Below are 57215 nucleotides of genomic sequence, written 5' to 3'. Positions count from 1 at the left end.
CGGGTAGCCGAGGGAACCGGGGGACCCGGGGAAACGGGGGGAACTGGGGGAACGGGGGACCCGGGAAACGGGGAAAACGGGGGCGGTGGGGGTGGGGCGCCGATCGGTGCGCCACCCCCACCGGCGGTACACGCTCCCCGGGCGTCGCGACGCGCCGCACAGGCGTCAGCCGTGCAGCTTCAGGCCCCTGACGATCTTGTCGATCACGTTGCGCGGGCCGTGGACCGCCAGGCCCACCAGGTCCAGCGCCTCCGCCGGGATCGCGCGGACCGCCGCCCGGTTGTCCTCGTCGTTGCCCGTGGCGAACATCTCCGCCGTGTAGAGGGCCGTGGGGACCGCGCGGGAGAGGGCGCGGGCGTGGCTGCGCGTCAGGGCGGGGGCGTCCGCGCCGAAGCAGAGGACCGGTTCGCGGAGCAGCGGGAGGTAGTCGTTGCCGGAGGCGTCCTCGTACCGCTTGCCCATGATGTCGTCGCGGGCGTGGGCGATGCCGCTGGCCAGGAAGGCCGTCACGTTCAGCTTCTGCCATACGGCGAGGTCCTCGCGGACGATGAGGGCGATCTTGGTGTCGAAACGGAACGGGGCGGCGGTAGGGGCGCCGGGGGAGGGGGCGGGCGTGCTCGTTGTCATGCCGGCGAGTCTTGTCCGGTGGGTGGGACGCCGTCTTGAACGCTCGTGCGGCGCGGCAGACTGGGCGTATGAACGGGAAGGATCCGCACCACCCCGGCCGGGGCGAAGGGGACGGCGACTGGGCCCGCTACTGGCGTGACCCGCACCGGCCCCTGGAGGCCATGCACGCCCACTTCGTCCGCCATGTCTTCCACCTCCACAGCCACGACGCGTACTCCTTCGCCGTCACCGAGTCCGGCGCCCAGCGCTTCCGCTGCCGGGGTGGCGGGCACACCAGCAGCACCGGGATGATCATGGCGTTCAACCCGGACGACCCGCACGACGGCGAGGCCGCCGAGGAGCTGGGTTTCACGTACCGGATCATGCACATCGGGCCCGAGGTCGTCCGGGAGGTGCTCGACGACATCACCGGGGGCCGCGCCCGCATGCCGCTCTTCGACCGGCCCGTCGTCGACGACCCCGTGCTCGCCCGCGCGCTGCGCCGCCTCCACCCCGCGCTCGTCGGCGGCGCCGATCCGCTCGTACGGGAGGAGCGGCTGACCGCCGCCGTGACGGCGATGGTGCGCCGCAACGCGTCCTCGCGTACGGGTTCCGCCGTGCCCCGCGAGCTGTCCGGCGGCGGGCAGACCGTCGCGGCCCGCCGGGTGCGGGCGCTGCTGGACGAGGCGTACGAGCGTGAGCTGACCGCGCAGGACCTCGCGGACGCGGCCGGGTGCAGCCGGTTCGCCCTCTACCGGGCCTTCCGCGGCGCCTACGGGATGCCGCCCAGCGACTACCAGCGCCTCCTCCGGCTGCGCAAGGCCCGCGCCCTCCTCGCGGCGGGCAGCTCGGCGGCCGACGCCGCCGCGCTCTCCGGCTTCGCCGACCAGGCACACTTCCACCGGTGGTTCGTCCGGTCGTTCGGTGTGACCCCGGGTGTCTTCGGACGGGCCGCCGCCGCACCCGCCTGAGGCGGAAGACGGGAGAGAGGCGGGAGAGGGGCGGGAGGAAGGGGCGCCCCGCTGTCAGGACGCGCCCCGCACCCCCGCCGGGGCGCTCCGCGCGGTACGTTCTGTGCCCGTACGCGGAGACAGACAGAGCGCCGTACTCGACCAGAACAGAGCGGAGTCACAGCGTGAGCGTCAGGACGACCGAGGGGGCCGACCCGTTCGGGACGGCGCGGCTGCGGCGTGGGGTGCTGGACGCGTGGGGGGCCGGCCCCGCGCGGTTCCGTGAGGATGCCAACGCCGAGGAGGACCTCGCCCTCGGCGGCTACCGGGACCGGCTCGTCGTCGAGCTGGCCCAGAACGCCGCCGACGCCGCCGCGCGCGCAGGGGTCGAGGGCCGGCTGCGGCTGACCCTGCGGCCCGCGACCGCCGACGGGCCCGCCGTGCTGGTGGCCGCCAACACCGGCGCACCGCTCGACGCGACCGGCGTCGAGTCCCTGTCCACCCTGCGCGCCTCCGCCAAGCGCGAGGGGCACGAGAGCGCGGTGGGGCGGTTCGGCGTCGGCTTCGCCGCCGTGCTCGCCGTCACCGACGAGCCCGCCGTCATCGGCCGGCACGGCGGTGTCCGCTGGTCCCTCGCCGAGGCCCGCGAGCTGGCCGGGGTCACCGCGCAGGCCAGCCCCGGCCTCGGGGACGAACTGCGGCGCCGCGACGGCCACGTACCGCTGCTGCGGCTGCCGCTGCCCGCCGAGGGCACGGCACCCGACGGTTACGACACCGTCGTCATCCTGCCGCTGCGCGACGCCGCCGCGGCCGATCTCGCGGCGCGGCTCCTCGCCGGGATCGACGACGCACTGCTGCTGACCCTCCCGGGACTCGCCGAGGTCGCCGTCGAAACCCCCGACGGGGAACGGGTGTTGCGCCGTACGCAGGACGCGTCGTACGTCGTCGTGCACGACAGCGCGGGCTCCGGCGGTGAGGCGCGCCGCTGGAGGGTGGTCAGCCACCATGGCGCCACCGAGGCCGCCCTCCTCGAAGGGCGGCCCGTGGAGGAGCGGCTGCGTCCGCACTGGGCCGTCACCTGGGCCGTGCCCGTGGACGCCGAGGGCGCCCCGGCCCGGCCGCGTACCGCGCCGGTCGTGCATGCCCCGACCCCCACTGACGAACCCCTGGGCGTACCCGCCCTGTTGATCGCCACGCTGCCGCTGGACACCACCCGGCGCCACCCCGCGCCGGGACCGCTCACCGACTTCCTCGTCGCGCGCGCCGCCGACGCGTACGCCGAACTGCTCGCCGGGTGGCAGCCCAACTCCACCGGCCTGCTCGACCTCGTACCCGGCCCGCTCGGCAAGGGGGAGCTGGACGGGAGCCTGCGCGCCGCGATCCTGGCGCGGCTGCCGCGCATCGCCTTCCTCACCCCGGCGGCACCCGCGGCCCCGGGGGACGAGCAGGAGGAGGGGCCGACCGCGTTGCGGCCCTTCGAGGCGGAGGTCGTGGAGGGCGCGGGCGCGGACACCGTACGGGTGCTCGCCGAGGTGCTGCCCACCCTGCTGCCCGCGGGGCTCGAACGCCGCACGGAGCTGCGTACGCTCGGCGTCGGCCGGCTGCCCCTCGGCGATGCCATCGAGCGCATCGCGGGCGTCGAACGGCCGCCCGCCTGGTGGTACCGGCTGTACGAATCCCTCGCGGGGGTGGACGCCGACCGGCTCTCCGGGCTGCCGGTGCCGCTGGCGAACGGTCGTACGACGATCGGGCCGCGCCAGGTGCTGCTCCCGCTGCCCGTCGAGGAGGGAGCCGAGGAGGGAGCCGGGTCCGCCGACCTCGCGCGGCTGGGACTGAAGGTCGCCCACCCCGAGGCCGCGCACCCCCTGCTGGAGAAGCTGGGGGCGCTCCCGGCCACGCCCCGCGCCGTTCTGACGACACCTCAGGTGCGGGCGGCGGTCGCCGCGTCGCTCGACGCGGGCGAGGTGTGGGACGAGGACGCCACCACCCCGGACGCCGAGGAACTGGCCGAGCTGGTGCTGGCCCTCGTACGGGACGCGGGGCTTGAGGCGGGCGAGGAACCCTGGCTGGGTGCCCTCGCGCTGACGGACGAGGACGGTGAGCTGGCTCCGGCCGGTGAACTCGTGCTGCCGGGCAGCCCGTTCGCCTCCGTCCTCCGCGCCGATGAACTTGCCTACTGTGATGCAGAGTTGGCGGAACGCTGGGGCGAGCAGCCCCTCGCCGCCTGCGGCGTCCTGGCTGACTTCGCCCTCGTACGCGCCACGGACGTCGTCCTCGACCCCGATGAACTGGAGCCCAGGGAGGGTGACTTCGCGGAGCCCGATGACGCGGGGCTGCTCGACGCCGTCGACGTCTGGTGCGAGGACGTTCTGGACCGGCTGCCCGACACGCCGGTGCCGCCGGTCGCCACGGAGATCGTGGCCGTACGCGACCTGGACCTGGTGGACGACGAGGCGTGGCCGCAGGCGCTGGCGCTGCTCGCCCGGCCGCCGCTGCGCGACGCGCTCACCCAGTCCGTACGGATCCTGCTGCCCGACGGGACCACGGAGAGCGTGCGTTCGTACACCGCGTGGTGGCTGCGCGACCACCCCGTGCTCGACGGGCGGCGCCCCGCGGGGCTGCGCTCCGCGGCCGGGGACCCGCTGCTCGCCGGGTTGTACGACGCGGTGGACGCGACCGGCTTCGACGACGCGCAGGTGCTGCGCGCCCTCGGCGTACGGACCTCCGTCGCCGCGCTGCTGGACGAGCCCGGCGGCGCGGCCGAGCTGCTGGGCCGGCTCGCGGACCCGGAGCGCGAGGTCGGCGCCGGACAACTGCACGCGCTCTACACCGCGTTGGCCGACCTCGACCCGGACCAGGTGACCCTGCCGGACGAACTGCGCGCCGTGGTCGACGGCGAGGTGCGGGTGGTCGACGCGGCGGACGCGGTGATCGCGGACGCCCCCGACCTGCTGCCCCTGGCGGGCGGGCTGCCGCTGCTGCCGGTCGCGCCGGCCCGCGCCGCCGACCTGGCGGAGCTGCTCCAGGTGCGGCGGCTCGGCGAGACCGTCGTCGCGGAGGTGACCGGCGAGGCGGCGGCCGGCGGCGAGGAGCACGACGTCCCCGACGCGGTCCGCGCCCTGCTCGGCCCGGCCACGCCCGCCACGTACGTCGAGCACGAGGAACTGGTCGTGGGCGGCGCAGAACTGGACTGGCGCCGTACCCCGGACGGGGTGCTGCACGCGGCGACGCTGGAGGGCGTGGCGGCGGGGCTCGCGTGGGCGGCGGGGCAGTGGCCGCGGCGCTTCGAGGTGGCGGCGCTGCTGGAGGACCTGTCGCGGACCGAGGAACTGGCCCGGGACCGCTGGTTCGACTGAGCGGGAGGCGACCGGTCATCGGGCCGGGGGCGTGGGCGGGGGCCGGGGGCCGGGGCGGGCAATCGGTGCCCAGGCCGGTGAATCGGCCGATTTTTCGATCTTCGCAAAAAAGTCATGATTCCGTACAACTATTCACGTCCGTGCCCGGTCTGGTCTGTCGAGTCACCAGGCTCACAGACCAGATGGGCCCCGCCGTACGGACGACGCACCGCGGGGCCCCTTCTCCACTTGGGGAACGCATGCGTATTCGTGCCACTGTCGCCGCTGTCTCCGGCGCCCTGGCCCTGTCCGCTCTCGCCGTGCCGGCCTCCCAGGCCGCGCAGCCCGGCGGCGACCGCCCGTCCGCCCCGGAGTACGGCTTCGCGGCCCAGCGCGGTGCCGCCGACGCGCCGAAGGCCAAGGGGCTCACGGCCGCGGCGAAGGCCGCCGCGGCCCCGGTCATCACCAAGACCGTGGTGAACGGCGGCAAGCCGATCGTCGTCGGTACCACCGCCACCAAGAAGGTCACGGTCGCGATCACCGCGACCCACCCCTCGGGCATCGCCGACGCCGGCACGCTCCTCTGGATCGGCAAGAGCCTCGACGACGAGGACACCTTCGGCTTCGGTCAGAACGAGGACAACGCCACGTGCAAGGCGGCCAACGCCACCACGTCGACCTGCACACTGACCGTCACGGTCGACCCCTGGATGCTGATCAACACCGACGCCACGTACTGGAACGTGGGCGCCGCCGTGCTGGCCAAGGACGGGATGGACGCACACAACGACAAGTACACCAAGATCCGCTTCCAGAGGCTCTCCAAGCTGACCGTCAACGCCTCCCCGGAGCCCGTGAAGAAGGGCAAGACCCTCACGGTCACCGGCAAGCTGTCACGCGCCAACTGGGAGACCAGCACCTACAAGGGCTACGCCACCCAGACGGTGAAGCTCCAGTTCCGTAAGAAGGACAGCAAGACCTACACGGACGTCAAGACGGTCAAGACCTCCGGCACCGGCACGCTGAAGACCACCACGACCAAGACCACGGCCTCCGGCTACTGGCGCTGGAGCTTCGCCGGTACGGCCTCGACCCCGGCGGTCAACGCCACCGGGGACTACGTCGCCGTGAAGTAGTCGGGAAGTAGTCCCTGCGACATGAGGGGTCCGGCAACCAGCCGGGCCCCTCGGCCACTGCCTCCAGGTGCATCCACCGCCACGCACGGACAGTGTTGCCAACCTCCCTGAGTACAGGGGGCACAGACGCATGGATCACCGCGGCGGGCGTTTCTAGTGTTTGTCACGTCGTCGAACGTGACGGCCAGTAACCCCGTTGGAGGAAGCCGTGATCCGCAAGAAGACCAGGACATCCGCCGCGCTGACGCTCTGTTTCGCCGTGGCGGGTGTGGGGCTTGTTGGCTGCGAGGATCCGACGACGGACGCGAAACCGGACGCGGGATCGTCCTCCAGTGCCTCCGGGACCGGCGCGGCCCCGCTCACCGGGACCGAGAAGATCAAGGTCGGGCAGCACTCGGTGAACGTCTCCTGCACCGGCAGCCAGGCCGGTGACCGGCCCGTCGTCGTCCTGCTGCACGGCGGGGGCGACGACCTGACGAAAATGGCCGGCTTCCAGAAGACGCTGAGCGCCGACGGCCGGGTCTGCTCGTACGACCGGCTCGGCGCGGGCGCCAGCGACAAGCCGGCCGGCCCCCAGGACTACGACGACATCGGGAAGATCGTGACCGGGGTGCTCGACCGGGTCGCCGGGGACGGGCCGGCCGTCCTGGCCGGGCACTCCATGGGTGGGTTGATCGCCGGCCGGTACGCCCCCGACCACCAGGACCGGGTCAAGGGCCTGGTCCTGCTGGACAGCACGTCCCCCACCGCTGTCGGTGACCTCACCGAGCGGATCCCCGAGTCCGCCACCGGCCCGGCCGGCGAGCTGCGCGCCCAGACCCTCGCGGTGTTCGCGGGGGAGAACCCGGAACAGCTCGTCTTCACCGACGGGGAGGTCCGCTCCGCGGGTGACATCCCGGTACGGGTGATCCAGCACGGGGTGCAGTACCTCGCGGAGGTTCCCGAGTACGGACCGGGCCTCGAAGAGGACTGGACCAAGGGCCAGAAGGCGTGGCTGGGGCTGTCCGACAACAGCGAGCTGAGCACCGCCGAGAAGAGCGGCCACTACATCTATCTTGAGGACCCCAAGGCCGCCGTCGACGCCGTCAAGCAGGTTGCCTCGCAGGCCACCGCCTGACAGACGACAGCCGGACAGGCGGCAACCTGACGGGTGACCGTCTCAGGGCGACCGCCGAGCCCGGACGGCGGAGCTGCCCGGGCTCGGCGGCCGACGCGTCGCGCGTGCGTGCCAGGTGTCGGCCGAGTGCGACCGGCAGGTCCTAGTGCCCCTCCCGGCAAGCTTTGCCCCGTCGCGCCGCCCAGCACGCACGCTCGCCGCGTTGGCCAAAAGCCCTGGTAGCTCCGCTACAAGGACTTCCGGCCGCCTTGCGATCGCACGCCCTGGACGACGCTCCTTCGGGGCAAACATTGCCGGTCGCGGCACTAGCCGCCGGAGAGCGGGGCCTGCGCCGGGAACCTGCGCCCGACCCAATGCCAGCACAGCTCCAGCGCCACCGACGCCACCACCGCGATCCCCACCGCGGCCCACGGCACCGCCGTACCCACCAGCTTCAGCGCGAAGAAGTGCTGAAGTGCCGGTACGGCCAGCACCACCAGGAACGCCGCCCCCATCGACACCACGAGGCAGATCCGCCACCACGTGTACGGGCGCGCCACGATCGCCAGCACCCACATGGAGACCAGGAAGAGCGTGAGCGTCGCCGCGCTCGTCTCCGCGCCGAGCGAGTCGGGACCGGTGTAGACGTGCCGGGCCAGCAGATACGTGGTGAACGTGGCGAGGGCCGCGATGATGCCGGAGGGCACGGCGTACCGCATCACCCGGCGCACGAAGTTCGGCTGGGCGCGCTCCTTGTTCGGGGCCAGCGCCAGGAAGAAGGCCGGGATACCGATCGTCAGTGTCGAGAGCAGCGTGAGATGGCGCGGCAGGAACGGGTACTCGACCTGGAAACACGCCACCAGGATCGCCAGCAGCACCGAGTAGACGGTCTTCGTGAGGAAGAGCGTCGCCACCCGGGTGATGTTGCCGATGACCCGGCGGCCCTCCGCCACCACCGACGGCAGCGTCGCGAAGCTGTTGTTCAGCAGCACGATCTGGGCGACGGCCCGGGTCGCCTCCGAGCCCGAGCCCATCGAGACGCCGATGTCCGCGTCCTTCAGCGCCAGGACGTCGTTGACGCCGTCCCCGGTCATCGCGACCGTGTGCCCGCGCGACTGGAGCGCGCCGACCATCTCGCGCTTCTGCTGCGGGGTGACCCGGCCGAAGACCGCCCCGGCGACGAGGGCGTCGGCCATCGGCTCCCGCTCGGCGGGGAGGTGCCGGGCGTCGACGGTCTGCTCGGCGCCCGCCAGGCCGAGTTTTCCGGCCACCGCGCCGACCGAGACCGCGTTGTCGCCCGAGATGACCTTGGCGGAGACGTCCTGGTCGGCGAAGTACGCGAGGGTCTCGGCGGCGTCCGGCCGCAGCCGCTGTTCCAGGACGACGAGGGCGGTCGCCTCGGCGCCGGACGCGGCTTCGGGGGAGTCGAGCGCATGGCCGCCGGTGCGGCCGTCGCCCGTACCGGCGCGGGCGAGCAGCAGGACGCGCAGGCCCTGCCGGTTGAGGTGGTCGACCTCGGCGAGGGCCGGATCGCCCGTGGGCAGCAGTACGTCGGGCGCGCCGAGCAGCCAGCGGGAGGCACCGTCGCCGTTCCCGGTTCCGGCGGCGCCGTTCTCGTCGAACGCGGCGCCGCTGTACTTCCGTACGGACGAGAAGGGCAGCGCCGCCGTCACCGGCCACTGTCCGCGCTCGCCCTGGTAGGCGTCGATGATGGCCTGGAGGCTGGCGTTGGGGCGCGGGTCGGACTCGCCGATCGCGCCGAGCACCTTTCGTACGTACGCCGGGTCCGCGCCCCCGAGCGGGCGCAGTTCGCTGACGTCCATGCCGCCCTCGGTGAGGGTGCCCGTCTTGTCGAGACAGACGACGTCGACCCGCGCCAGTCCCTCGATGGCGGGCAGTTCCTGGACGAGGACCTTGAGCCGGCCGAGCCGGATGACCCCGATCGCGAAGGCGACGGAGGTCAGCAGCACCAGGCCTTCGGGGATCATCGGGACGATTCCGCCGACGGTTCTGGCGATGGAGTTCTTGAAGTCGTTCTGCTTGACGACGAGCTGGCTGAGGATGAGCCCGATCGCGGTCGGGATCATCATCCAGGTCACGTACTTGAGGATGGTGCTGATGCCGTTGCGGAGTTCGGAGTCGACCAGCGTGAAGCGGGACGCCTCCTCGGCGAGCTGCGCGGCGTAGGCGTCGCGCCCCACCTTCGTCGCCTGGAAGGCGCCCCCGCCGACCACCACGAAGCTGCCGGACATCACGGGGTCGCCGGGACGTTTCAGCACCGGGTCCGCCTCGCCGGTGAGCAGCGACTCGTCGATTTCGAGGCCCTCGGCCTCGGCCACCACGCCGTCGACCACGACCTTGTCGCCGGGGCCCAGCTCGATGAGGTCCCCGAGGACGATCTCGGAGGTGGAGATCTCGGCGGGGACGCCGTCCCGCCGGACGGTGGGTCTGGCCTCCCCGATGACCGCGAGGCCGTCGAGGGTCTTCTTGGCGCGCAGCTCCTGGATGATGCCGATACCGGTGTTGGCGATGATCACGAAGCCGAACAGCGTGTCCTGGATCGGCGCGACGAAGAACATGATCACCCAGAGCACGCCGATGATCGCGTTGAACCGGGTGAAGACGTTGGCGCGGATGATCTCGGTGGTGGACCGGCTGCTGCGGACGGGTACGTCGTTGACCTCCCCGCGCGCCACGTGCGCCGCCACCTCGGCGGCGGTCAGCCCGGTGCCCCGGCCGGCGGGCCGGGGCCGGGGCGGCTTCATGGGGTGTACGGGGTCCAGCTCGGCGCCCGCGTCGATGGCGGGGCCGGCGGGGGAGCCGGGACCGGCGGGGGCCGGGCCATGAGATCCGCGGCCGTGCGGCTCCGGGCCGGGGGGCTCCGGTCCGTCGGTGTTGATCTTCGCCCGCTGCGTCATGTTCCGACCGTACGGTGACCAGGGCCCGTTCACCCGCCGGCGAGGGCGAAGATCCGACCCCGGGACGACGGTTCGGGCGCGGAATCGTCCCTGGGCAGTACGGCCGGCTGGGGACGGTAGGGGCTCAGGTCCCGTCGGCGCCGGAGGTCTCGGCCCCGGAGCCGTCCCTCCCGGACCCGTCCCTCCCCTTCGCCGCTTCGGCGGTCGCCGCCGCGCGCTTGAGCGCCGCGTCGCGGCCCCGTACGTACCAGATCCCGATGAGCCCGAGCCCGGCGCCGGCGAGGCAGGTCCAGATCCACCAGGCGTGCCCGTGGTCGCTGTACCAGCCGTAGAAGGGAAGCTGGACGAGGAAGAGGACGAACCAGATGATCGTGCCACCCGTGACGGTGCCGACGACCGGCCCCTCCAAAGGCTCGGGCGCGGCGCGCTGGGGCGTAGAACCGGTCATGGGGTCAGTGTAGGCGGGACGGGGGTCTACGCGCGGAGATAGCGATCTTCACTTGATCTGTTCATACTGAAACGGTTTCTTGATGTCTTGTTTTGTTCGTTTGAACATCCAATAGAAATCCAATGAACATACAAGTCTGATCGAGTTCCGCCACCACTCCCGTCCGCCACCATTCCAGTCCGGGGCCCCCTTCCCCGTATGACGTCTGAGGTTCCGCATGCCTTCCTCGGCCACCGCTCCGGCCGGTTCCGACGCCCAGCCGCCGACTCCCGGGCAGTCGTCCGGCGGGCTCGACGGGTTCTTCAAGATCTCGGAGCGTGGCTCCACGGTCGGTCGTGAGATACGGGGCGGCTTCGCCACCTTCTTCGCGATGGCCTACATCATCGTGCTGAACCCGATCATCCTCGGCAGCGCGAAGGACATGTACGGGCACCAGCTCGACAACGGCCAGCTCGTCACCGCGACCGTCGTGACCGCGGCCTTCTCCACGCTCCTGATGGGTGTCATCGGCAATGTGCCGATCGCCCTCGCCGCCGGCCTCGGCGTCAACACCGTGGTCGCGCTGCAACTCGCGCCCCGGATGAGCTGGCCGGACGCGATGGGCATGGTCGTGCTCGCGGGTCTGCTGGTGATGCTGCTCGTCGCCACCGGCCTGCGCGAGCGCGTGATGAGCGCCGTACCGCTGGGGCTGCGCAAGGGCATCGCGATCGGTATCGGCCTCTTCATCATGCTGATCGGACTGGTCGACTCCGGATTCGTCTCCCGGATCCCGGACATCGCGCAGACCACCGTGCCGCTCCAGCTCGGCTCGAACGGGCATCTGCACGGCTGGCCGGTCCTGGTCTTCGCCCTCGGCGTGCTGCTCACCCTCACGCTGATCATCCGCAAGGTGCCGGGCGCGATCCTGATCTCCATCGTCGCGATGACGGTGCTCGCGATGATCGTCAACGCGGTCACCAAAGTGCCGAGCTGGGGCCTCACCGTCCCGAAGTGGCCGGGCAACCCGGTCGCGACGCCGGACTTCGGACTGATCGGGAACGTCAGCCTCTTCGGCGGCTTCGAGAAGGTCGGCATCCTCACCGGGGTGCTGTTCGTCTTCACCGTGCTGCTCTCGTGCTTCTTCGACGCGATGGGCACGATCCTGGGCGTCGGCGACGAGGCCAAGCTGATGGACAAGGACGGCAACCTCCCCGGGATCAACCGGGTCCTCTTCGTCGACGGCATCGCGGTCGCCGCGGGCGGCGCCGGCTCGGCCTCGGCCAACACCTGTTACGTGGAGTCCACCGCGGGCGTCGGGGAGGGCGCCAGGACGGGGCTGGCCTCGGTCGTGACGGGTGTGCTCTTCACGATGGCGCTGTTCCTCACCCCGCTGGCGACGATGGTCCCGTCCCAGGCGGCGACGCCCGCGCTGATCGCGGTGGGCTTCCTGATCCTGGCCGGTTCCGTACGGGACATCGACTGGGGCGACTTCACCATCGGCGCCCCCGCCTTCCTGGCCATGGTGATGATGCCGTTCACGTACTCGATCACCAACGGCATCGGCATCGGGTTCATCACCTTCAGCGTGCTGCGCCTGGCGACCGGGCGGGGCCGCGAGGTGCCGGCGGCGCTGTACGCCGTCTCGGCGGTCTTCGTCTTCTACTACGCGATGCCGGCGCTGGGCCTGACCTGAGCCGGCCCGGGCCTGGCGCGGGCCGGCTACTGCACGCCGTAGAACCGCTCCGTCTCGTCGACGGCCGCTTTGAAGCGCTCGTCGAAGTCGTCACGAATGAGCGTCCGGGTCACATAGTCCTGGACGCTCATTCCCCGTTTGGCGGCATGGTGACGGAGCCGTTCGAGCAGCTCTCCGTCTATGCGCAGGCTGAGCACTGTCGATCCCATGCGCACCAGGGTCGGGGGAACGCGCGCTGCGGCGAGTCACTTTCCGTGCCAGTCTCACTCATACGAGTGATGTAGCCGCTGGGTGGAGAGGTGGGGAAGAGGTGTGCACGCAAGTGGTATTTAGCTTGGGTAATGAGTTACCCTAAATACATGCCTGACCTGCCCCACGGTGACGAGAACGAGAACGACGCCGCCGTGAACGCCCTCCGCTCAGCCGTCATGCGGCTGGGCCGGCGTCTGAAGCACCAACGTGTGGACGAGTCGCTGTCCCCGACCGAGATGTCGGTCCTGGGCACCCTCGCCCGCTGCGGCTCGGCCACCCCGGGCGAGCTGGCCCGTAAGGAACACGTTCAGCCGCCGTCGATGACCCGCATCGTGGCGCTGCTGGAGGCGAAAGGTCTCGTCAGGCTTGAGCCGCATCCCGACGACCGCCGGCAGAAGGTGGTCAGCCAGACCGAGCGGGCCGAGGCGATGCTCGAAGAGAGCCGCCGCAAACGCAACGTCTGGCTGGCGACCCTCGCCGAGGGCCTGGACGAGGACGAGTGGGCGAAGCTGCGCGCTGCCGCTCCCGTGCTGGAGAAGCTCGCCCATTTGTAGACCGCGCGCCGTAAGGAGGCGAACCCCCATTGAGTACGGGATCCGGAGCAGACTCCGCCCCCGCACCGAAATCCGCCCACGACAGCACCACCCGCTTCACCCCTGAAGCGGACGACCCCGACTCCACGGGCTGTACGAACGGCACCCGCCGTACCGACGACATCGGTCGTACCGACGACATCGGTCGTACCGACGGCGCCGGCCGCACCGACTCCATAGGCACCGACTCCATAGGCGCCGACCCCGCAGGTATCGTCCCCGCAGGTACTGACCCCGCGGGCACCGTCCCCACGGTCGCCGACTCCGTGGGCACCGTCCCCACGGCCGCCGACTCCGCGGATGCCGACTCCGTCGAGAAGGAGCCGGCCACCGGCGGCATGTTCTCCTCGCTGAAGATCCGCAACTACCGCTTGTTCGCGACGGGCGCCGTCGTCTCCAACATCGGTACGTGGATGTCCCGTGTCACCCAGGACTGGCTGGTCCTGAGCCTCACCGGCTCCTCCGCCGCCGTCGGCATCACGACGGCCCTCCAGTTCCTGCCGATGCTGCTCTTCGGCCTCTACGGCGGCGTCATAGCCGACCGCTACCCGAAGCGGCTGCTCCTCCTCTTCACCCAGGCCGCGCTCGGCCTGTGCGGCCTCTCCCTCGCCGTCCTGACGCTCTCCGGACATGTCCAGGTCTGGCACGTCTATCTGCTCGCGTTCCTGCTCGGCATGGTCACGGTCGTCGACAACCCGACCCGCCAGTCCTTCGTCTCCGAGATGGTCGGCCCGGACCGGCTGCGCAACGCGGTCAGCCTCAACTCGGCCAACTTCCAGTCCGCCCGGCTGATCGGCCCCGCGGTCGCCGGTGTGCTGATCACCACCGTGGGCAGTGGCTGGGCGTTCATGCTGAACGGCCTCTCCTTCCTGGCCCCGTTCGTCGGACTGCTGCTGATGCGCCCGCACGAGCTGCACAGATCCGTCCGCGTACCGCGCGCGAAGGGTCAGCTCAGAGAAGGGCTCCGCTATGTGCGCGGCCGTCCCGACCTGATCTGGCCGATCGTCCTCATCGGCTTCATCGGCACGTTCGGCTTCAACTTCCCGATCTGGCTGACGGCGTTCGCGCACGAGGTCTACGAGGGCGGAGCCGGGCTCTACGCCTTCTTCAACATCCTGATGGCCGCGGGCTCCCTGGCCGGCGCCCTGCTCGCCGCCCGCCGCCGCTCCAGCCGGATCCGGCTGCTCATCCTGGCCGCGATGGCCTTCGGCCTGCTGGAGATCGCGGTCTCCTTCTCGCCGTCGGTCTGGCTGTTCTCGCTGCTGCTCCTGCCGATCGGCATGATCGGCATGACGACGAACATCAGCGCCAACACGAGCGTGCAGATGGCCGCGGACCCGGAGATGAGAGGCCGCGTTCTGAGCCTCTACATGATGGTCTTCGTCGGTGGCACCCCCATAGGCGGCCCGCTCCTCGGCTGGGTCACCGACACGTACGGCGCCCGCGTCGGCTTCGCCACGGGCGGCGTGGTCTCCCTCCTCGCGGCCGCGGGGATCGGCCTGATCCTCACCCGGGTGGCCGGGGTACGGCTCCGGGTCGACCTGCGCGGCGGACGGCCGCACATGGAGTTCGTACCGAAGAAGGAGCGCGAACAGCTCGCGACGGCCGCGTGAGCGACGACGGTGGTCCCGGGCCGGCGGGCGCCGGCCGGGGCCGCCGTTCCTGTCAGTCGCGGGGGAACTTGTCGGTCTTCAGGACCAAGCCCAACTCGGTGGCGGTGAGGTTGATTTCGTCGCCGAACGTGACGGTCAGTTCCGTGGTGTATTCGTCGCTCTTCGGATGTGTGAAGACGCGACACCTGCCGGTGTAGGGGTCGGCGATCAGATAGACGGGGACACCGGCGGCGGCGTAGGCGGCCTTCTTCGGGCCGTAGTCGTTGGCGGCGGTGCTCTTGGAGATCACTTCGGCAATGAACTCCACATCTTCGGGGTTCCACTGTCCGTGAGCGTTCCGAGAGGCGCTGTCGGCCACCTTGGCGACATCGGGGCAGAATCCGTTGAGGTGTCCAGGGAAGTCGATCCGTACGTCCGACTTCACCTTCACCTCCCTGCCGAATTCATCCTCCAGCGCCCGTACGATGCGGCGGATGATCTCCCAGTGGGTGTCCCGTTGCGGCGACATGAAAATGCTTCCCCCGACGATCTCGACCTTGTATCCCTCGGGGACGGGCATGTTTTCGAGCATCTCGAACATCGCGTCCAGAGTCTGCTCATTGCTCTCGTCGGCCATGTCGATCCTGTCGATGTCCACGACGGTCATCCTGGCGCTCCTCCCCGCTCCCGCGTGGATGCGGCAGCCGCGCGGTACAACGATACGCACGGTGACCGGGTAACGCCTTGTCTGTCATATGACAGCTTATGGCTGGAACACTCGCCCTCATGAGCATGAGACTGTTCGCCGCCGTTCTGCCGCCCGCCGCTGCCGCCGTCGAACTGGCCGATGCCGTACGGTACCTGCGCGATCTGCCCGGGGCCGACGGGCTGCGGTGGACCGGGCAGGAGGGGCGGCACTTCACGCTCGCCTTCCTGGGCGACGTGGACGAGGCGCTGCTGCCCGAGCTGACTGGGCGCCTGGAGCGGGCGGCGTACCGGACCGAGCCGTTCCGGATCCGGCTCCACGGCGGCGGGCACTTCGGCGACCGTACGCTGTGGGCCGGTGCCGCCGGGGGCCTCGACGAGCTGCGGCTCCTCGCGGAACGCGCCGGTGCCGCCGCGCGCCGGGCGGGGGTGCCGATGGAGGAGCACCGCGCCTACCGGGCGCACCTCACGCTCGCGCGCGGCCGCAGGGGCGACGGTGTGGACCTCCGGCCGTACGTCGAGGCGCTGAGCGGCTTCGAAGGCAGGTCGTGGGAGGTGTCGGAGCTGGTTCTCGTGCGGAGCCGGCTGCCGGTCTCGGGGGTGGCGGGGGAGCAGCCGCGGTACGAGGCGGTCCTGCGCTGTCCGCTGGGACGGGGCGGACGGGGCGGACGGTGACACCCGGGCGGCGGGAGTGTCGGACCTGCCCGTTAACCTCGACGTGTGGACCCGAAAACCCGTAACCGCGTCATGGCCGCCGTGCTTGTGCTGATGTTCGCGATCATCGCGGTGGCGGCCGCGGTCGGTTAGGCCCTGCTCGACAGGGCCCGACCGACCGAGACCCGCCACCTCTGCTACCGCACCGTCCTCGTCATGGTCTGTGGCCGAGGCGCTCCGGTCGTTACCAGGCGAAGGCCTCCGGCGACGGCCCCGGGCCGGGGAAGATCTCGTCCAGCGAGGACAGGACCTCCTCGGACAGCGTGACGCCGACGGCCCGTACGGCCGATTCGAGCTGGTCGAGCGTGCGCGGGCCGACGATCGGGCCCGTCACGCCCGGCCGGGTGAGCAGCCAGGCCAGCGCCGCCTCGCCCGGGTCGATCCCGTGCTTGTCGAGCAGGTCCTCGTACGACTGGATCCGCGCGCGGGTGGCGGTGTCGGCGAGCGCGTCGGCGGAGCGGCCGGAAGCGCGCCGTCCGCCCTGCACCTCCTTCTTGATCACGCCGCCCAGCAGGCCGCCGCCCAGCGGCGACCACGGGATGACGCCGAGGCCGTACTCCTGCGCGGCCGGGATGACCTCCATCTCGGCCCGGCGCTCGGCCAGGTTGTAGAGGCACTGCTCGCTGACCAGGCCGTACGAGCCGAGGCGGCGCGCGGTCTCGTTGGTCTGGGCGATCTTCCAGCCGGGGAAGTTGGACGAGCCCGCGTAGAGGATCTTGCCCTGCTGGATCAGGGTGTCGATGGCCTGCCAGATCTCCTCGACCGGAGTGGAGCGGTCGATGTGGTGGAACTGGTAGAGATCGATGTGGTCGGTCTGGAGCCGCTTGAGGCTGGCGTCGACCGCGCGGCGGATGTTGAGGGCGGAGAGCTTGTCGTGGTTGGGCCAGGGGTCGCCGTCGCCGGCCATGTTCCCGTAGACCTTGGTGGCGAGCACGACCTTGTCGCGGCGGTCGCCGCCCTTGGCGAACCAGGTGCCGAGGATCTCCTCGGTGCGGCCCTTGTTCTCGCCCCAGCCGTAGACATTGGCGGTGTCGAAGAAATTGATGCCCGCGTCGAGCGCGGCGTCCATGATGGTGTGACTGTCGGCCTCGTTGGTGAGGGGTCCGAAGTTCATCGTCCCGAGGACGAGTCGGCTGACCTTGAGTCCGGTGCGTCCGAGCTGCGTGTACTCCATGGCTCCACAGCCAACGCGTTCGAGCGCACTCGAAGCAAGCCCGGATGCTTGGCGTGAATCGCCCTGTTGACGCGGTGGGGTGGTGTGGAAGGCGCCGGACCTGTGGCCCGGTCCGCCACGCGGGATGGCAGGCTGGGGGGATGCGTCTTCCTTCGCGTGGTCCCGGCCGCCTTCCGGGGGCCGTCGCCCGCCCTTCCGCCGTGGGCGGTGCCGCCGCCGTACTGCTGGGCGCGTCCGTGTTCGCGTCCGCGTCCGTGTTCGGGACGGCCACGGACGCCGCGGCCGACGACGGGAAGCCCGACCGGAGCTTCACGATCAAGGACGAGCGGATCACCGAGTCCAGCGGGCTGGCCGCCAGCCGCCGTCACCCCGGCGTGTACTGGACGCACAACGACAGCGGTTACGGGCCACAGGTCTACGCCGTGGATTCCCGTACCGGCGAGACCGTCGCGACGATCACGATGCAAGGCGTCGGCAAGCCCCGGGACGTGGAGGCCATTTCCATCGGGTCGGACGGGAACGTCTACGTCGGGGACATCGGCGACAACCTCAACGGCACCTGGGACCACGTCTGGATCTACCGGTTCCCGGAGCCCGAGCAGCTCAAGGACGCGACGGTCCGGGCCACGCAGTTCACCGTCAAGTACGCCGACGGGCCGCGCGACGCCGAGGCGATGATGGTCCATCCGAAGACCGGCCGGGTCTACATCGCGTCGAAGAACGAGGACGGCGGCGGGCTGTACGAGGGCCCCGCCGAGCTGAGTCCGTCCGGTACGAACACCTTCCGGCGGATCGGCGAGGTGCCGTGGGTGACGGACGGGGCGTTCGCGCCGGACGGCGAGGAGCTGACGCTCCGTTCGTACTTCAGCGCCCGTGCCTACGCCTGGAAGAACGGGCGGCTCGGCGCGGACCACCGGGTGCGGGCGCCGATCCAGCAGCAGTCGGAGTCGGTGACGTACACGACGGACGGCAGCGCGCTGATGTTCGGCTCCGAGGGGAGCGTGAGCGAGGTCGTACGGGTGGACCTGAACAAGGGGTCGGGGTCGGGTTCGGGATCCGGGGGCGGTACGTCCGGCAGCGACGGCGATACGGGTGGTGCCGCCGCCGGGGGTGAGAAGACGGGGAACGCCACGTTCGGGGCGATCGTCCTCGGCGCGGGGGCGGTTCTGTACCTCGGCTACAAGCGGCTGCGCCGCAAGGGCTGAGGTCAGGGGCGCCGCTCGGCGGCGTCCTTCGTTTTCGCCGTCGACGTCGACGTGAGCGGCGGGCCCCGGCGCGCACAGCGCCGGGGCCCGTCCGAACCACGAGAGCCGCGGGAGCGGCGAAGGCGTCCGGAGAGACGTCAGAAGCGTCAGAGACGCTCGATGACGTAGTCGATGCACGTCGTCAGCGCCTCGACGTCCGCCGGGTCGATCGCCGGGAACATCGCCACGCGGAGCTGGTTGCGGCCGAGCTTGCGGTACGGCTCGGTGTCGACGATGCCGTTGGCGCGCAGCGCCTTCGCCACCGCGGCCGCGTCGATCTCGTCCGCGAAGTCGATCGTGCCGATGACCTGCGAACGCTTCGCCGGGTCGACCACGAACGGGGTCGCGTACTTCGACGCCTCGGCCCAGCCGTACAGGTTCCGGGCGGAGGTGGCCGTGCGGCCGACCGCCCAGTCCAGGCCGCCCTGGGAGTTGAGCCAGGTGAGCTGCTCGTTGAGCAGGAAGAGTGTGGCCAGCGCCGGGGTGTTGTACGTCTGGTTCTTCAGCGAGTTGTCGATCGCCGTCGGCAGCGAGAAGAACTCCGGGACGTGGCGGCCCGAGCCGTGGATACGGGCGGCGCGCTCCAGGGCGGCAGGCGAGAAGACGGCGATCCACAGGCCGCCGTCGGCGGCGAAGGACTTCTGCGGGGCGAAGTAGTAGACGTCCGTCTCGGTGATGTCCACCGGCAGCCCGCCCGCGCCGGAGGTCGCGTCGACCAGGACCAGCGAGCCCTCGTCGGCGCCCGCGACCCGCTTGAGGGGGGCCGCGACACCCGTGGAGGTCTCGTTGTGGGTGAAGGCGTAGGCATCGACACCCGCCTCGGCCACCGGGTCCGGGTGCGAGCCGGGGTCGGTGGAGATGACGGTCGGATCGGCCAGCCACGGCGCGAGCTTGGCCGCCTTGGCGAACTTGGAGGAGAACTCACCGAAGGAGAGGTGCTGCGACTTGTTGTCGATCAGCCCGTGTGTCGCGACGTCCCAGAAGGCGGTGGAGCCGCCGTTGCCCAGGATCACCTCGTACCCCTCGGGCAGCGAGAAGAGGCTGCTCACTCCGGAGCGTACGGAGCCGACCAGGTTCTTCACCGGGGCCTGGCGGTGGGACGTGCCGAGGAGAGAGGTGCCGGTGGCGGCCAGGGCGTCCACCGCCTCCGTCCGCACCTTGGAGGGGCCTGCGCCGAAACGGCCGTCGGCGGGCTTGATGTCAGCGGGAATCTGGATATCGGCCACGGGCCGGAGCCTAGCCGTTCCCCAAACGGGACGGAAACGTGTCCGTCGGGTGAGACACCGCCGCTCACACCCCCTGTCGCGCCCGCCGGCCCGCCGCCACGGCTACGGTCACGGCCCCGCCCGCACCTCCGCCCGTACTCCCGTCAGGTGTACGGGGAGGTCGAACAGGTCGTTCTGGGTGACCACGGGCTTGTTGCGCAGGTCCGCCGCCGGTACGGCCAGGCCCAGGCCGGGGAAGCGGGCGTACAGCGCCGGCAGGGCCACGGCCGCCTCCAGCCGGGAGAGCGCCGCGCCCGGGCAGACATGCGGGCCGTGGCCGAAGGCGATGTGGCGGTTCGGGGTGCGGGTCGCGTCGAAGGCGCCGGCCGTCGGGCCGTGCTGCCGCTCGTCGCGGCCGATCGCCCCGAAGGACACGACCAGGGCTTCACCCGCAGGGAGGACGGCGGCACCGACGGCGATGTCCTCCGTCGCGTACCGGAAGAGGACGTGCGAGGTGGGGGAGGACCAGCGGAGGGTCTCCTCGATCACGTTCTCCCACGGGATGGTGCCGGCCAGCACGAGCGCGCGCTGTTCGGGGTGGGTCTCCAGGGCGACCACGGCGTTGACGATCAGGCTGATCGTCGTCTCGTGGCCCGCCGCGACCATCACCATCAGGGTGTTGAGGATCTCGTCCGCCGTGAGCCGGTCGCCGTCCTCCGACGCGGCGATCAGCGCGCTCGTCAGGTCGTCGCCCGGCGCCGCGCGCTTCGCCTCGACCACCCGGGTGAACAGCTCCCCGAGGTCCGCCATCATGCGCGGGACCTCCTCCGGCGGTGTCTGCGTGGAGAAGAACTTCTCGTACAGCTCCTTCAGCCGGGGATGGTCCGCCGGGTCGACCCCCATCAAGTCGCTGATGACGTTCATGGGCAGGCGGTACGCGAACTCCGCCTTCAGGTCGACGGCCGGCTCTTGCCGGCGTTCGGCGAGGGTGTCCAGCAGGGCGGACGTCAGCTCCTCGATACGGCCGCGCAGCCGCTCCACCCTGCGCACCGTCAGCGCCTGCGCGACCAGCGCCCGCAGGCGGCGGTGGTCCGCGCCGTCCACGGTCAGCAGGGAACGGCCGGGGTTGGCGAGCCCGATCAGCGCCCAGTCCGACGGGATCTCCCCGCGCTGCCACGCGCCCCAGACGCCGATGTCCTTGACCAGCCGGGCATCGGTGAGGAGCCGCCGCGCCTCGGCGTGGTGCGTCACCGCGTAACAGGCCACCCCGCCCGGCAGCACGACGCGTGCCAGCGGGCCGGCCGCCCGGAGCGCGGCGCTCTCGGCGTCGAGGTCGGTGACGAGCGGATCGAGGACGACAGGTTCGGCAGGGGCGTCGGGGGAGGGACCGGGCTGTTGCGCGTGAGGACAGTTCATGGTGTGCCTCCGTGAGCAGTGCGGTTCCGTCAGCGGAAGGTGCCAGGACGCGAGTCGGTACGCGGGTCAGTACGCGAATTCAGTACGCGAGTTCAGTACGCGGCCCCGTACGCCGGGGCGGGGGTGAAGGACACCGGCAGCTCCGCCAGCCCTCGCTGCCAGGGCGACCGGCGCCAGGTCAGCGCCTCGGTGGGGACGGCGAGGTCCAGGTCGGGGAGACGGTCGAGCAGCACCTCGATCCCCGCGCGGGCCACGATCTCCGCGATCTCCTGGGCCGGGAACGGGCAGCGGTGCTCGCCGTGTCCGAAGGAGAAGAAGGCGTTGTTGCCACCGGTGAGCGCGGAGCTGTCCATACGGATCTGGGGGTCGTAGTTGGCGCCCGCGATCCCCAGGAGCATCATGTCGCCCGCCTTGATCCTGCGGGTGCCGAGGGTGGTGTCGCGGGTGGCCCAGCGGCCCGCGACGTTCTGGGTCGGGGTGTCCTCCCACAGGACCTCGTTCATGGCCTCGGCGACGCTGTGCCGGCCGCCGGAGAGCGAGGCGGCGAACCGGTCGTCGGTGAGCATCAGCCGCAGCGAGTTGCCGATCCAGTCGGCGGTGGGCTGGTGGCCCGCCACCATCATCACCATCAGGTCCTCGGCGATCTCCTCGTCGGTGAAGCCGTGCGGGTTGCGGAGCATCCGGGAGACGACGTCCTGGCCTCCCACGGCATGCTTCTCCCGCAGCAGCGCGGCCACCGCCTCCGCGAGGAAGTGCCGGCCCGCCAGCGCGCCCGCGTTGCCGTCGGTCAGGTCGTTGAGGGCCTTGACCACGCCGGGGCCCTGTTCGTCGGGGAAGCCGTAGATCCTGGCGAGGACCCGGACCGGGAGGAGCTTCGCGTACCGGGAGATGATCTCCGTACGGCCCTCCGCGCAGAAGCCGTCGACCAGTTCGTCGGCGAACTCCTCGGCGTACCGCTTGAGTGCGAACGGGTCGACCGCCTCCAGTGCTTCGCTGATCGTCCCGGCCCGCTCGCGGTGCTGTTCACCGACGGTGTAGAGCACGGACGGCTGGTCGCGGCCGATCATCGGTGCCATCGGCCAGTCGTCGGGGACGTTGTCCCACTGGTTCCAGAGGCCGGAGTCCCGGCTGAAGAGCGTGGGGTCGCCGGTGACCTGGTGGAGCTCGCGGTAGCCGAGCACCAGCCAGGCCGGGAGACCGCCGTCGAGGAGCACGGGGGCCACGGCGCCGTGGTCGCGCCGCAGCTCCCGGTAGAGGCCCGTGGGGTCGCTCTGGAGGCGGACGCCGCTGAGCGGCACGGCGCCGTTCCCCGCCCCGCCGGCCCCGAATCCGCCTCCGGGGCCGCTGCCGGGTCCGTTCCCGGGGGCGTTCCCGAGTCCGTTCCTGTAGTCGTCGGGCGTGCTCACCGTGTGTCCTCTGCGCCTTCCGAGCCCCGTGGGGGCCTTGTGTCGGCCGCGTGCTTCGCGGCCATGGCGGACAGGGTGTGCAGGTGCTCCACGAGCGTGATCAGCACGTACTTGCTGGACGAACGGTCCCGCGCGTCGCACTCCACCATCGGCACGTCCGGCGCGATGTCCAGCGCCTCCCTGATCTGCTCCTCCGTGTGGAGCGGCCCGCCGAAGTCGTTGCACGCCACGATGAACGGCGTGCCGTAGTGCTCCAGCCGGTCGATCGCGTACCAGGAGTCGGCGAGCCTGCGGGTGTCGACGAGGACCACCGCGCCGAGCGTTCCGGAGAAGAGCCGGTCCCACAGGAACCAGAACCGTTCCTGTCCGGGGGCGCCGAACAGGTAGAGCACCGACCGCTTGTCGAGGGATATCCGGCCGAAGTCGAACGCGACCGTGGTCGAGGTCTTCTTCTGCAGCCCGTCGAGGTCGGCGAGTTCGTCGATCCCCTCGCCCGCGCGGGTCATCGTCTCCTCGGTGTTGAGGGGACGGATCTCACTGACGGAACGGACCATGGTGGTCTTCCCGACGCCGAAACCACCGACGACGACGATCTTCAGACCGTTGTCGGCGGTGCTGGCGAGGGACGGACCGGCCGGCGAGGGGCCGGCGGGCCGTTCAAAGGTTGCGGAGTCCAACGAGCACCTGCTCCAGGATGTCGGTATCGGGTAGCCGCCCGGCCGAGCGGTCCGTACGGGGATGACGAGCGCTGATCCGGCCCGTGTCGAGCAGATCGGCGAGCATGATCCGGATGATGCTGCCCGGCAGGTGGAGCTGGGCGGCGATCTCCACGACGGCCGTCGGGGTCTGGCACATGCGCAGGATCGCGCGGTGCTCCGACTGCATGCCCGGGGTCGGGGCGGACTCCGCGACCACGAGCGTCACCAGGTCGAAGGTGGCCGAGTCCGAGCGGCTGCGCCCTCCGGTGAGGGTGTACAGCCGGTCGGGGGAGTCGTGCCGCCCGGCGCGCCGCCCGGGGCCGTTCGGTCCGCCGAAGCCCAGGCTGCTCATACGGAGCCCGTGGCGCCCGTGGACGTGCTACTTGGGGATGAGGAGCGGGACGAGGACGAGGACGAGGACGAGGAGGACGAAGCCGACGCGCGCGGGGGTGAGCTGAGGTACTCGCCGAGCTGCTCGATGAGTTCGCTCATGTTGTGTCCGACCAGGCCGATGTCGGAGTCCTCACCGGCGACGACGGCGAGGTGGGCGCCGTCCCCGGCCTCCACTATCAGCAGGAGGCCGCCGTAGAACTCGGCCATGGCGGACCGTACGCCGCCCTGCCCGTTGCCGAACTCGATGGACGCGCCGTGGGACAGGCTCTGGATGCCGGCGGCGATCGCGGCGAGCTGGTCGGCCTGGTCGATGGAGAGTTCGGGCGTACGGCAGAGCTTGAGGCCGTCCCGCGACAGGACCAGCGCGTGCCGGGCGCCGGGGGTGCGCAGGAGGAGGTTCTCCAGCAGCCAGTTGAGCTTCTCGTCCGTGGGTGTGGGGGTGCCGTTCATCGGGAATCGCCTTCCGGATCCGGGTGAGTGGTCGTGGCCGGGTGCTGCGGGTTGTCCCGTACGGCCTTGCGGAAGCTGCTGAACCGGGCCGCCTGGACGGCCGGGCTCGACGCGGGTGTGGGGGGAGTGGCTGCGACGCGTTCGCCGGTACGGCGCATCGAGGCGGCGAGCGTACGGCCTCGGCGCCGCTTGGGCAGCCCGCTCTCGCCGAACTCGATGGGCGGTTCCGGGTCGGCTTCGGGAGCCGGGCGCTTGGCCGCTTCGCGGGCCGGTGCCGGAGTCGGTGCCGGTGCCGGGGTCGCGGGCGGGACGAGATCAGGGACGAGATCGGGGACGAGGTCAGGGGCGAGTGCGGGGGAGGGAATGGGGCCGGTGCCGGGCCTGCGTACGCGCCGGGCGGGGGGCGGCGTCGCGTCCGCCGCCGGGGCAGCCGCCGGGGTCGCGGTCGTGGTCGGCGTCGCGCCCGCCGTCCTGGCAACCTTCGTGGTCGGCGTCGCGTCCCCGGTCGTGGTCGCCCTCGGGGTCGACGCCGCGGCCGCCTTCGGGGTCGCCGTCCTGCGGCGCGGCGGCTCGGCCGGGGCCGCGCCCGTCGAGTCGGCGCCCGTGATGCCGGTGTCGGTGCCGTCGGCGCCCGCCGGGGCCGTGCCGATCACATCCGTGCCCATGAGGTCCATGCTCGCCGGGGGCGCCGCCGCCGAGGCGGCGGCCGCCGTCCCCGTGGCGCGCGCGCTCCGCGACGCCCGGGCCGCGGCGACCGTGGCCTGCCCCGTCAGCAGGGGCGCCTGGTCCGGTGCCCCGGCGCGCAACTGCGTGAGCAGGTCCTGAGGCAGCATCACCAGCGCACCCGTACCGCCTCGCGCGGACGGCCGGAACGAGACCGTCAGCCCGTGCTTGCGCGCCAGCCGGCCGACGACCGAGAGCCCGAGCCGGGTGCCCGAGAGTCCGCTGAGGTCCGACGGCACCGTCGTGACGGCCTGTTCGGCGCGGCGCAGCTGGACATCGCTCATCACGAGCCCGCTGTCCTCGATGGTGATGACGATCCCGGCCGGTACCTCCTCCACGTACACGTGGACCTCGGCGGTCGGCGGCGAGAAGTTCGCCGCGTTGTCGAGGAGTTCGGCGAGCGTGTGCATGACGCCCTCGGCGGCGTGGCCGGCGATCGCGACCTGGCTCGTCGAGTGCAGCCGCACCCGCTGGTAGCCGCTGATCCGGCCCATCGCGCCGCGCAGGATGGACTCCATCACGATCGGCTTCGCCCAACGCCGCCCGGAGCGGGCGCCGGTGAGCACGGCGAGGGAGTCCGCGAGCCGGCCCGCCTGGGCGGTGCGGTGGTCGAGATGGAGCAGATCGCCGAGGACGTCCTCGTCGGTGTGGTGGTGCTCCATCTCGCGCAGGTCCGCGAGCATGCTCGTCGCGAGCGCCTGCATCCGCCCGGCGGCGTTGGCGCAGGCGGAGATGGCGGCGGCGCGGTTGGACTCGCTGCGGGAGGCGGCTTCGGCGCTGCGCCGGGCGTCGGCGACGGCGCCCCGGACATCCTTGGCGGCCTGCTCGAAATCGGCGTTGAGCTGTTCGATGCGCGTGTTGAGCAGGGCGTTCCGCTCACGGAGCTGCTCACGGGCCGCCGTGAGGTGCCCGACGGCGGTGACGGCGGCGACGAGCGCCGCGGCGGCGCCCCACGCGAGGGGGGTTCTGACGGCGTCGGGGGCGTCGGGGGATACGGCCCAGTAGCAGAGAAGGCCGCTGACGGCAGCCGATATCAGCAGGGCCGGGGCGGTGATCCGGAGTGAGCGGCGCAAATTCGGCTACCTCGGAGACGGTGCGGTGGGGGTGGGGGAGGAGTACGGATTCTGGCTGGTTTAGGCGTGTTCCAGCAGGTTTTGTGCGGTTCTTGCCTTCATCGTGCTCTCCCCTTGAGCTGACTTCCCCATGCGGCGCCACCCAGAGGGGCACCCAGGGAACTATCCAGGGCACTACTTAACGTGTTCAAACGGTGGCCACTATATGAGAATTGACGATCAGAAGGGGAGCCTCTTGTCTGCTTTCTTCTCCTCAACGGGTGTGGCGGAGAGGGAAACCCCTGATCCGGGACCGTCCCGGGGGCATCCTGGAGGTATGGCCGACCAGGTTGAGCAGCGGGAATCGACAGCAGTGGCGATCCGGACGTCCACCGTCCTCGCGCGGGAGCTGAAATCAGCCATGCGCGGTGAGGTCGACTTCGGAGCCGCCACGCGGGCCCTCATGACCATGGACGCGTCCAACTACCGCCGGGTACCGGTCGGGGTGGTCGCGCCGCGCGACGCGGCGGACGTGGCCGCGGCCCTCTCGGTCTGCCGCGAGCGCGGCGTACCGGTGGTGCCGCGCGGCGCGGGTACCTCGATCGCCGGGCAGGCCACGGGGGTCGGGGTGGTCCTCGACCTCACCCGCCATCTGCGCTCCGTCGTGTCGCTGGACGCGGCGGCCCGTACGGCGGTCGTCCAGCCCGGCGTCGTCCTGGACGAACTGCGCGCCGCGGCCCGCCCGTACGGCCTGACCTTCGGCCCCGATCCTTCCACGCACAGCCGGTGCACGCTCGGCGGGATGATCGGCAACAACTCCTGCGGATCGCACTCGGTGGCCTGGGGTACCACCGCCGACAACGTCCACGGCCTGTCGGTCCTGACGTACGGGGGCGAGTCGCTGCGCCTGGAACGAGGCTGGGGGCCGGGCCCGGGCGGCTCCGGCGCGGGATCGGGCTCCCCCGGTACGGGCGGCCCCGGCGCGGGATCGGGTTCCCCCGGCGCCCCCGCCGGGCTGCGCGCGCTGGTGGAGCGGAACCTGGCGCTCCTGCGCACCGGTTTCCCCGCCGCGATGCCCCGCCGCATCTCCGGCTACGCGCTCGACGCGCTCCTCCCCGAGAACGGCACCGACCTCGCCCGCGCCTTCTGCGGCAGCGAGGGATCGCTCGGCGTCGTCACCGAAGCGACCGTACGGCTCGTCGAGGCGCCCGCCGCCCGCGCCCTCGCCGTGCTCGGCTACCCGGACGAGAGCGCCGCGGCCGAGGCCGCCGCCGGGCTCCTCCCGTACGGACCGCTCACCGTCGAGGGCATGGCCGAGGACCTGGTGCGCGGCGGCCACGACCTGCCGCGCGGCGGCGCCTGGCTGTTCGTGGAGACCGGCGGCGCGGCGCCCGCGGAGGCGTGCGCCCGCGCCGGGGAGATCGTGCGCGCGGCCGACGCGCTGGACGCCGCCGTCGTGACCGACCCGGCCGGGACCCGGGCGCTGTGGCGCGTACGGGAGGACGCCGCCGGGACGGCGACGCGCATGCCGGACGGCAGTGAGGCGTGGCCCGGCTGGGAGGACTGCGCGGTCCCGCCCGCCCGACTCGGCCCGTATCTGCGGGAGTTCAGGGCCCTGCTGGCCGAACACGGGCTGCGGGGAACGCCGTACGGGCACTTCGGCGACGGCTGCATCCATGTCCGCATCGACTTCGACCTGTTGGGCGAGGAGGGCGTACGGCGCTTCCGCCGCTTCTCGGAGGAGACCGCGGAACTCGTCGTCGCCCACGGCGGCTCGCTCTCCGGCGAACACGGCGACGGGCTGGCGCGCGCGGAGCTGCTGCCGAAGATGTACGGGGACGAACTCGTCGCGCTCTTCACCGAGTTCAAGGACATCTGGGACCCGGACGGCGGCATGAACCCGGGCGTGCTGGCCCGGCCGGCCCGTCTCGACGCGAACCTGCGCTTCGCCGTGCTGCCGCGCGAACCCGTCGACGTCGCGTTCGGCTATCCGCACGACGGCCCCGCCGGCGGGGACTTCTCGGCGGCCGTACGGCGCTGTGTGGGCGTGGCCAAGTGCCGTGTGGCCGGACCGAGTTCGGGTGAGAGCGTGATGTGCCCCTCCTTCCGTGCCACGGGCGAGGAGCAGCACTCGACGCGCGGGCGCGCCCGGCTGCTCCACGAGATGCTCGCGGGCGAGGTGGTGACGGACGGCTGGCGCTCGACGGAGGTACGGGACGCCCTCGATCTCTGCCTGTCCTGCAAGGGCTGCCGCAGCGACTGCCCGGTCGGCGTGGACATGGCCACGTACAAGGCGGAGTTCCTGCACCACCACTACGCGGGCCGGCGCCGCCCCGCCGCCCACTACGCGATGGGGTGGCTGCCGCTGTGGCTCCGCGCGGCGGCGCCCTTCGCGCGCGTACTGAACGCGGCGGCGCGGGTACCGGCCCTGGCGGCGCCCGCGAAACGGCTCGGCGGGATCGCCCCCGAGCGGGGGATCCCGGCGCTGGCACCGGAGACGTTCGGCCGCTGGCTGCGCCGCGGGCGGCGGACCGCGTCCCCGGACGCGCCGGGTGGCGGGCCGGGTGGCGGGCCCGTGGGCGGGCCGAAGGCCGTCCTGTGGCCGGATACCTTCACGGAGTACCTGTCGCCGTCGGTCGGCCGGGCGGCGGTACGGGTGCTGGAGGCGGCGGGCCTCGACCTCGTGACACCGGGGGCCGGCGCGCGCGGCAGGCTCTCGCGCGGCAAGGTCTGCTGCGGGCTCACGTACGTCTCCACCGGCCAGCTCGACCGGGCCCGTACGGTCCTGCGCCGCACCCTCGACACGATGGAGCCGCTGCTCGACGCGGGCCTCCCGGTGGTCGTCCTGGAGCCGAGCTGCGCCGCCGCGCTCACCACGGACCTCCCGGAACTCCTCGGCGACGACCCCCGCGCGGCCCGCCTCGCCGGGGCCGTCCGTACCTTCGCCCAGGTGCTGGAGGAGTGCGCCCCGCAGTGGCGTCCCCCGCGCCTGGACCGCGCGGTCGCCGGCCAGACCCACTGCCACCAGCACGCGGTCCTGGGCGACGCGGCGGAACGCCGGCTGCGCGAACGCGCGGGCCTGACCGGCGCGTTGAGCGGCGGCTGCTGCGGCCTCGCGGGCAACTTCGGCTTCGAACGCGGCCACTACGACGTGTCGGTGGCCTGCGCCGAGGACCAACTGCTCCCCGCCGTAAGGGCGGCCGCGGACGGCACGGAGATCCTGGCGGACGGCTTCTCGTGCCGTACGCAGCTGGAACAGCTGAACGGCACCCGGGCGAGGCACCTGGCGGAGGTCCTGGCGGAGGCGCTGGAGGGTTGACCCCGTGCCCACCTCCGTGCCCACCCCCGTGCCCCTAGGCCGGTGTGAGGCGCCCGCCGCGGCGGGCGCCGAGCCAGCGGCCGTCGCGGACGACGACATGGCCGGCCTGCATCACCCAGCGGATCCCGGCCGGCACACGCCGGGGGTCGGCGTACGTCCCGGTCTCACCCACCGTGGACGGGTCGAACGCCACCAGGTCGGCGACCAGGCCGGGCGTGAGCCGTCCGCGGTCCGGTACCCCGAAGACCTCCGCGGTCAGCCCGGTCATCTTGTGGACGGCCGTCGCCAGGTCCAGCACGCCGCGCTCACGCACGTACCGGCCCAGTACCCGGGGGAAGCTCCCGTACAGCCGGGGATGCGGCTTGCCGCCCAGCCCGACGGGCAGGCCGTCGGTGCACACGCTGGTGCGCGGGGCGCGCAGCACCGTCTCGACGTCCCGTTCGGCCATGGAGAAGTCGACCATGCTCACCTGGAGGTCCTCGGTACGCAGCAGATGCACGATCACCTCGAACGGCGCCATGTCCAGCGTTCCGGCGAGTTCGGCGAGTGTGGCGCCCTCATGGCCGTGGCTGCGGGTCGAGGACACCATGATCCGGTCGTATCCGTCGCCCGCCACGATGTTCTCCCAGCCGTGGTCGGCGGGGTCGTCGACCTCGGCGCGGGCGCGGTCGACCTGGACCGGATCGTCGAGCCTGCGCCGCACCAGGTCGTCGTCGCCCTCCAGGAACCAGGGCGGCAGGACGGCCAGCAGGGTGGTGGAACTGGCGTCGTACGGGTACACGTCCTGGCTGATGTCCACGCCCTCGGCGCGGGCCCGGTCCAGGCGGGCGAGCGCGTCGTCCACCCCGCCCCAGAACGGCACACCGGCCGCCTTGAGGTGGGAGACCTGCACGCGGCGGCCGGTGCGGGCGCCCAGGCCGACCGCCTCCTCGACGCTGCGTCCCAGATGGCGTCCCTCGTCGCGCATGTGGGTGGCGTAGATACGGCCCTCGGGGAGCCGGGCGGCCAGCTCGACCAGTTCACCGGGGGCGCTGTGGACGCCGGGCGGGTAGATCAGCCCGGAGGACATCCCGAAGGCCCCTGCCTCCATGGCCTCGTCGAGGAGCGCGCCCATCCGGCGGGCGTCGTCGCGGTCCGGCGGTCCGGGGCGGCCGTCCATGGCCGCCCCGTGCAGTGCCCCGTGGCCGGCGAGCGGGCAGTAGTGCGTGACGTGGCCCGCCGCGTCGAGTGCTTCGTAGAGGGGGCCGAAGCCGCCGTACGGACGGGGGTCCGGGCTCGTTCCGCAGTTGCCGACCACCTCGGTGGTGATGCCCTGGAGGATCTTGCTGGTGTCGTCCTCGTGCTCCAGCGGGGAGGTGTCGGCGTGCGAGTGCGGATCGATGAAGCCGGGCGCCAGCACCAGCCCGCTGGCGTCCAGCGTGGCGTATCCGTCGTCGGCGGCGAAGGTGCCGGGCGGTGCGACGGCCGCGATCCGGTCACCGGTGACGGTCACGTCGGCCGGCCGGGGCGGCGCCCCGGTGCCGTCCACCACCGTGGCACCGGTGATCAGGAGCGCCCCGCCCCGGGGCGTCGCGGTCGCGCCCGAGGCCGCGGGCCGGACCGGGGAGGTGTCGGGCCGGCCGGAGGCGGCGGGGCCGCCGGATGTCGTGGGCATTCAGAGCACCTTTCCGAGGAACGCCTTGGTCCGCTCGTGCCGCGGTCGTGCCAGTACTTCTTCGGGTGTGCCCGACTCCACGACCACCCCGTCGTCCATGAAGACCACCTGGTCGGCGACCTCCTTGGCGAAGCCGATCTCGTGGGTCACCACGACCATGGTCATGCCGGACCCGGCCAGGTCGCGCATCACGCTCAGCACCTCGCCCACCAGCTCGGGATCGAGCGCCGAGGTGGGCTCGTCGAAGAGCATCAGCTTGGGCTCCATCGCCAGCGACCTGGCGATGGCGATGCGCTGCTGCTGGCCACCGGACAGGTGCGCCGGATAGGCGTCGGCCTTGTCGGCCAGACCGACCCGGTCCAGCAGGACGCGGGCCTGGGCACAGGCGGCCTCCTTGCTCCGCCCCAGCACCTGGCGCGGCGCCTCGATGATGTTCTCCAGGACGGTCATGTGCGGGAAGAGGTGGAACCGCTGGAAGACCATGCCGATGTGGGCGCGCCGGGCGGCGACCTCGCGCGGTGACAGTTCCCGCAGCTCATCGCCGGTCCGGCGGTAGCCGACGGGCTCACCGTCGACGTACAGCTGTCCGCCGTCGAGCCGCTCCAGGTGGTTGACGCAGCGCAGGAACGTGCTCTTGCCCGAACCGCTCGGCCCGAGCAGGCACATGACCTCCCCTTGTTCCACGGTCAGATCGATGCCCCGCAGGATCTCCTGGTGTCCGAAGCTCTTGCGGACGTCCTGCGCCGACAGCATGGGCGTCGGCGGCTTGGGCGTGGTCATGCCTGCTCACCTCCGGTGAGGGGGGTCGCGCGCGGGCCGGAGCCGGCGCGGGCCGATGTGACACCGCGGCCGAAGCGCCGCTCCAGGTGGCGCTGCCCGAAGGTGAGCGCGGTGGTCAGCGCCAGGTACCAGAGACAGGCGACCACGAGCAGCGGGATGACCTTGAAGTTCATCGAGTAGATGCTCTGCAGGTTGGTCATCAGGTCGTTGCCCGCGATGACCGAGACCAGGGCGGTCATCTTCATCATGGTGATGGTCTCGTTGCCCATGGGCGGCACGATCACGCGCATCGCCTGGGGCAGCACGATCCTGCGCATGGTCCGTCCCGGGGTGAGGCCGAGCGCGTACGCGGCCTCCCGCTGCCCGGCGTCCACGGAGGCGATGCCGCCGCGCACGATCTCCGCGGCGTACGCGGCCGCGTTGAGGCCGAGCGCGAGCACGGCGGCGACCGTGGCGGTCACCAGCGTGTTGGTCTCTGTGCTGTAGAAGACCACGTCGGTGAAGGGGATGCCGATGATCAGCTGCTGGTAGAAGGCGCCGAGGAAGCCCCAGAAGATCAGCTGGACGAGCAGCGGCACGCCCCGCAGCAGCCAGACGTAGCCATCGGCGATCGCCCGGAGGAGAAAGCTGTCCGACAGCTTCATGACCGCCAGCAGGGTGCCGCCGAGGACGGCGATCACCATGCAGATGACCGTCAGGTAGAGAGTGACGCCGAGCCCCGCGAGGGTGCGCTCGTGGAACAGGTACTCACCGACCGTGTGCCACTCCAGGTTGGGATTCTTGGCCACCGACCAGACGACTCCGGCCAGGCACAGCAGCGCCAGCACGCCGCAGGCGGTGCGGACGGGGTGGCGCAGGGGCCTGATGGTCAGCGCCGCGCCGGTGACCTGGGAGGACACGGCCTCGGTCCCGGTCTCGGTCCGCGTCCCGGGGACGGTGCTCACGTGTGCCTCCGCTTGCTCGCTCCGTTGATCGTGTAGTCGGTCAGGCCGTAGTCGGCCATGCCGTAGTGGCCCAGGATCCGGCGGTAGTCACCGCTCTTCTCCAGATGGCGCAGGGCGCTTTGGATGGCCTGGGAAAGCCCCGTGCGCTGTTTGGAGACGCCTATGCCGATGAGGTCGCGTTTGGCGCCGAAGTCGAATTCCCTGACGATTCCCAGTGGACCGTCACCCTGCTGTTTCAGGGCGTATCCGCCCAGTGCGGAGTTGGTGATGACCGCGTCCACCTTGCCGCTGCTCAGCGCGAGCAGCGACTGCGAGAACACGGGGTACGACTGGAGTTCGTTGGCCGGTTTTCCCGCGGCCCCGCACGCGCGCGAGTTCTTCTCGATGTCCGTGATGGTGGTGGTGCCGGTCTGGCCGCCGACCGTGTGCCCGCACAGGCTCATCATGTCGCGGAAATCCGAGTGCCTTTTCTTGTTGACCAGAAGGGTGGGTACGAGGACGCCGTAGTCGACGAAGTCGATGACCTTCTGGCGGTCGGGGGTGTCCACCATGCCTGCCATGACCAGGTCGTACTTCCCGGACTTGACGCCGGGGACCAGCCCGTCGAACGGCTGCTGCTGGAAGTCGAACCGCACACCGAGCACCTTTCCGACGGCCCTCGCCAGGTCGATGTCCAGGCCGACGAATTCCTGGTCGCTCTCGGAACGGAAGCTCTCGAACGGCGGATAGGGTGCGTTGGTGCCGACGACGACGCGTCCCGATTTCCGGATGGCTTCGGGAAGCAGGGCGTGCAGTCCCGCGTCCTGCCGGACGCCGGACAGGTCCACCGATGCCCGCGCCGGGCCGGTGGTACCGCCACCGCACCCGGAAACGAGCAGGGCTACGGCAAGGCACCCGGCGGCGGCGGGCAGGGAGAAACCGCGGAGGCGTTCATGTTTTCGCATAGGGGCCTCGGTAGGTGAGCGGGCGTGAACGGCTACTCGAACCCCTGGTGCGGGCAGGTGAAACATTGGCCGTGCCAGCATCTTGAAGGGGCCGTTCCCGGCATTCTTTAGCCGTCCGGCCTAAAGTGATCGGGCCCCTTGGCCGATCAGCCAAACAGTCCTCTCGATCTCTGGCCGACCGGCCCACCCCTCCCTGTGCCCCCCATCGCATCATCAGCGGCATGGACCCACTCGGACCCGCGCCGGAACTCGATCTCACCGCCGATGTCGTCGCACTCACCCGCGCCCTTGTCGACACCCCTTCCGAGAGCGGCGAGGAGGCCCGGCTGGCGGACGCCGTCGAGTCGGCGCTCCGCGCCCTGCCCCACCTCACCGTCACCCGCGTCGGCCACTCGGTGGTGGCCCGCACCGAACTCGGCCACCCCGAACGGGTTCTCGTCGCGGGCCACTTGGACACCGTGCCCGCCGCCGGAAACCTGCCGTCCCGCCTCGACGGCGCCCTGCTCCACGGCCTCGGCGCCTGCGACATGAAGGGCGGGGTCGCCGTGGCCCTGCGCCTCGCGGCCACCGTCCCCGAGCCCGCCGCGCGCGACATCACGTACGTCTTCTACGAGTGCGAGGAGGTCGAGGGCGACCGCAACGGCCTCGGCAGGATCGCGGCCGAACGGCCGGAGCTGCTGACGGCCGGTCTCGCGATCCTGATGGAGCCCTCCGACGCGGGCGTCGAGGCCGGCTGCCAGGGCGTGCTGACGGCGGACATCACGGTGCGCGGGGAGCGGGCGCACACCGCGCGGGCATGGCGGGGGGTGAACGCCGCGCACCGCGCCGGGGCGGTACTCCAGCGGCTCGCGGACCATGTGCCCGAACGGGTCGTGATCGACGGCCTGGAGTACCGGGAGGGGCTGAACGCCGTCGCCGTGCGGGCGGGGGTCGCGGGCAACGTCGTCCCCGACGAGTGCGTGATCACGGTCAACGCCCGTTTCGCGCCGAGCCGTTCGGCGGCGGAGGCGCAGGCGTACGTCAGGGGTCTCTTCCCCGAGGACGCGTACGAGGTCGAGGTGACGGAGACGGTACCGGGTGCGCTGCCCGGTCTCGGCCAGGAGGCGGTCGCCTCGCTCGTCGGCGTACTGGGCGCGACACCCCGGCCCAAGCTGGGCTGGACCGACGTGGCGCGGTTCGCGTCGCTCGGCGTCCCGGCACTCAACTACGGCCCCGGAGATCCGGTGCTCGCGCACACGGCGGGGGAGTACGTGCCGGTGGCGCAGCTGCGGGAGTGCGAGACCCGGCTGCGGGCGTGGCTCGGAGCCGGGCGGGACGGGTCAGACAGGACCTCGGAATGATCGCGACGACCCGTCCAGTCCACCCAGCGTCCTCAGCTGCAGCCACAGCACCAGCCGTTCGTCGGGATCGTCGAGGTCGATCCCGATCTGCTGCTGGGCCTGCTTGAGGCGGTAGCGGCAGGTGTTGGGGTGCACGGCGAGCAGTCGCGCCGCGCCGGCCATGTCGCAGCCCGCGTCGAGCCACGAGACGAGGGTGCGGGCGTAGTCGGTGCCGTGCCCGGCGTCGTACGCGAGGATGTCGCGCCAGGCCCCGGTGGACAGCTCCCGCCGTTCGGCCAGGACCTCGGTCAGCCTGAGCAGCGTGACCCGCGGCCGTACCTCGTCCGCGGACGCCACCGGGAGGCCGGGGCCGAGGAGGCGCAGCACCAGGTCCGCGTCGTCGCGGGAGGCCGCCACTTCCGCGAGCCCGGGTGCCACATCCCCCAGCGAGGCCCGCACGGGCACCCGCAGCGCCTGTCCGGCCTGCCGCACGATGTCCTCGGCGAGCCCCTTGTGCCGTGCCGAGCCGCGCTCGCCGAGCGCGGGCAGCAGCGCGTACACGACGCCGTCTACCAGGACGCACGCGTGCCGGCCGTAACGTGCCCGGCACTGGAGCCGTACGAGTTCCAGGAGCCGTAGCGCGCTCTGCTCGCCGTCCGGTTCGGAGACCGCGGAGTCGAGTACGAAGGCGGCCACGCGTACGGGTGCCGGCTCTCCGTCCGGGCCGAGGCCCAGGCCGAGGCGGTGGGCCGCGCCGGCCGGGTCCGCGGTGCCGTCGAGCAGCCGGCGCAGCAGATCCCCGTTCTGGTGCCGGGCCAGTTCCTGCGCGGCCCGCGCCCGCAGCAGCCACAGCGCCACGGTGGACGCCCCTTGTACGAGCGCCTCCTCGGCGTCGGGCGCGAGCCTGCCGTCGTCCACGACCCAGAGCGACCCGAGGGTCTCGCCGCCGGCGCGGACGGCGACGGCGAGCCGGGGAAGGTTGTCACCTCCGCGCCCTCCGGCGCCGCCGCCCAGCGCCGCCAGCCGGACCGGTCCCGCCGCCGAGAAGAGCACCCGGTACTGCTCCGAATTCTCCGGGCTGCCGGGCACCTGGAGGCCGAGGATGCCCTGCCTGCGGTCCTCGTCGACCCGCTGTCCCGGCACGGTCGAGTACGCGAGGATCCGCTGCCGGGGGTCCTCGATGGCGGTGGCGCCGCCGACGGCCGCGGCGACGGCGTCGGCCAGCGCGAAGAGGTCACCGAGCGCGGCGCCGCCGTCGGCCGGCCCGGTGGTCGCTCCTCCCCGGTCGAAGCCGAGGGCCTGGGGGAGGGCACCGATCGCCGAGGCGAGCAGCAGATGCACCTGGTGCCAGGCGGCGTCCCCGGCCACGGACAGCAGCGCGAGCCCCGCGGACTCCGCCTCCGCGAGCGGCCCGTCCTGGCCGCGGACGACGAGCCCGCTCATCCCCGCCTCCGCCGCGGCCCGCGCCAGCGGCCCCGCCGCGGACGCGCGCACCCCGACCGCGAGGAGCAGCGCCCCGGGCGCCCTGGGGAGCGGGGAGTGGGCGTCGTACAGCAACGCCTCGGTGACGGGCACGGTGAGTCCGGCGGGGGCGGTGTGCAGGGTGACGGCGGGGCCGCCGCCGACGTCCAGCAGTTCGCCGAGGGTCCAGGTGTCCACGGGGCCTCCTCGCGCTTTGATCGTTCACGGGTTGGCCGATCTCATCAGGAACGTAAGCGCGCTTTGTCCTGACGCACAACGTGAGGACCGTCACGAGCTCCGAGACTCGACCCATGACAGGAGCGACAGCATGACAGGAGCCGCAGAAGTCTCCGGCGCGCGCGATCTCGCGACGGCCGCCGCCCGCACGGCCGGCGTCACGCTCCGTGCCCTGCACGACGTCACCGGCATCGCCGCCGTGACCGACTTCTTCAGCGACGTCTGGCAGACCCCCCGCAGCACCCCGCCCTACCCGGCCGAGGTGCTGCACAGCCTGGTCCACGCGGGGGGCGCGGTGCACGCCGCGTACGACGGCACCCGCCTCGCCGGAGCCGCCGTCGCCGTCTTCGGGCCGCCGGAACACGCGGACGTGTACTCCTTCGTGGCCGCTGCCGCCGCCTCCGACCGCGGCGTCGGGTACGCGGTGAAGCAGGCCCAGCGCGTCTGGGCGCTGGAACGCGGCGCCCGCACCATGCGCTGGACCTTCGACCCGCTGGTCGGCCGTAACGCCCGCTTCAACCTGGTCAAGCTGGGTGCCGTCGGCACGGAGTACCTGGTCGACTTCTACGGCCCCATGGCCGACGGGGTGAACGACGGTGACGAGAGCGACCGGCTGACGGTGACCTGGGATCTGACGCCGGCCCGGCATCCGGCACGGACCGCGCATCCGGCGCCGGGCAACGGGGCGGACGACCGCGACGCCGCCCCCGCCACGCACCCCGCCCCCGACGGCGCGCCCCTCGCCCGCCGGGGCCTCGACGACCGCCACATCTGGTGCCGCGTCCCGGACGACATCGTCAAGCTGCGCGCCGTCGAGCCGCTGCTCGCGCTGCGCTGGCGCCACGCCCTCCGCGAGGTCCTCACGGAGGCGTTCGCCGAGCGGTACGTCGCCACGGCGATGTCCCGCGACGGCTGGTACACCCTCACCCGCGCCACCGAGGGGAACACCCCGGCATGAAACTCGAACGCGTCGAAGCCGTCCACATCGCCCTTCCCCTCGTCACCCCCTTCCGCACCTCCTTCAGCACGATGACGACGAAGGACACCTTCCTGCTGCATGTCGTCACGGACGCGGCCGAGGGCTGGTCGGAGTTCGCCGCCGACCCCGAGCCGCTGTACTGCTCGGAGTTCGTGGCCGGAGCCGAACTCGTGCTCCGCGACTTCCTGCTGCCCCGTGTGGCCGCCCTCCCCGCCCTCACCGCCGCCGCGCTCGCCCCCGCGATGGCGGAGATCAAGGGACACGAACTGGCCAAGGCGGCGCTGGAGACGGCCGTACTCGACGCCGAACTGCGCGCGCACGGCATGCCGCTCGCGACCTATCTGGGGGCCGTGCGGGACCGCGTACCCGCCGGGGTCTCCGTCGGCATCAAGGACTCCCTCGGGGAACTCCTCGACGACGTCGAGCGCTACCTCGCCGAGGGATACGTACGCATCAAGCTGAAGATCGAACCCGGCTGGGACCTGGAACCCGTACGGGCCGTGCGCGAGCGCTTCGGGGACGCGCTGCCGCTCCAGGTCGACGCCAACACGGCCTACTCGCTCGCGGACGCCGAACACCTGCGGAAACTGGACGAGTTCGGGCTCCTGCTCATGGAGGAACCGCTGGAGGAGAACAACCTCCACGCCCACGCCCGGCTCCAGCAGCGCGTCGCGACCCCCGTCTGTCTCGACGAGTCGCTGCACAGCGCCCGCGACGCCGCCTCCGCGATCGCGATGGAGGCGTGCCGGGTCGTCAACGTGAAGCCCGCCCGGGTCGGCGGCTACCTGGAGGCCCGTCGCATGCATGACGTCGCCCACGCGCACGGGGTGCCGGTGTGGTGCGGCGGCATGCTGGAGACGGGCATCGGCCGCGCCCCCAACCTCGCGCTCGCCGCCCTCCCCGGCTTCACCCTCCCCGGCGACACCTCCGCCTCCGGCCGGTACTTCGCCGAGGACATCACCGAGCCCTTCGTCCTGGCGGACGGCCACCTGCCGGTGCCGCGCACCCCGGGCATCGGTGTCGAGCCGCTGCCGGAGGCGCTGCGCCGCCACACGACGGCGCGGAGAGTCCTGTACGGGGGCTGACCGGGCCGGCCACCGGGGACATCGGGGCCCGCGGGGCCCGCGGGGCCGCCGCGTCACTTCCGCGGCGGCCCCGGGGAATCCGTATCGGATGGGGCTCCCCCGGCTCCTTTTGCCCTAGCGTTTCGGGCGCCGTTCGCGCCTGCTGTGCCAGGCGGTCGCGGCGAACAGGACGACGGCCAGGACGCCGACGAGCAGGAAGAGGAGGGTCTGGGCGGAGGTCAGAAAGGTGATCAGGCCCTCGCCGGTGCGAGGGGTGTTCTGCGGTTGGTAGACCTCGGCGGACGGCGGGGCGTCCGGGTCGGCGAGGACGCGCGGGCAGGCCGAGCCTGCCCGGCACGCCTCGATGAGGCGCGTGGGCATACGGGTACTCCTGGGACGTCGTTGACGGTCGGTTCGTCACGGCCGGGTGGCGCGTGAGAGACGCGGGAGAACGCCGTTGCTTACGGTCCGCAGGGCACTCGCTGGTGCCGGAGGGTGAGATGCGCGGTCTGGGAGGAGAGCGCGCGTGGGGCGAGGAGCCCGGGGTGGGGCGTGCTGGGCTCGTACGGCTGCGGCGGTTGGACCGAGAGCGCCCTTGCCAGCCGTACGGCCCACTGCCTGGCCGGTTCCGTCCATGTCTGGAAGATCTGCGGGGGCAGGGCACAGGCGCTGTGCAGAAGCCAGGCCAGCACCAGTCCGGCCGTGAGGTTGAGTACGGCCATGGCAGGGCTGTTGTGGTGCCAGACCGGCGGCAGCCGGAGGTGTCCGTCCGTCGTCACCGCGCGCTCGGTGGCGTTGAGCCAGGTCGGCAGAGCTGCCTGGATCACCACGACGACCGCGACGACGGCGCGGGGGGTCCCGAAGTGGAAGGCGGGGGCGGCACCGGCGAACATCACCAGGGCGGCGAGTGCCAGGCTCGGCCAGGAGACGGGCGAATCCGCTGTCGCGTGATGCAGCCCCGCCGCCACGGCGCTGGTCAGCACGGTGAAGGAGGCGGCGCGAGCGGCGCTTCCGGTCACTGTACGGGCGGGGGCGGTCAGGATCAGCATGTCCGCCCCAGTATGGCCCGCTCGGCCCGTCGCGTACCCGGCATTCCGCCATGGTCCTACGCGTCCCGTGCGGATCATTCCTGGGTCGGCGGGTCGCAGCGCGGCGGGCAGTGGGCGGTGTTGGCGACCGTGGCGGCCGGGGCCAGCGACACGGTGGTGGGCACCATGAGCAGGGCGACGGCAGCGCCTGCCGCCAGGAGGGGCAGGGCGCGATCAGCGGCGCAGTGCCGTCCGGCGATGAGCCGGCGGATCCGCTCGGCGGGATCCGCCCCGGTCATGGCAGGGAGGCTGCCGATGGTGTTCCCGGGGGCGGCGGACATCTCCAGCAGCGCGACGGCGAGCGTGCGCTGCCCGTGCTCGTCGGCCGCGTGGTCGTCGGCCACCATTTCCGCCAGCCGCCGGGTCTGTTCCGCGTAGTCGCGCAGGGCTCCGCTCCAGCCGACGGCCGCGGTCACCACATCCGCGAGGACGATCACGCGGTGATGCCGGTAACTCAGGTGTGCCTGTTCGTGGGCGACGGTGGCCGACACCTGCTCGGGGGTGAGGAGGGACAGGGCGCCGCGGGTCAGGACGATGCGGGCGTCGTGCCGTGAGCCCGGGATGCAGAAGGCGGCCGGTACGGGATCCTCCAGCACGCGGACCCGGCGCAGCGGGCCGGTCCCGTACGGGGCGAGCGCGTCGGCGACCAGACGGTGCCGGTTCCGTTCGTGACGGAAGATCCGCAGACGCCGTACAGTCAGTACGGTCACCGAGCTCACCGCGGCGAGCAGCACGACCGTCGCGCCGGTGGCGATCTCGTCGGCGTACCAGGAGCCGCTGTACAGGGCGTGCACCTGCGGCTCGTCCGCGTGGAACAGCCACACCACGGCGTGTTCCCACACATCGTGCGCGGTGAGCACGAGAACGCAGGCGATGGTGGCGAGGAAGGTGACGGCGCAGGTGTGCCACAGGCACAGTGCGGTCCGGGGCGAGTGGACCACCCATGCCGCGCGGGTGAGGACCCGGTTGCCCGCCACGCCCAGGAGAGCGGCGTACAGCAGCAGCGTGCCGATGACCAGCATGGTTCAGCCTCCGTTCCGCGGCGGGGCGGTGGGGGGATCCGCCAGGGCTTCCCGCAGGGCCGCGGCTTCCTGCGGGTCGAGGCGGCCGGCGAAGCGCAGGAGGGCGCTGGCCCGGTCGGTGGAGGCGTCCAGGACCTGGCCCATGAGTTCCGCGGTGTACTCGTCGGCGCTCCGGGCGGCGCTGTAGCGGTAGGACCGGCCCTCTTTCCTTCTGGTCAGCCAGCCTTTCTCACGCAGCCGTTCGGTGACGGTCATCACGGTCGTATAGGCCAGCGTGCGGGGGCCGTTGAGCGCGTCGGTCAGGGTGTGGATGGTGACGGGTTCGGCCCGCTGCCACACCACCCGCATGATCTCCGACTCCAACTCGCCGAACGCTCGCATGGTCACCATCCCCTCCCAGGGTCCGTCGTCGCGCTGTACCAGTCTGCCCGCCGAGGGGAGCCCGTTCGGCCCGGCCCGTGGTGCCGGGCCTCACCGACTGCTTCTACAGAGCGTAGTAGATTTATTTCTACGCAGCGTAGTAGTTTGCTGGTGTGGACGCCGAAACCCGCGCTACCGCGCCATCGAGCCCTGCCCGCCCCGCCCGGGATCCGCACTCGGCCGGACGCCGTCTTCCCGCCATGAGAGGCACCGGGCCGATCCCCTACCGCCCCTACGCCGTGCGGTTCATGGACCCCGAGCATCTGCCGTATGTCGTACGGGAGCATCTGCGGCTCTTTCCCGACGGGTTCTTCGCCCGTCTCGGCCCCCGGTTCCTGTCGGCATACACCGGGACCTATATGACCAGCCCGCACGCCCTGGCCTTCATCGCCGTGGCGAAGGAGCGTCCTGTCGGTTTCCTGGTGGGCGTGACGGACCCGGCGCTCCACCGCCGCCATATGCTGCGCCGGCACGGAGGCGCGCTGCTGATACGCGCTCTCGGCGGCCTGGCCGTGCGGCCCGCCCTGCTGGGACATTTCCTGCGGACCAGGGCTCCGCGTTACCTCAGCAAGCTGACGCGACGTCAGCAGCCGGATCAGCCCCAGTGGCCCACCACGGCCGGCCCGCAGACGTCCCGGGGCCCGGGGGCCGTGCTCGCGCACATCGCCGTGGACGAGTCGGCCCGCTCCCTGGGGATCGGGGCGGACCTCGTCGAGCGTTTCGTCGCCGCTTGCGCCATAGCCGGGTGCGCGCGGGTCTCCCTCGTCACCGTGGAAGGACCCGGAGGCGCCGGGCCGTACTACGAACGCCGCGGATGGCGACGCGAGGGCGAGAGCCGCACGCCCGAAGGACGCGGTCTGCTCACCTACGAGCGCGTCCTCGAAACCCCTTCCTGGCCTCCGGGCTGGACCAGGGAGGAAACCGGCGAACCGCATCGCGGCTGACCATTACCGCCGCTCTCCGCCCGCCGCTCTCCGCTCGCCGCTCTCCGCTCGCCGCTCTCCGCTCGCCGCGCAAGACACCGCTGTCCGAACCAGAAGGATCACCTTGACCAGCCGCAGGACCGTTCCCGTCCGGGGAGCCACGGAACACCGCGCCCGCCCGGCGCTCCAGGGCCGAATCTCCCCCGCTCCCGGTGGCGGGCGGCGCCGTGCACTCCTCGGGCGCTCACTGTCCGCGGCCTGCGTCCTGCTCGCCACCGCGTGTGCGACCGGCGCCGATACGGCGGAGGGTGGCACGGGGGCCGCGGAATCACGAACGCCCACCCCGAGCCCGTCGCCGTCCGCGAACCCGGTCGTGAAGGAGGTTCCGGCGGAACAGTGGCAACGGATCGTCGAGACCGGGGTGTGGCGCGAGGGCTGCCCTGTCACCCGCGAGGACCTGCGCCGTGTCGAGGTCAACTATGTCGACTTCGAGGGCGGGATACGGAGGGGCACACTGATCGTCAACGCCGATATCACCGAGAGCGTCTCGCGTGTCTTCACCCGCCTGTTCGACGAACGGTTCCCCATCTACCGTATGCGGCCGGTGGAAGCCTACGAGGGGGACACCAAGGCCAGTCTGGAAGACAACAACACGGCGGCCTACAACTGCCGTCGGCTCAACCAGATCAACGCTCCCGTGACGGAATCCCCTCACGCCAACGGCCGCGCCATCGACATCAACCCGTTGCAGAACCCCTGGAAGGATCTGCGCTGCACGTGCTGGTCCCCCAGCGCCAAGTACGCCGAGCGCGCTCCGGGCAAGGGCGCCATCCTCGACGGCGGACCGGTGTGGCGGACCTTCGTCGACGAGGGCTGGATCTGGCAGAACATCAAGGTGCCCGACTACATGCACTTCGACACCGGGTACCCCTCCGTCCCCGTCACCGGAGGAGTGCCGTCCCCCACCACGAGCGCGGCGCCCCCGTCCGCCGAGCCGGTGTCACCGGAGGATCAGCCGTCCGACGGAAGCGCCCGGGACGGCGGCCGTCGCGGCTCTGCCGACAGCTAACTCCTCTGGGCACCCGGCGCGGGCGCTGCTTGGCTGTTGGGCATGGAGATCTTGATTCTGGGCGGAACGGCCTGGGTGGGACGCGAGTTGTCGCGGGAGGCGCTGGGGCGCGGCCATCGGGTGACGTGCCTCGCGCGCGGCGAGAGCGGCGAAGTCGCGGACGGGGCGCGGCTGGTGGCCGCCGACCGGGGGGACCCCTCGGCGTACGAACCACTGCTCGACCGTGAGTGGGACGCGGTCATGGAGGTGTCCTGGCAGCCCGGCTTCGTTCGCGGGGCGCTCGACGCGCTGGGGGACAGGGCAGGGCACTGGACGTACGTCTCCTCCGTCAGCGCCTACGCGTCCCACGCCGTGCTGGACGCGGACGAGTCCACGGAGCTGCTTCCGCCGACCGAACGGGCCACGGTCGACCGCGAGGCGTACGGCGAGGCGAAGGTCGCCTGCGAGCAGGCGTCGAGGTCCGTCGTGGGTGGCCACCTCCTCGTCGCGCGCGCCGGTCTTATCGGCGGCCCTGGCGACCACAGCGGACGCTCGGGCTACTGGGTGGCCCGTGCCGCGCGCGATTCCCACGGGCCGATGCTCGTTCCCGGCACACCGGCGATGCCGACCCAGGCGGTCGACGTACGGGACCTGGCCGCCTGGGTGCTCGACTGTGCGGAGGGCGGAGTCACCGGGACGTACGACGCCGTCGGACCGGTGGTTCCGTTCGAGGAGTGGGTCGAGCTGTCCCGGACGCTCGGCGGGCACACCGGGCCGGTGGTCACCGCGGATTCGGCCTGGCTGCTGGCGAATGGCGTCGGCGAGTACATGGGAGAGGAGTCGCTGCCGTTGTGGCTGGTCGAGCCCGGCTGGGAAGGGTGGCAGGCCCGGAGCGGGGCGGCGGCGCGCGCGGCGGGGCTCCGCCCTCGGCTCCCGGCGGAGCTGCTGGCGGACACGCTGCGCTGGGAGCGGGAGGAGGGGCTCGACCGGGTACGGCGGGCCGGGCTGAGCGCCCGGCGGGAGCGCGAGTTGCTGGACGCTCTCGGCTGACGTTCCTCGGCCCGAATCGCACGCGTACAACGTTGGTCCCTGCGTGGGCTGCTCGGCACGGGCGACCGGCCGGCCCGGCTCGGCCGCTCGCGGCATGGCGTGCGGCAACTCGCGGAGGGTGATCACCAATTCGGGTGTCATGGGCGTGGTCCGGCATTCCATCAGGAGGCATGGCCCCCATGCTGAGGAAACCGCAACCAAGATCACGGAAGGATTCGGCCCATGACCACGATGGTGCAGGACGTCATCACCACCAAGCTTGAGCGTGAGTTCGACGCCATGGACGCCAACCACGACGGCTATCTGGACTGGACGGACTACCAGCAGTTCGCCGACCGCTACATCCAGGCTTACCGGCTCGGCAAGGACGACCGCCGGGCCAGGGCGCTCCACTCCTTCTGCCAGACTTACTGGCTGGAGCTGCTGCGCCACGCAGGCGTGGACGGGGACCGGCTCACGAAGGAGCAGTTCGTCACGGCCAACCGCCTCGCGGTCATCGACACCAGTCGGCTCAACGTGACCGAGGGCGGCGGCCATGTGTTCTTCGATGTCATCGATGTCGACGGCGACAACGAGATCAGCAAGGACGAGTTCGCCCGCTTCCTGAGGGACGTGCGGAGGATCGACGCGCCCGAGGCGATGGACTCGTTCACGAGGCTGGACACCGACGGGGACGGCGCGATCTCGCGCCACGAGTTCATCCGTGCGATTCGTGAGCACTTCCTCTCGCACGACCCGGAGGCGCCGGGCAGCCTGTTCTTCGGGCGCGTCTGACCCACCCGCTTCCCGGCGTTCGCCAGTTTCGGCCGGGAGCCGTCCACGGCCGCCCCTGGGGTCCGATCCCAGCGGGCGGCCGTCGCCGTGCAGAGGATGGGTGCTTGGGGGAGAACAGCCGAACCGGGGCCGATCAGGGGCACGCTCACGCGCCCCTGTCGGGGATTTCGGATCGGTACCGGGCGGTCCAGGGAGTCGAGCAGGACCCGTTCGCCGTCACCGGCCACGGTGAGCCCGAAGCGATGGAACCCGAGTTGGTTGATGTCGGTGCCGGTGTTGGTGCGACCGAGGCTGAGTCGGAGGGTTGCGCGGGCCTGGTCGCGGGTGAGGCCGATCGCGGTGAGGACGTGGGAGGATTCGCGACGGCTTCTGGTCCAACCAGAGCAAGGGGACCTTTCAGCGCGGCATCGACCCCGGCGAGATAACCGCACTGGCGCGCCGGGTCGGACTCGTCCTCGCCGATACCACCCCCGTGCTGCCGCTGCCCGGCGTCTGTCATGCTGTCCTGGCCAAACCCGAGGCGTGAGACGCATACATACGAAACGTCCCCCCTCGCGTATAGCCCTGGTGAGCGAAGCCGCGTACCAATCAACCTCCCCACACACGTGCGACGTTGTGCACGAAGTCGTGTACCGCAAAAACAGCCGGAGCGGACGGGCGGTCAGCGGTTGCCCGTCCAGATGATCCGGTCGGCGAAGCCTCCCCGCTGGCCCGCCTTGGCTTCGCGGATCTTCTCCAACTGGTCCGCGTCGACCCCGAGGTCCGCCGCGAGCGCGCGTACGACCTCCAGCACGTCCGCGAGTTCCTCGGGCGCCGACTCCTCGTCCGCTTCCAGGAACTCGGCGACCTCTTCGCCGAGCTTGTTCCGCAGTCGGCTGCGGTATTCCTCCGGGCCCGCGGTGTAGATGACCGGTTCAGCGCCGTTCTCCCGGACGATCTGCGGAATCCGGTCTCGCACCAACTTGCCCACCTTGCTGTAGCGGTCCACCGGTTGCTCTCCCGCGCCTATCGCTGTGAGGCAGTCGCCAGACGCCGCCCCTTCATGCCGACGCAGCCTAGGGAAGACGCCTCACGGCTCGCCATGCGAACCGCCAATCCCACCCGTTCGGGGTGTCATCCCCAGATCCTTGTGGAGCGTGTCGGTCTCGGTGTTGGGGCACGTGCTCACGGAAACCGAAACTGATCGGCCCGGCGACTCGTCTTGAGGGACAAGGTCAAGTGGACGGGAAGCCATGGGCGAGCAGGTACGGGCAGGCAGCGGTGTGACGTCTACGTCTACCGTGACGGTGAAGGCGGTGTTCCGGCGCGTGGCGGGCCGTGGGCGGGATGGCGGCGAGGGCCGGTCGGTCTGGGCCCGCGGGCGGGTGCTCGCCGTGCTGGCGGTGGTGACCGCCGGGGCGCTGGGGTTCCATCGGGCCGTGCCCAACTCCGTGGGCCGGCTGGGGAGTCTGCTGGAGGCGTTCCTGCCGTGGCTCGGCCTCGCGGTCCCGGTGCTGCTCGGGCTGGCGTTGCTGCGCCGTTCGGCGCTCGCGCTGGTGGCGCTGCTGCTGCCGGTCGCGGCGTGGACGTATCTCTTCGGCGGGCTGCTGCTGCCCGCCCCCGATCCCGGCCCGCGTGACCTGGTCGTGGTGCAGCACAACGTCAGCGACGAGAACGCCGACCCCGCGGGCACGGCCCGCGCGCTGGCAGGCGCCGGGCCCGATCTCATCGCGCTGGAGGAGCTGGTGCCGCCCGCGCTCGGGGTCTACGAGAGGACGCTCGCCGCGGAGTATCCGCACCACGCGGTCCAGGGCACCGTCGGGCTCTGGTCGAAGCATCCGCTGACCGAGGCGGGGTTGCTGGACATCAGTCCCCAGGGGATCGGGGAGGGGTGGCGGCGGGGGCTGCGGGTCGTGGTCGGTACGCCGCACGGCGAGGTCGCGGCGTACGTCGCTCACCTGCCCTCGGTCCGGGTCCGGGCGAGTGGTCTCGCCTCCGCCTGGCGCGACGAGAGCGCGGGGCTGCTGGGAAAGGAGATCGCCGCGGAGAAGGTGGAGACGGTGATCCTGCTGGGCGATCTCAACAGCACGGTCGACGACCGGGGGCTGGCCCCGGTGACCTCCCAACTGAACGTGGCGGAACGGGGCGTGGCCTTCAGCTTCCCCACGGCCTTCCCGGTGGCCCGGATCGACCAGGTCATGGTCCGTGCCGGAACGGTCGGCCATATACGTACCCTGCCGGCGACCGGCAGCGACCACCTGCCGGTCGCCGCCCGGATCACCCTGGACTGACCTCGGCCGCCGTCACCTCACTTCTTCGCCTGGCCGCCCGCCTCGGCGATGCCCCTCCGCGGGCCGTACGCCGTCAGGAAGCGGTCCCTGAAGGTGTCCATGCGCCAGACCGGGGCGTCCGGGCCCGGCTTCAGACCGTCCTGCCAGTCCCAGTCGGAGACCCGGTCCAGGACCTTCGGGTCGCGGGCGACGATCGATATCGGGACGTCGCGGCCCGCGCCGGGGCCCGTGACGGTCGCGTTGGGCTGGTGGTCGCCGAGGAAGACCAGGACGGTGTCGTCGGTGCCGTACTTCTCCACGTACGAGATGAGGCTGCTCAGCGAGTACTCGATCGCCCGGCGGTACTCGTTGCGCAGCTTCTCGGGGTCGGCCAGCACCTCCGTGGGGTTCGTGCCCTCCTTCTTGATGCCGTGGTAGATGGAGCCGTCCCCGATCTCGTCCCAGCCGACCATCTTCGGGATGGGCGACCAGGGGTTGTGGCTGGAGGCGAGGACGATCTCCGTCATCAGCGGCTCGCGGTCCTTCTTGCCGTGCTCCAGGCGCTCGTACGCGTCCAGGCTGTACTGGTCGGGTACGGGTGACCAGCTGAACTTCGGGCCCTGGTAGCCGATGTCCCGCGAGTCGTAGATGTTGTCGAGGCCGAAGTACTTCCCCTCCGGCCAGGAGCGGGTGACGCCCGGCATGATGCCCACCGTCCGCCAGTCTCCCGTGCGTCCGAAGGCGCCGGTGAGGGTGAGGCGGTCGCTCGACGTGGCGCTGCGGTAGCGCTGCTGGTTCTTGATCCACATGCCGGACATGAAGGTGGAGTGCGCGAGCCAGCTCCCGGCGCCCGCGACCGGCGAGGTGAGCCAGCCGCTCTCGGAGGCGAACCCGGCCGCCTTGAGCCTCTCCGTACCGTCGTCGAGCACCGCGCCGACCTGCGGTGCCATCGCCGGGTCCTCGATCGCGCTGCGGCCGTAGCTCTCGATGAACGTGAAGATGACGTCCTTGCCGCGCAGCGCCGTCAGAAGCTGGTCGGGCGGGGTGTCGCGGAAGTGGTCGACGCGGGCTTCCTTGGCGAACTGCTTGCCGTCCTTCAGGCCGGCGCTCACCAGGTCGGCGTGGCTCCGTACGAGATCGGCCGCGCTCCTGGACGTGACGGGCACCCCGGCGATCTGGACGCCGAGCGCCGTGCAGGTCACCCACACCGTCCCGAACAGCAGGGTGGTACGGGTCGTCGGGCCGCTGTGGCGGACCATGAGGCCGGCCAGCCGTACGACCGCCAGCGTGATCAGGACGACCACGGCGAGGGTGAGGATCACGATCCCGATCACGGCGGCGATCGCGCCGGCCCGGCCGAGCGTGTCCCGGAGGAAGGACTCGGCGTCGTCGAACAGGATCCAGTCGAGCACCAGGTCGAACGGCCGGTCCAGGACCGTGTAGAAGCCCAGGTCGAGGAATTTGAGAAGGGTCAGCAGGCCGAGGCCCGCGCCCGCGACGGCCGCCGCCACCCGGCCCGCCCTGGGCGGCAGCACGAGCAGCACGGCGGCGCCGATGATCATCTCGCCCGGCAGGTGCGCGAAGGCTTCGGGGGTGATGAGGGAGGCTTCGTTCGGGAGGAGGAGGGCGACGAAGACCAGCACGGCGGCCAGGCCGGTGAGCGTCCAGGAACCGGCCCTGACCAGGGACGGGTACCGGTCCCGCAGGCCGGTCGCTGTCGGTGTCGGCGTGGATGTCGGGGTGGGGGTCGGTGCGTCCGCCCGTTCTGGTGCGCCCTCCGGAGCGTCCGGTGCGCCCGGTGCGCCCGGTGCGTGCTCCGCTGTGGGCTCCGGAGCATCAGGTGTGTCCGCTGTGTGCTCCGGGGCCGGCTCCGGAGCCTTCGCTTTGTCCGTGTTCAGCAGCCGACGAGCGCGCGTCCAGGGCGACAACCTGATGGTCCTTCCGTGCGAAACCCCTTGTGGCAGGGCGGACCGGACCTCTCGGGCGGGACCGCCGCCAGACTGTACGGCCCGGCGGCGGTTTCGGTTCAATCGTCCACCTGCCGGGCGCGGGGCCACCGCCCGCCGCACCAGGAAGAGCCGGCGCGGCGGCGCGCCCCGCGGCGGGCCCGGCCACAGCATCAGGGGTACCAGGATGAGCCATCCACCGGAGTGCAGTATCTTGGATGGAACGTCCATCATGTTGGACTGTCGTGTTCGTCGAGTGTCCGTTTTACGTTTCCGTCTCGTTGAGACCGAGGGGAGGAAGTTGTGGTGGAGGAGTCGCGTACCGCCGCCGTGGGCGCCGCCGTACCGGTGCCCGAGGCCGTCGCCGTGGGAACTGCCGCAGGAGTTGCCGCAGGAGCTGCCGAACGCGTTGACGGTCGGGCCGGAGCCGAGGGTGTCGGCGCGGTGGGTTCCGGTGCGCCGGCCCCCGGGGCCCGGCGGGGGCCCCTCGGGCCCGTCGCCCTTGTCGTCGCGGGCGGGTTCTCCGTGCAGGTCGGGGCGGCCGTCGCCGTTCTGCTGATGCCCCGCACCGGCGCCGTCGGTATCGTCACGCTCCGCCTCGGGCTCGCCGCGCTCGTCATGCTCGCCGTGTGCCGGCCGAAGCTGCGCGGGCACTCGCGCACCGACTGGGGGACCGTCCTCGTCTTCGGCGCCACCCTCGCCGCCATGAACGGCCTCTTCTACCAGGCCCTCGAACGCATCCCGCTGGGCGTCGCCGTCACCCTCGAAGTCCTCGGCCCGCTCGCCCTCTCGGTGATCGTCTCCCGGCGGCTGGTCAACCTGTTGTGGGCGGTGCTCGCGCTCGGCGGCGTGGCGCTGCTCAGCGGGGGCGGCTTCGACCGGCTCGACCTCCTCGGTGTCGGGTACGCGCTCGCCGCGGGCGTCATGTGGGCGACGTACATCGTCTTCAGCGCGCGCACCGGCCGGCGCTTCCCGCAGGCGGACGGGCTGGCCCTGGCGATGGCGGTCGCGGCGCTCCTCATCCTGCCGCTGGGCTTCCTGGAGTCGGGGGCGAAGCTGCTGGAGCCGTCCACACTGGGGCTGGCCCTGGTGGTGGCGCTCATGTCGTCCGTCCTGCCGTACACCCTCGAACTGATCGCGCTGCGGCGGATGCCCGCGCCCACCTTCTCCGTGCTGATGAGCCTGGAGCCGGGCGTCGCGGCGGCCTGCGGGTTCCTCATCCTGGACCAGGCGCTCTCCGCGCTCGACGCGCTGGCGATCGTGCTGGTCATCGTGGCGAGCATGGGGGCCGTACGGACCCAGGTGGGGGAGCGGGCGCGGAAGCGGGCCCGCACCGGGGCACGAAAAGGCGGGGCGCTCGGGAACGAGTAAGTGTGCTTGCTTGTCAATTCGGGTACTGCCATGCTCCGGGGCACGCACATCGCCGTGCCCTGAGGGGAGCGCACCGTGTCCGACGCCGCCGCCGTGTTCGGGGACCTGAGCGTCGAGAGCGACGAACTCGACTTGCTGGTCAGCGGGTTGAGTGAGCCGGAGTGGACCGCGGCCACCCCCGCCCCCGGCTGGAGCATCGCCCACCAGATCGCCCATCTCGCCTGGACCGACCGCGTGGCGCTGCTCGCCGTGACCGACCCGGCCGCCTTCGCCGGGGAGGCGGAGAAGGCCGCCACGGCCCCCGCCACCTTCGTGGACGACGGTGCTCGGGCGGGGGCCGCGCTGCCGGCCCCCGTACTCCTCGCCCGGTGGCGCGACGGCCGCGCGCGGCTGCGGCGGGCCCTGGACGAGGCGTCGGCCGGTGCGCGTTTCCCCTGGTACGGGCCGCCGATGAGCGCCCCCTCGATGGCCACGGCGCGGCTGATGGAGACCTGGGCGCACGGCCAGGACATCGCGGACGCGCTCGGGGTGAGGCGTGCGCCGACCGCGCGGCTGCGACACGTCGCCAGGATCGGCGTAAGGGCCCGCGACTACGCCTTCCTGGTAAGGGGGGAACAGCCGCCCGCCGAGCAGTTCCGTGTCGATCTCACCGGCCCCGGAGGGGAGTTGTGGACGTACGGAGCCGAGGGGGCGGGCCAGTGCGTGACCGGGCCCGCGCTCGATTTCTGTCTGCTGGTGACCCAACGGGCCCATCGCGCGGATCTCGCCGTACGGGCTGAGGGCGCCGACGCCGGGCGGTGGCTGGACATCGCGCAGGCGTTCGCCGGGCCGCCGGGGGCGGGGCGCGCGCCGGAGGGCTCGGAGCCGGAGGGCCCGGAGTGAGCGGCGGCGGTACGGCCGGGCCCGGTGACGGCGGGTCCCGTACCGCGGGCGGGTCGCGTACCGGCGTATCCCGTACCGGCGTGCTGCGGATCGGGAACGCCTCCGGCTTCTACGGCGACCGCTTCGACGCCCTGCGCGAGATGCTCACCGGCGGGTCTCTCGACGTCGTGACCGGCGACTATCTCGCCGAACTGACCATGCTCATCCTGGGCCGGGACCGCCGGAAGGACCCGCGCGCGGGGTACGCGAAGACGTTCCTCCGGCAGTTGGAGGAAGGGCTCGGGCTCGCCCACGAGCGGGGCGTCCGGATCGTCACCAACGCGGGCGGGCTCAACCCGGCCGGACTGGCCGACGCTGTAAGGGAGTTGGCCGACCGGGTGGGAGTGCCCGTACGGGTCGCCCACGTCGAGGGCGACGACCTGCTGCGACGCCGGAAGTGGGGCGACGGCGTCCTCGCCGCCAACGCCTACCTCGGCGGCGCCGGGATCGCGGCCTGTCTGCGGGCCGGCGCCGATGTCGTCGTCACCGGGCGGGTCACGGACGCGGCGCTCGTGACGGGGCCCGCCGCCGCGCACTTCGGCTGGGACGAGGCGGCCGGCCCCGGGGCCGGCCCCGAAACCGGCCCCGGCCCCTGCCTCGACGCGCTCGCCGGTGCGGTCGTCGCCGGGCATGTGCTGGAGTGCGGCACCCAGGCGACCGGCGGGAACTACTCCTTCTTCGCCCGGCACGACGTGCGCCGTCCCGGCTTCCCCCTCGCCGAGATCCACGCCGACGGCTCGGCGGTCATCACCAAGCACGACGGTACGGGCGGGGTCGTGGACATCGGCACCGTCACCGCACAGCTGCTCTACGAGACCGGGGGCGCCCGGTATCCGGGCCCGGACGTGACGGCCCGGCTCGACACCGTACGGCTCCACCAGGACGGCCCCGACCGCGTGCGGATCACCGGCGTACGCGGCGAACCGCCGCCCCCGGGGCTCAAGGTCGGGCTCAACCGGATCGGCGGCTGGCGCAACGAGGTCGTCTTCGTCCTCACCGGTCTCGATGTCGAGGCCAAGGCCCGCCTCGTCCGGGCCCAGGTGGAGGACGCGCTCGACGGGCCCGCCCCGAGGCGCCGCCCGGCGGAGGTCCGCTGGGAGCTGTCCCGTACGGACCGGCCGGACGCCGCCACCGAGGAGACCGCGAGCGCGCTGCTCCGGCTCGTCGTGCGCGACGGTGACCCGGAGACGGTGGGGCGGGCGGTCACCGGGGCGGCGGTCGAGCTGGCCCTCGGCAGCTACCCCGGCTTCCATGTGACGGCCCCACCGGGCAAGGGCGCGCCGTACGGGGTCTTCGAGGCGGCGTACATCGACGCGGACGAGGTGACGCAGGTGGCCGTACTGCCGGACGGGACCCGGCTGCCCGTCCCACGTCGCTTACGTACGGCAGAGAGGGACGCCTCGCCGCCCGTAGGACCGTCCCCCGGACTTCCGCCGCCGCTGCCCGCCGGGCTGCCCACCCGGCGCGCCCCCCTCGGAGCCGTCGCGGGCGCCCGCAGCGGCGACAAGGGCGGGGACGCCAACGTCGGGCTCTGGACGGAGAGCGAGGCCGCGTGGCGGTGGCTGGTGCATGAGCTGACGGTGGAACGGTTCCGTCAACTCCTCCCCGAGGTGGCCGAGTTACGCGTCGAGCGGCACCTCCTTCCACATCTCCGCGCCGTCAACTTCACCGTCGGGGGACTGCTCGGCGAGGGGGTCGCCGCGCAGGCCAGGTTCGATCCCCAGGCGAAGGCGCTGGGGGAGTGGCTGCGCTCGCGCCATCTCGACATCCCGGTCTCGCTGCTCCCGGATGCTCCTCAGCTCACCGACAGCACCCACGGAGCCCGTGGAGCCCATGGAGCCCGTGGAAGCCATGGAGCCCGTACAACCCACGGAGTCCGTGGACGCCATGGATCCGACGCACCGGAGGCCCCGCAGTGACCGTGCTCCCCTCCACCCTCGACGTCACCTCCGCCGACTACGCCGCCCACCGCGCCGCCATGCTCACCAAGCTCGCGCGGCTCGACGCCGAGCACGCCAAGGCCCTCGCCGGCGGCGGCCCGAAGTACACCGCCCGCCACCGTGAGCGCGGCAAGCTGCTCGCCCGGGAGCGGATCGAGCTGCTGCTCGACCCCGACACCCCGTTCCTGGAGCTCTCCCCGCTCGCCGCCTGGGGCAGTGATCACCCGGTCGGCGCGTCCATGGTCACCGGGGTCGGGGTGGTCGAGGGCGTCGAGTGCGTGATCACCGCCAACGACCCGACCGTACGCGGCGGTTCGTCCAACCCGTGGACCCTGCGCAAGGCCCTGCGCGCCAACGAGATCGCGTACGCCAACCGCCTCCCCCTCATCAGCCTGGTCGAGTCCGGCGGCGCCGATCTCCCCTCCCAGAAGGAGATCTTCATCCCCGGCGGCGCGCTCTTCCGCGATCTCACCCGGCTCTCCGCCGCCGGGATCCCGACCATCGCCGTCGTCTTCGGCAACTCGACGGCGGGCGGTGCCTACGTGCCCGGGATGTCCGACCACACCGTCATGATCGAGGAGCGGTCGAAGGTCTTCCTCGGCGGGCCGCCGCTGGTGAGGATGGCCACGGGCGAGGAGAGCGACGACGAGTCCCTGGGCGGGGCGGCGATGCATGCCCGTACGTCCGGACTCGCCGACCACTTCGCGCGCGACGAACCCGACGCGGTCCGGCAGGCCCGGCGTATCGTCGCGCGCCTCAACTGGCGCAAGGCGGGCGCCGATCCGGCACCGGAATCGGTGGAGCCGCCCAGATACGACGAGGACGAACTCCTCGGCATCGTCCCCGGCGACCTGAAGATCCCCTTCGATCCGCACGAGGTGATCGCCCGGATCGTGGACGGCTCCGGCTTCGACGCGTTCAAGCCGCTGTACGGGCCCAGCCTGGTGACGGGCTGGGCCAGGCTGCACGGCTATCCGGTCGGGATCCTCGCCAACGCGCGGGGCGTGCTGTTCTCCGCCGAGTCGCAGAAGGCCGCGCAGTTCATCCAGCTCGCCAACCAGCGCGACATCCCCCTCGTCTTCCTGCACAACACCACCGGCTACATGGTCGGCAAGGAGTACGAACAGGGCGGCATCATCAAGCACGGGGCGATGATGATCAACGCGGTGGCGAACTCGAAGGTCCCGCACCTCTCGGTCCTGATGGGCGCGTCGTACGGCGCCGGGCACTACGGCATGTGCGGCCGGGCGTACGACCCGCGTTTCCTCTTCGCCTGGCCGAGCGCCAAGTCCGCCGTCATGGGCCCGCAGCAGCTCGCCGGCGTCCTGTCGATCGTGGCGCGCGCCTCGGCCGCCGCGAAGGGGCAGGTGTACGACGAGGAGGGGGACGCGGCGCTGCGCGCGATGGTGGAGCGGCAGATCGAGTCCGAGTCGCTGCCGGTCTTCCTCTCGGGGCGGCTGTACGACGACGGCGTCATCGACCCGCGCGACACCCGCACGGTCCTCGGGCTGTGCCTGTCCGCCGTGCACAGCGCCCCGGTCGAGGGCGTGCGCGGCGGCTTCGGCGTCTTCCGGATGTGAGGTGAATGAGGTGAACGGGACGGGTGGGGAGGGGAAGAGGGATGAGGCATGAGGCATGAGGGAGACACGATGATCGGTGCTGTTCTGGTCGCGAACCGGGGCGAGATCGCCTGCCGCGTCTTCCGTACCTGCCGGGAGCTGGGGATCACCACGGTCGCCGTGCACTCGGACGCCGACGCGGGCGCGCTGCACGTACGCGATGCCGACCTGGCGGTGCGCCTGCCGGGGGCCGCGCCCGTCGACACCTATCTGCGCGGCGATCTGCTGGTGCGTGCGGCGCTCGCGGCGGGTGCGGACGCGGTCCATCCCGGGTACGGATTCCTCGCCGAGAACGCGGAGTTCGCGCGGGCCGTCCGCGATGCCGGGCTGGTGTGGATCGGGCCGCCCCCGGAGGCGATCGAGGCGATGGCGTCGAAGACCCGGGCGAAGAAGCTGATGACGGCGGCCGGTGTGCCGCTGCTCGCGCCCGTCGACCCGGCCGCCGCCACCGGGGCGGACCTGCCGCTGCTGCTGAAGGCGGCGGCGGGCGGCGGCGGCCGGGGCATGCGGATCGTGCGCGCACTCGGCGACATGGAGCGGGAGGTGCGGGAGGCGTCGGCGGAGGCGCGGGCCGCGTTCGGGGACGGCGAGGTCTTCGCCGAGCCCTATGTGACCGGTGGCCGCCACGTGGAGGTGCAGATACTCGCCGACGCGCACGGCACGGTATGGACCCTCGGCACCCGTGACTGCTCGCTGCAGCGCCGCCACCAGAAGGTGATCGAGGAGTCTCCGGCGCCCGCGCTGCCCGACGGGCTCCGTACGGAGCTGGCCGGGGCGGCCGTTGCCGCGGCCCGCGCGGTCGGCTACCGGGGCGCGGGCACGGTCGAGTTCCTGATCTCGGCCGACGGCCGCCCGTACTTCCTGGAGATGAACACCCGCCTCCAGGTCGAACACCCCGTCACGGAGGAGGTGTTCGGCCTGGACCTGGTCGCCCTGCAACTCTCCGTCGCGGAGGGCATGCCCCTTCCTCCGGAGCCGCCGGCCGCGCACGGGCACGCGGTGGAGGCCCGCCTCTACGCCGAGGATCCGGCGGACGGCTGGGCCCCCCGGGCGGGCCGGCTGCACCTGCTGGAGGTGCCGGGGGCCGGGGAGCCCGGGGGCGCGCAGGGAGACGTGCCCCGGCTGCGCGTCGACGCCGGATACGCCGGGGGCGACACCATCGGCGTCCATTACGACGCGCTCATCGCCAAGGTCATCGCCTGGGCGCCCACCCGGGCCGCCGCCCTGCGCCGTCTCCGGGACGCCCTGCGCCGCGCCCGGGTGCACGGCCCCGACACCAACAGGGCCTTGCTCGTACGGTCGTTGGAGCATCCGGAGGTCCTGGCGGGGCGGCTCGACACCGGCTTCTACGACCGCCACCTGGCCGACCTGACCGCCCCCGCCCCGGGCGCCGGTGAGCGGGGCGCCGCCGTCGCCGCCGCGCTCGCCGACGCCGCCGCCCGGTCCCTGGGCGGGGCTGTCCCGGCCCGCCTCGGCGGCTGGCGGAACGTACCGTCGGCGCCGCAGACCAAGACGTACGGCGCGCACGAGGTCCGCTACCGGGCGACCCGCGACGGCTTCGTGGTCGAGGCTGCGGCGGAGGACGCGGAAGGGGCCGCGGAAGATGACGGGGCGGCCGGGGCGGCCGGGGCGGCCGGGGCGGCCGGGGCGGCCGGCGCCGTACGGGTCACGTCCGTCTCGCCCTCCCGCGTCGGTCTCGAAACCGGCGGTGTCGTCACGCACTTCGATGTCGCCGCGTACGGCGACGAGGTCCACGTCGACTCCGCCACCGGTTCGTACCGGCTGCTCGCGCGACCCCGGTTCGCCGGCCCGGGCCGGGGCGCCGAGCCGGGCTCACTGCTCGCGCCCCTGCCCGGGACCGTCGTACGGGTCGCGGAGGGGCTGGCCGAGGGGGTACGGGTCAGCGCCGGGCAGCCGGTCGTCTGGCTGGAGGCGATGAAGATGGAGCACCGCGTCGTCGCGCCCGCCTCCGGCACGCTCACCGCACTGCTCGCCGTCCCCGGCCGCCAGGTCGAGGTCGGCGCCCTGCTCGCCGTCGTCACCGCCACCGACGCACCGGAGGAAGATGCCTCATGAGCGGCACCCCGGACCGTACCGCTACTCGCACGAACGCCCGTACGAGTACCCGTAGAAGCTTCCTGACCGAGAGCGAGGAGCACACCGCGCTCCGCGCCGCCGTCGCCGCCCTCGGCCGCCGCCACGGACGCGGCTACGACCGCGAGACCCTGTGGCGCGAGGCCGGCAAACTCGGCTACCTCGGGGTGAACCTGCCCGAGGAGTACGGTGGCGGAGGCGGCGGCATCGCCGAACTGTCCCTGGTGATGGAGGAGCTGGCCGCAGCCGGCTGCCCGCTCCTGCTGATGAT

General features: G+C 72.1%; 49 protein-coding genes (2 of these 49 only partly in view). 25 read left to right on the top strand and 24 right to left on the bottom strand.

Annotation, left to right across the window (positions count from 1 at the left end):
• Positions 1 to 7, top strand: the final stretch of a protein-coding gene (locus tag AB0P17_RS12560) for a carboxymuconolactone decarboxylase family protein (RefSeq protein WP_365810170.1). 467 nt of this gene lie to the left of the window's left edge; 7 of the gene's 474 nt are visible here — the last part of the coding sequence; its start codon lies beyond the left edge, outside the window; the stop codon is at positions 5 to 7.
• 158 nt (positions 8 to 165) lie between these two features.
• Here AB0P17_RS12560 and AB0P17_RS12555 read toward each other — a convergent pair whose 3' ends face one another.
• On the bottom strand, positions 166 to 627 hold the full coding sequence (locus AB0P17_RS12555; RefSeq protein WP_365810168.1) for a DUF2000 domain-containing protein: 462 nt from the start codon (positions 625 to 627) through the stop codon (positions 166 to 168).
• A gap of 68 nt (positions 628 to 695) precedes the next feature.
• Between AB0P17_RS12555 and AB0P17_RS12550 the strand changes: the two genes are divergently transcribed.
• The 4 genes from AB0P17_RS12550 to AB0P17_RS12535 all read left to right on the top strand — a co-directional run bounded on the left by AB0P17_RS12550 (position 696) and on the right by AB0P17_RS12535 (position 7144).
• Positions 696 to 1577 (top strand): AraC family transcriptional regulator, encoded by an 882-nt coding sequence (locus AB0P17_RS12550; protein ID WP_365810167.1) that lies wholly within the window; start codon positions 696 to 698, stop codon positions 1575 to 1577.
• A gap of 164 nt (positions 1578 to 1741) precedes the next feature.
• The gene (locus AB0P17_RS12545; protein ID WP_365810165.1) at positions 1742 to 4912 is read left to right on the top strand and encodes a molecular chaperone Hsp90; all 3171 of its coding nucleotides are present in this window, start codon (positions 1742 to 1744) and stop codon (positions 4910 to 4912) included.
• 239 nt (positions 4913 to 5151) lie between these two features.
• Positions 5152 to 6027 (top strand): DUF5707 domain-containing protein, encoded by an 876-nt coding sequence (locus AB0P17_RS12540; RefSeq protein ID WP_365810164.1) that lies wholly within the window; start codon positions 5152 to 5154, stop codon positions 6025 to 6027.
• Between the two features lie 211 nt (positions 6028 to 6238).
• Positions 6239 to 7144 (top strand): alpha/beta hydrolase, encoded by a 906-nt coding sequence (locus AB0P17_RS12535; RefSeq protein WP_365810213.1) that lies wholly within the window; start codon positions 6239 to 6241, stop codon positions 7142 to 7144.
• A 305-nt stretch (positions 7145 to 7449) separates the two neighbouring features.
• Here AB0P17_RS12535 and AB0P17_RS12530 read toward each other — a convergent pair whose 3' ends face one another.
• Entirely contained in the window at positions 7450 to 10041 is a 2592-nt protein-coding gene (locus tag AB0P17_RS12530) for an HAD-IC family P-type ATPase (protein ID WP_365810162.1), read from the bottom strand.
• Between the two features lie 124 nt (positions 10042 to 10165).
• Positions 10166 to 10489, bottom strand: a complete 324-nt coding sequence (locus AB0P17_RS12525; RefSeq protein WP_365810160.1) for a DUF2530 domain-containing protein — start codon at positions 10487 to 10489, stop codon at positions 10166 to 10168.
• A gap of 217 nt (positions 10490 to 10706) precedes the next feature.
• Between AB0P17_RS12525 and AB0P17_RS12520 the strand changes: the two genes are divergently transcribed.
• Positions 10707 to 12161, top strand: a complete 1455-nt coding sequence (locus AB0P17_RS12520) for an NCS2 family permease (RefSeq protein WP_365810158.1) — start codon at positions 10707 to 10709, stop codon at positions 12159 to 12161.
• Between the two features lie 26 nt (positions 12162 to 12187).
• On the opposite strand, the gene AB0P17_RS12515 is transcribed toward AB0P17_RS12520, so the two are convergent.
• Positions 12188 to 12370: a ribbon-helix-helix protein, CopG family gene (locus tag AB0P17_RS12515; protein WP_365810157.1), complete on the bottom strand. Its 183-nt coding sequence runs from the start codon at positions 12368 to 12370 to the stop codon at positions 12188 to 12190.
• 150 nt (positions 12371 to 12520) lie between these two features.
• Between AB0P17_RS12515 and AB0P17_RS12510 the strand changes: the two genes are divergently transcribed.
• The gene (locus AB0P17_RS12510) at positions 12521 to 12967 is read left to right on the top strand and encodes a MarR family transcriptional regulator (protein WP_365810155.1); all 447 of its coding nucleotides are present in this window, start codon (positions 12521 to 12523) and stop codon (positions 12965 to 12967) included.
• Positions 12968 to 13344: 377 nt separating this feature from the next.
• Positions 13345 to 14619, top strand: a complete 1275-nt coding sequence (locus AB0P17_RS12505) for an MFS transporter (RefSeq protein WP_365810211.1) — start codon at positions 13345 to 13347, stop codon at positions 14617 to 14619.
• A gap of 52 nt (positions 14620 to 14671) precedes the next feature.
• On the opposite strand, the gene AB0P17_RS12500 is transcribed toward AB0P17_RS12505, so the two are convergent.
• Positions 14672 to 15265, bottom strand: coding sequence for a Uma2 family endonuclease (locus AB0P17_RS12500; RefSeq protein WP_365810153.1), 594 nt, complete (start codon positions 15263 to 15265; stop codon positions 14672 to 14674).
• A 125-nt stretch (positions 15266 to 15390) separates the two neighbouring features.
• Here AB0P17_RS12500 and thpR point away from each other — a divergent pair, with 125 nt between their 5' ends.
• A complete protein-coding gene (thpR, locus tag AB0P17_RS12495) occupies positions 15391 to 15978 on the top strand; it encodes an RNA 2',3'-cyclic phosphodiesterase (RefSeq protein WP_365810209.1) in 588 nt (195 codons plus the stop codon).
• Between the two features lie 223 nt (positions 15979 to 16201).
• On the opposite strand, the gene AB0P17_RS12490 is transcribed toward thpR, so the two are convergent.
• Positions 16202 to 17191, bottom strand: coding sequence for an aldo/keto reductase (locus AB0P17_RS12490; RefSeq protein ID WP_365810151.1), 990 nt, complete (start codon positions 17189 to 17191; stop codon positions 16202 to 16204).
• Positions 17192 to 17391: 200 nt separating this feature from the next.
• On the opposite strand from AB0P17_RS12490, the gene AB0P17_RS12485 reads away from it, so the two are divergent.
• On the top strand, positions 17392 to 18396 hold the full coding sequence (locus AB0P17_RS12485; RefSeq protein ID WP_365810149.1) for a WD40 repeat domain-containing protein: 1005 nt from the start codon (positions 17392 to 17394) through the stop codon (positions 18394 to 18396).
• 146 nt (positions 18397 to 18542) lie between these two features.
• Here AB0P17_RS12485 and serC read toward each other — a convergent pair whose 3' ends face one another.
• The 7 genes from serC to AB0P17_RS12450 form a co-directional block, all read right to left on the bottom strand.
• A complete protein-coding gene (gene serC, locus AB0P17_RS12480) occupies positions 18543 to 19661 on the bottom strand; it encodes a phosphoserine transaminase (RefSeq protein ID WP_365810147.1) in 1119 nt (372 codons plus the stop codon).
• Positions 19662 to 19769: 108 nt separating this feature from the next.
• Complete coding sequence (locus AB0P17_RS12475; protein WP_365810145.1) at positions 19770 to 21056, bottom strand: cytochrome P450; 1287 nt, start codon at positions 21054 to 21056, stop codon at positions 19770 to 19772.
• A 92-nt stretch (positions 21057 to 21148) separates the two neighbouring features.
• The gene (locus tag AB0P17_RS12470) at positions 21149 to 22354 is read right to left on the bottom strand and encodes a cytochrome P450 (protein WP_365810207.1); all 1206 of its coding nucleotides are present in this window, start codon (positions 22352 to 22354) and stop codon (positions 21149 to 21151) included.
• Positions 22355 to 22458: 104 nt separating this feature from the next.
• Positions 22459 to 23139 carry an ATP/GTP-binding protein gene (locus tag AB0P17_RS12465; RefSeq protein WP_365810143.1) on the bottom strand — a complete coding sequence of 227 codons (681 nt, stop codon included), beginning with the start codon at positions 23137 to 23139 and terminating at the stop codon, positions 22459 to 22461.
• Entirely contained in the window at positions 23120 to 23512 is a 393-nt protein-coding gene (locus tag AB0P17_RS12460; protein ID WP_365810141.1) for a DUF742 domain-containing protein, read from the bottom strand. The genes AB0P17_RS12465 and AB0P17_RS12460 overlap by 20 nt, the downstream gene beginning before the upstream one ends.
• Positions 23509 to 24003: a roadblock/LC7 domain-containing protein gene (locus AB0P17_RS12455; RefSeq protein ID WP_365810140.1), complete on the bottom strand. Its 495-nt coding sequence runs from the start codon at positions 24001 to 24003 to the stop codon at positions 23509 to 23511. The genes AB0P17_RS12460 and AB0P17_RS12455 overlap by 4 nt, the downstream gene beginning before the upstream one ends.
• On the bottom strand, positions 24000 to 25799 hold the full coding sequence (locus tag AB0P17_RS12450; protein WP_365810138.1) for an ATP-binding protein: 1800 nt from the start codon (positions 25797 to 25799) through the stop codon (positions 24000 to 24002). Before AB0P17_RS12450 ends, AB0P17_RS12455 begins: the two co-directional genes overlap by 4 nt.
• A gap of 316 nt (positions 25800 to 26115) precedes the next feature.
• Between AB0P17_RS12450 and AB0P17_RS12445 the strand changes: the two genes are divergently transcribed.
• On the top strand, positions 26116 to 29097 hold the full coding sequence (locus AB0P17_RS12445) for an FAD-binding and (Fe-S)-binding domain-containing protein (RefSeq protein ID WP_365810136.1): 2982 nt from the start codon (positions 26116 to 26118) through the stop codon (positions 29095 to 29097).
• Positions 29098 to 29131: 34 nt separating this feature from the next.
• Here the strand turns inward: AB0P17_RS12445 and AB0P17_RS12440 are convergent, their stop codons facing one another.
• The 4 genes from AB0P17_RS12440 to AB0P17_RS12425 are packed head-to-tail and all read right to left on the bottom strand — an operon-like array spanning position 29132 to position 33419.
• The gene (locus AB0P17_RS12440; protein WP_365810134.1) at positions 29132 to 30751 is read right to left on the bottom strand and encodes a D-aminoacylase; all 1620 of its coding nucleotides are present in this window, start codon (positions 30749 to 30751) and stop codon (positions 29132 to 29134) included.
• Positions 30752 to 31531 carry an amino acid ABC transporter ATP-binding protein gene (locus AB0P17_RS12435; protein WP_365810132.1) on the bottom strand — a complete coding sequence of 260 codons (780 nt, stop codon included), beginning with the start codon at positions 31529 to 31531 and terminating at the stop codon, positions 30752 to 30754.
• Positions 31528 to 32475 (bottom strand): amino acid ABC transporter permease, encoded by a 948-nt coding sequence (locus tag AB0P17_RS12430; RefSeq protein WP_365810131.1) that lies wholly within the window; start codon positions 32473 to 32475, stop codon positions 31528 to 31530. The genes AB0P17_RS12435 and AB0P17_RS12430 overlap by 4 nt, the downstream gene beginning before the upstream one ends.
• A complete protein-coding gene (locus AB0P17_RS12425) occupies positions 32472 to 33419 on the bottom strand; it encodes an ABC transporter substrate-binding protein (protein WP_365810129.1) in 948 nt (315 codons plus the stop codon). The genes AB0P17_RS12430 and AB0P17_RS12425 overlap by 4 nt, the downstream gene beginning before the upstream one ends.
• 221 nt (positions 33420 to 33640) lie before the next feature.
• On the opposite strand from AB0P17_RS12425, the gene dapE reads away from it, so the two are divergent.
• Entirely contained in the window at positions 33641 to 34759 is a 1119-nt protein-coding gene (dapE, locus tag AB0P17_RS12420; RefSeq protein ID WP_365810127.1) for a succinyl-diaminopimelate desuccinylase, read from the top strand.
• On the opposite strand, the gene AB0P17_RS12415 is transcribed toward dapE, so the two are convergent.
• The gene (locus tag AB0P17_RS12415) at positions 34739 to 36397 is read right to left on the bottom strand and encodes a helix-turn-helix domain-containing protein (protein ID WP_365810126.1); all 1659 of its coding nucleotides are present in this window, start codon (positions 36395 to 36397) and stop codon (positions 34739 to 34741) included. The genes dapE and AB0P17_RS12415 overlap by 21 nt on opposite strands.
• Before the next feature lie 130 nt (positions 36398 to 36527).
• Between AB0P17_RS12415 and AB0P17_RS12410 the strand changes: the two genes are divergently transcribed.
• Together AB0P17_RS12410 and menC are read left to right on the top strand one after the other, a co-directional pair.
• Positions 36528 to 37394 (top strand): chorismate synthase, encoded by an 867-nt coding sequence (locus tag AB0P17_RS12410; protein WP_365810124.1) that lies wholly within the window; start codon positions 36528 to 36530, stop codon positions 37392 to 37394.
• Positions 37391 to 38500 carry an o-succinylbenzoate synthase gene (menC, locus tag AB0P17_RS12405; protein ID WP_365810122.1) on the top strand — a complete coding sequence of 370 codons (1110 nt, stop codon included), beginning with the start codon at positions 37391 to 37393 and terminating at the stop codon, positions 38498 to 38500. The genes AB0P17_RS12410 and menC overlap by 4 nt, the downstream gene beginning before the upstream one ends.
• 114 nt (positions 38501 to 38614) lie before the next feature.
• On the opposite strand, the gene AB0P17_RS12400 is transcribed toward menC, so the two are convergent.
• The 4 genes from AB0P17_RS12400 to AB0P17_RS12385 all read right to left on the bottom strand — a co-directional run bounded on the left by AB0P17_RS12400 (position 38615) and on the right by AB0P17_RS12385 (position 40979).
• Positions 38615 to 38860, bottom strand: a complete 246-nt coding sequence (locus AB0P17_RS12400) for a hypothetical protein (protein ID WP_365810120.1) — start codon at positions 38858 to 38860, stop codon at positions 38615 to 38617.
• An 80-nt stretch (positions 38861 to 38940) separates the two neighbouring features.
• Positions 38941 to 39528 (bottom strand): hypothetical protein, encoded by a 588-nt coding sequence (locus tag AB0P17_RS12395; RefSeq protein ID WP_365810118.1) that lies wholly within the window; start codon positions 39526 to 39528, stop codon positions 38941 to 38943.
• 74 nt (positions 39529 to 39602) lie between these two features.
• Complete coding sequence (locus AB0P17_RS12390) at positions 39603 to 40589, bottom strand: M56 family metallopeptidase (RefSeq protein WP_365810116.1); 987 nt, start codon at positions 40587 to 40589, stop codon at positions 39603 to 39605.
• A 3-nt stretch (positions 40590 to 40592) separates the two neighbouring features.
• A complete protein-coding gene (locus tag AB0P17_RS12385; protein ID WP_365810115.1) occupies positions 40593 to 40979 on the bottom strand; it encodes a BlaI/MecI/CopY family transcriptional regulator in 387 nt (128 codons plus the stop codon).
• Between the two features lie 230 nt (positions 40980 to 41209).
• Between AB0P17_RS12385 and AB0P17_RS12380 the strand changes: the two genes are divergently transcribed.
• The 4 genes from AB0P17_RS12380 to AB0P17_RS12365 all read left to right on the top strand — a co-directional run bounded on the left by AB0P17_RS12380 (position 41210) and on the right by AB0P17_RS12365 (position 44804).
• Entirely contained in the window at positions 41210 to 41953 is a 744-nt protein-coding gene (locus tag AB0P17_RS12380) for a GNAT family N-acetyltransferase (RefSeq protein ID WP_365810112.1), read from the top strand.
• 352 nt (positions 41954 to 42305) lie between these two features.
• Positions 42306 to 43001, top strand: coding sequence for a M15 family metallopeptidase (locus AB0P17_RS12375; RefSeq protein ID WP_365810110.1), 696 nt, complete (start codon positions 42306 to 42308; stop codon positions 42999 to 43001).
• Between the two features lie 42 nt (positions 43002 to 43043).
• Positions 43044 to 44030: an NAD-dependent epimerase/dehydratase family protein gene (locus AB0P17_RS12370; protein ID WP_365810109.1), complete on the top strand. Its 987-nt coding sequence runs from the start codon at positions 43044 to 43046 to the stop codon at positions 44028 to 44030.
• A gap of 222 nt (positions 44031 to 44252) precedes the next feature.
• Positions 44253 to 44804 carry an EF-hand domain-containing protein gene (locus AB0P17_RS12365; RefSeq protein WP_365810107.1) on the top strand — a complete coding sequence of 184 codons (552 nt, stop codon included), beginning with the start codon at positions 44253 to 44255 and terminating at the stop codon, positions 44802 to 44804.
• 661 nt (positions 44805 to 45465) lie between these two features.
• Here the strand turns inward: AB0P17_RS12365 and AB0P17_RS12360 are convergent.
• Complete coding sequence (locus tag AB0P17_RS12360) at positions 45466 to 45792, bottom strand: nucleoside triphosphate pyrophosphohydrolase (protein WP_365810106.1); 327 nt, start codon at positions 45790 to 45792, stop codon at positions 45466 to 45468.
• A gap of 319 nt (positions 45793 to 46111) precedes the next feature.
• Here AB0P17_RS12360 and AB0P17_RS12355 point away from each other — a divergent pair, with 319 nt between their 5' ends.
• On the top strand, positions 46112 to 47074 hold the full coding sequence (locus AB0P17_RS12355; RefSeq protein WP_365810206.1) for an endonuclease/exonuclease/phosphatase family protein: 963 nt from the start codon (positions 46112 to 46114) through the stop codon (positions 47072 to 47074).
• Positions 47075 to 47091: 17 nt separating this feature from the next.
• Here the strand turns inward: AB0P17_RS12355 and AB0P17_RS12350 are convergent, their stop codons facing one another.
• Positions 47092 to 48981, bottom strand: a complete 1890-nt coding sequence (locus tag AB0P17_RS12350; RefSeq protein ID WP_365810103.1) for a sulfatase — start codon at positions 48979 to 48981, stop codon at positions 47092 to 47094.
• 462 nt (positions 48982 to 49443) lie between these two features.
• Here AB0P17_RS12350 and AB0P17_RS12345 point away from each other — a divergent pair, with 462 nt between their 5' ends.
• The 6 genes from AB0P17_RS12345 to AB0P17_RS12320 form a co-directional block, all read left to right on the top strand.
• The gene (locus AB0P17_RS12345; RefSeq protein WP_365810205.1) at positions 49444 to 50370 is read left to right on the top strand and encodes an EamA family transporter; all 927 of its coding nucleotides are present in this window, start codon (positions 49444 to 49446) and stop codon (positions 50368 to 50370) included.
• A gap of 75 nt (positions 50371 to 50445) precedes the next feature.
• The gene (locus tag AB0P17_RS12340) at positions 50446 to 51252 is read left to right on the top strand and encodes a TIGR03084 family metal-binding protein (protein ID WP_365810101.1); all 807 of its coding nucleotides are present in this window, start codon (positions 50446 to 50448) and stop codon (positions 51250 to 51252) included.
• A 140-nt stretch (positions 51253 to 51392) separates the two neighbouring features.
• Entirely contained in the window at positions 51393 to 53210 is a 1818-nt protein-coding gene (locus AB0P17_RS12335) for an acyclic terpene utilization AtuA family protein (RefSeq protein WP_365810203.1), read from the top strand.
• Positions 53207 to 54811, top strand: a complete 1605-nt coding sequence (locus AB0P17_RS12330; RefSeq protein ID WP_365810099.1) for a carboxyl transferase domain-containing protein — start codon at positions 53207 to 53209, stop codon at positions 54809 to 54811. Before AB0P17_RS12335 ends, AB0P17_RS12330 begins: the two co-directional genes overlap by 4 nt.
• A gap of 69 nt (positions 54812 to 54880) precedes the next feature.
• A complete protein-coding gene (locus AB0P17_RS12325; RefSeq protein WP_365810098.1) occupies positions 54881 to 56926 on the top strand; it encodes a biotin carboxylase N-terminal domain-containing protein in 2046 nt (681 codons plus the stop codon).
• On the top strand, positions 56923 to 57215 hold the beginning of the coding sequence (locus AB0P17_RS12320; RefSeq protein ID WP_365810095.1) for an acyl-CoA dehydrogenase family protein. 925 nt of this gene lie beyond the right edge of the window; 293 of the gene's 1218 nt are visible here — the first part of the coding sequence; the start codon lies at positions 56923 to 56925; its stop codon lies beyond the right edge, outside the window. Before AB0P17_RS12325 ends, AB0P17_RS12320 begins: the two co-directional genes overlap by 4 nt.

Source organism: Streptomyces sp. NPDC088124 (assembly GCF_040685895.1).
GTDB lineage: Bacteria > Actinomycetota > Actinomycetes > Streptomycetales > Streptomycetaceae > Streptomyces.
The sequence above is the reverse complement of the archived record's forward strand: the minus strand, read 5'-3'. Positions and strand labels throughout refer to the sequence as shown.

What these genes read in the sequence shown, in the direction of transcription:
- AB0P17_RS12555 (WP_365810168.1), bottom strand. Translation starts at nt 627, where the DNA reads ATGACAACGAGCACGCCCGCCCCCTCCCCCGGCGCCCCTACCGCCGCC.
- AB0P17_RS12550 (WP_365810167.1), top strand. Translation starts at nt 696, where the DNA reads ATGAACGGGAAGGATCCGCACCACCCCGGCCGGGGCGAAGGGGACGGC.
- AB0P17_RS12540 (WP_365810164.1), top strand. Translation starts at nt 5,152, where the DNA reads ATGCGTATTCGTGCCACTGTCGCCGCTGTCTCCGGCGCCCTGGCCCTG.
- AB0P17_RS12530 (WP_365810162.1), bottom strand. Translation starts at nt 10,041, where the DNA reads ATGACGCAGCGGGCGAAGATCAACACCGACGGACCGGAGCCCCCCGGC.
- AB0P17_RS12525 (WP_365810160.1), bottom strand. Translation starts at nt 10,489, where the DNA reads ATGACCGGTTCTACGCCCCAGCGCGCCGCGCCCGAGCCTTTGGAGGGG.
- AB0P17_RS12520 (WP_365810158.1), top strand. Translation starts at nt 10,707, where the DNA reads ATGCCTTCCTCGGCCACCGCTCCGGCCGGTTCCGACGCCCAGCCGCCG.
- AB0P17_RS12515 (WP_365810157.1), bottom strand. Translation starts at nt 12,370, where the DNA reads ATGGGATCGACAGTGCTCAGCCTGCGCATAGACGGAGAGCTGCTCGAA.
- AB0P17_RS12510 (WP_365810155.1), top strand. Translation starts at nt 12,521, where the DNA reads ATGCCTGACCTGCCCCACGGTGACGAGAACGAGAACGACGCCGCCGTG.
- AB0P17_RS12505 (WP_365810211.1), top strand. Translation starts at nt 13,345, where the DNA reads ATGTTCTCCTCGCTGAAGATCCGCAACTACCGCTTGTTCGCGACGGGC.
- AB0P17_RS12500 (WP_365810153.1), bottom strand. Translation starts at nt 15,265, where the DNA reads ATGACCGTCGTGGACATCGACAGGATCGACATGGCCGACGAGAGCAAT.
- thpR (WP_365810209.1), top strand. Translation starts at nt 15,391, where the DNA reads ATGAGACTGTTCGCCGCCGTTCTGCCGCCCGCCGCTGCCGCCGTCGAA.
- AB0P17_RS12490 (WP_365810151.1), bottom strand. Translation starts at nt 17,191, where the DNA reads ATGGAGTACACGCAGCTCGGACGCACCGGACTCAAGGTCAGCCGACTC.
- AB0P17_RS12475 (WP_365810145.1), bottom strand. Translation starts at nt 21,056, where the DNA reads ATGAACTGTCCTCACGCGCAACAGCCCGGTCCCTCCCCCGACGCCCCT.
- AB0P17_RS12460 (WP_365810141.1), bottom strand. Translation starts at nt 23,512, where the DNA reads ATGAGCAGCCTGGGCTTCGGCGGACCGAACGGCCCCGGGCGGCGCGCC.
- AB0P17_RS12455 (WP_365810140.1), bottom strand. Translation starts at nt 24,003, where the DNA reads ATGAACGGCACCCCCACACCCACGGACGAGAAGCTCAACTGGCTGCTG.
- AB0P17_RS12445 (WP_365810136.1), top strand. Translation starts at nt 26,116, where the DNA reads ATGGCCGACCAGGTTGAGCAGCGGGAATCGACAGCAGTGGCGATCCGG.
- AB0P17_RS12440 (WP_365810134.1), bottom strand. Translation starts at nt 30,751, where the DNA reads ATGCCCACGACATCCGGCGGCCCCGCCGCCTCCGGCCGGCCCGACACC.
- AB0P17_RS12435 (WP_365810132.1), bottom strand. Translation starts at nt 31,531, where the DNA reads ATGACCACGCCCAAGCCGCCGACGCCCATGCTGTCGGCGCAGGACGTC.
- AB0P17_RS12425 (WP_365810129.1), bottom strand. Translation starts at nt 33,419, where the DNA reads ATGCGAAAACATGAACGCCTCCGCGGTTTCTCCCTGCCCGCCGCCGCC.
- dapE (WP_365810127.1), top strand. Translation starts at nt 33,641, where the DNA reads ATGGACCCACTCGGACCCGCGCCGGAACTCGATCTCACCGCCGATGTC.
- AB0P17_RS12410 (WP_365810124.1), top strand. Translation starts at nt 36,528, where the DNA reads ATGACAGGAGCCGCAGAAGTCTCCGGCGCGCGCGATCTCGCGACGGCC.
- menC (WP_365810122.1), top strand. Translation starts at nt 37,391, where the DNA reads ATGAAACTCGAACGCGTCGAAGCCGTCCACATCGCCCTTCCCCTCGTC.
- AB0P17_RS12400 (WP_365810120.1), bottom strand. Translation starts at nt 38,860, where the DNA reads ATGCCCACGCGCCTCATCGAGGCGTGCCGGGCAGGCTCGGCCTGCCCG.
- AB0P17_RS12395 (WP_365810118.1), bottom strand. Translation starts at nt 39,528, where the DNA reads ATGCTGATCCTGACCGCCCCCGCCCGTACAGTGACCGGAAGCGCCGCT.
- AB0P17_RS12390 (WP_365810116.1), bottom strand. Translation starts at nt 40,589, where the DNA reads ATGCTGGTCATCGGCACGCTGCTGCTGTACGCCGCTCTCCTGGGCGTG.
- AB0P17_RS12385 (WP_365810115.1), bottom strand. Translation starts at nt 40,979, where the DNA reads ATGGTGACCATGCGAGCGTTCGGCGAGTTGGAGTCGGAGATCATGCGG.
- AB0P17_RS12380 (WP_365810112.1), top strand. Translation starts at nt 41,210, where the DNA reads ATGAGAGGCACCGGGCCGATCCCCTACCGCCCCTACGCCGTGCGGTTC.
- AB0P17_RS12370 (WP_365810109.1), top strand. Translation starts at nt 43,044, where the DNA reads ATGGAGATCTTGATTCTGGGCGGAACGGCCTGGGTGGGACGCGAGTTG.
- AB0P17_RS12365 (WP_365810107.1), top strand. Translation starts at nt 44,253, where the DNA reads ATGACCACGATGGTGCAGGACGTCATCACCACCAAGCTTGAGCGTGAG.
- AB0P17_RS12335 (WP_365810203.1), top strand. Translation starts at nt 51,393, where the DNA reads ATGCTCACCGGCGGGTCTCTCGACGTCGTGACCGGCGACTATCTCGCC.
- AB0P17_RS12325 (WP_365810098.1), top strand. Translation starts at nt 54,881, where the DNA reads ATGATCGGTGCTGTTCTGGTCGCGAACCGGGGCGAGATCGCCTGCCGC.